Below are 55,015 nucleotides of genomic sequence, written 5' to 3' on the forward strand. Positions count from 1 at the left end.
GCGGGCACGCCCTGCCCCCAAGCATCTGCCGCCGTGCCGCGCCCAGCCGTGCCCAAGATCGCGCTCGATCCATGACGTAGTGGTTACGTCGTCGTGGGATGCCACCGCATCCAGGATCGAGCACGATCTTGCCGAGTGCCGAGTGCCGAGTGCCGAGTGCCGAGTGCCGCGACCGGGGGCGAGGAAGATCGCCGGTCAGCTGTCGCGTTCGGGGTAGCCCAACGGCACCGCCGAGACGTCGTCCAGCGCGGTGGTGATCTCCTCCGGCAGGGTGATCCGTTCCACGGGCAGCGCGCCGAGCAGTTGCCCGACCGTGCGTGCGCCGAGGATCGGCGCGGTCACCCCCGGCCGGTCCCGGATCCACGCCAATGCCACCTCCAGCGGCGACACCCCCAGGCCGCCGGCCGCGGTGGCCACCGCCTCCACGATGCTGGAGCAGCGCGGCTCCAGGTACGTCGAGACAAACCGCTCGAAGTGCGGCGACGCGGCTCGGGAGTCCGCCGGACGGCCGTGCCGGTACTTGCCGGTGAGCACGCCCCGGCCCAGCGGTGACCAGGGCAGCAGGCCGAGGCCGAGCGCGTCGCACGCGGGCAGCACCTCCCGCTCCACACCCCGTTCCAGCAGCGAGTACTCCACCTGCGTGGCGACCACGGGCGCCCGCCCCGGCCAGGCGGTCTGCCAGGCGGCGGCCCGTGCGGTCTGCCAGCCGGAGAAGTTCGACACACCGACGTAGCGGACCTTGCCGCTGGCCACCGCGTGGTCCAACGCGGCGAGGGTCTCCTCCAGGGGGGTGTCCGGGTCGTACCCGTGCACCTGGAACAGGTCGACGTGGTCGGTGCCGAGGCGGCGCAGCGACGCGTCCAACGTCCGCAGCAGGTGTCCCCGGGAGCCGTCGCGACGTCGACCACTGCCTGGGCGCAGCCCCGCCTTGGTGGCGATCAGCAGCTCGTCGCGGGGCACGAGGGTGCCCAGCAGCGACCCGATCACCGACTCGGCGTCGCCGTCGCCGTACACGTCGGCGGTGTCGATCAGGTTGCCGCCCGCGTCCAGGTAACTCTTCAGCTGGGCGGCCGCGTCGTCGGCGTCGGTGTCCCGGCCCCAGGTCATGGTGCCGAGCGCGAGCCGGGAAACCGCCAGCCCGCTTCGGCCGAGCGGTCGCTGTTGCATGGGTGAACCTTATTTCGAACCTGCCGCCACGGATATCCTCGCTCCCGTATCTCTGCCGGTTCTGCCGGTTCCGCCGCCGTGGGCTGCCCCGACGGAGGGGGGAGCGAAGGTGTCGAGCCGGTGATCGAGTCCGTTTTCGGCATTGCGTAACCTGGTGCGACCTGTGCCACGGATGGGGGAGGACCAGTGCGACTCGGGCTCAGTCTCGGATACCAGACAGCGTGGAGCACACCGGCCGACCACCTGGCCCTCGCCCAGGAGGCGGACCGGCTGGGCTACTCGGTGGTGTGGGCGGCGGAGGCGTACGGCTCCGACTCGCCCAGCATGCTCGCCTGGATGGCTGGCCAGACCGAACGGATCGACGTCGGCGCCGCGGTGATGCAGATCCCCGCCCGTACGCCGGCCGCCACCGCCATGACCGCCGCCACCATCGACGCGCTCTCCGGTGGCCGGTTCCGGCTCGGCCTGGGTGTCTCCGGTCCGCAGGTCTCCGAGGGCTGGCACGGTGTGCGCTTCGCCAAGCCCCTCGCGCGGACCCGCGAGTTCGTCGACATCGTGAAGCTGGCCATCGCCCGCAAGGAGGTGGCCTACGACGGGCAGCACTACACGCTGCCGCTGCCGGACGGCCCGGGTAAGGCCCTGCGGTTGGGTTTCCATCCACCCCGCGAGCACATACCGATCTACCTGGCGGCGGTCGGCCCGAAGAACCTGGAGCTGGCGGGTGAGATCGCCGACGGCTGGCTGGCCGTGTTCTACGCCCCGGAGTTCGCCGAGGAGCAGCTCGCATCGGTCCGCGCCGGTCGGGCGAAGGTCGGCAAGGAGTTGGCCGGGTTCGACGTGGTGCCCTCGGTGCCCGTGGTGATCGGCGACGACGTGGCCTCCTGCGCCGAGCTGGTCCGCTGGTACGCGGCGCTGTACGTGGGCGGCATGGGCAGCCGCGAGCAGAACTTCTACAACCAGCTCGCCACCCGGATGGGGTACGGCGACGCCGCCCGCGAGGTGCAGGACCTGTACCTGGCCAAGCGGCAGCGCGACGCCGCCGCGGCCGTACCCATGGAGTTCATCGACCGCACCTCACTGCTCGGCCCGAAGGAGCGCGTCGCCGAGCGGATGCGGGAGTACGCTGCCGCCGGCGTCACCACACTGTCGGTGACCCTGTTCGTCGCCGACCGGGACAGCGGTGTGCAGACCCTGCGTACCGTCGCCGAGGCACTGGAGCTTTCGGGAGTCGGCGAGTGACCTGGGTTGAGGCCATCGTCCTGGGCATCGTCCAGGGACTGACCGAGTTTTTGCCGGTCAGCTCGTCGGGGCATCTGCGGATCACCTCGGCGATCTTCTTCGACCGGGACGCCGGCGCGTCGTTCACCGCGGTCACCCAGCTCGGCACCGAGGCGGCCGTGCTGATCTACTTCGCCAAGGACATCTGGCGGATCACCCGGACCTGGCTGGTGGGCATCCGCGACACGTCGGTCCGCTCCAGCCTCGACTACCGGATGGGCTGGTATGTGATCGTCGGCTCGATTCCGATCGGGTTGTTCGGTTTCCTGTTCAAGGACCAGATCAAGACCGCCGGGCGCAACCTGTGGGTCGTGGCGACCACGCTCATCGTCTTCGCCTTCGTGCTGGCGTTCGCGGAGTACTGGGGGCGGCAGACCCGCACCCTGGAGAACTTCCGGATGAAGGACGGCATCGTGATGGGCTTCGCCCAGGCCATGGCGCTGGTCCCCGGGGTGTCCCGCTCCGGTGGCACGCTCACCGCCGGCCTGCTGCTCAACCTCACCCGGGAGGCGGCGGCCCGGTACTCGTTCCTGCTGGCCATCCCGGCGGTGGTGATGTCCGGCGTGTTCAGCCTCGGGGACGTCTTCGAGCCGTCCGCCCCGGGCACCTCCGTGCCGACGGTGGCCCAGACGATCGTGGCCACCCTCATCGCCTTCGGCATCGGGTACGCGGCTATCGCCTGGTTGCTGCGCTACGTCGCCCACCACACCCTGTACGTCTTCGTGCTGTACCGGGTCGCGCTGGGCACCCTGGTCCTGGCCCTGCTGCTGACCGGCGCGATCGACGCCACCTGAGCGACCCGCCGACGACGGCCCCCGACCCCGCCCGCGAGCGGAGTCGGGGGCCGCAATCGTCCTTCCGCCGCCCACGACGGCCCGGCACGGGGTCCAGGTCATAGGGTGGTCTCCGTGGCGACCCTTCTGCTCTTGCGACACGGCCGAACCACGGCGAACGCCGATGGCGGCCTCGCCGGCCGCCAACCGGTCGAGCTGGACGACACCGGACGCGCCCAGGCCACCGCGGTCGGCGAGCGCCTGCGGGCGGTGCCACTGGCCGCCGTGGTGACCAGCCCGCTCATCCGGTGCCGGCAGACCCTGGAGTTGGCCCTCCCGCAGGCCACCCCGGTGGTCGAGGACGGGCTGATCGAGTGCGACTACGGCAGTTGGGAGGGGCAGCCGCTGAAGAAGCTCGCCAAGGAGCCGCTCTGGCCGGTTGTCCAGCAACACCCCAGCGCGGCGGTCTTCCCGAGCGGGGAGGCGATGGCGGCGATGGCGGCGCGTGCCGTGGCGGCGGTGCGCTCCTGGGACGCCCGGGTGAACGCCGAACACGGGCCGGAGGCGGTCTGGCTGGCCTGTAGCCACGGCGACGTGATCAAGGCCATCGTGGCGGACGCGCTCGGCGTACACCTGGATGCCTTTCAGCGGATCGTGGCCGACCCGGCGTCGGTGACGGCGATCCGGTTCACGCCGCTGCGTCCGTTTCTGGTGCGGCTCAACGACACCGGTGGCGACCTGGCGGCGCTGGTGCCGCCGCCGGCCAAGCGGCGTCGGCGCGCGAACCGCGTCGCCGACTCGGACGCGGCCGTCGGCGGTGGGGCGGGCGGGTCGCGGTGAGTCACGTCACGACACCGTCCCCGACCGGAGCGGCGCACGCCAGAAAGGCCGCCACGCCCGGGTTTAGGCCCTCGTACGCCGGGCGCGCCGCCGCTGCGGCGATTCGCGTCGGTGGGGTGCGCGATGCCAAGGCGGGCCGGATAGGGTCGTGGGTATGACCCACCAGGTGCACGCCTTCGAACCGCCGGAGCGGTTCGTCGCCGGGACTGTCGGGCCGCCGGGGGAGCGCGCGTTCTTCCTGCAGGCCCGCGGCGGCGGCAGGCTGGTCAGCGTCGCGCTGGAAAAGGTTCAGGTGTCCCTGCTCGCCGAGAAGCTGGAGGAGCTGCTCACCGAGGCGCAGCGGCGCTTCGGGGTGGACCTGCCCGAGCTGGCCCCGGTGATCGGCGACAACGAGCCACTGGACACGCCCGTCGACGAGGAGTTCCGCGTCGGGACCCTCGGGCTGGCCTTCGACGTGGACACCGCGACCGTGGTGATCGAGGCGATCGCCGCGGGCGAGGTGGAGCCCGAGGTCGAGTTGGGCGACGAGGACGACGAGGACCCCGACGACGAGGTCGAGGACGACGAGCCGGACGAGGACCTCGACCGGCTCCGGGTCCGGCTCACCCCGCAGGCCACCCGTCAGTTCATCGAGCGGGCCCGGCGAGTGGTCAACGCGGGTCGGCCTCCGTGCCCGCTCTGCGGCCAACCGTTGGACCCCGCCGGGCACCTCTGCCCGCGGCACAACGGTTATCACCGGTGACCTCGTCCGGCCTCCAGCCTCGCCAGGACGGCGACGCGGCGCTGCGGCTGCTGCGCGACGGCACGCTCGACCTGGAGGGTCGGCTGGTCGACGCCTCGAACACCACGTTGCGCGGCATCCTGACCCTGGACGGGGCCACCGCCCGCTGCGTCTACAAACCGGTTCGCGGTGAGCGTCCGCTCTGGGACTTCCCCGACGGCACCCTGGCGGGCCGGGAGGTCTCGGCGTACCTGGTCTCCCGGGCCACCGGCTGGGGCCTGGTGCCGCCCACGGTGCTGCGCGACGGCCCGTTCGGCCCCGGCTCCTGCCAGTTGTGGATCGACGAGCCGGAGGACGCCGACCCGCTCGTGGGTTTCCTGCCGGCCGGGGAGCTGCCGCCGCGCTGGTTCCCGATCGCCGCGGCCCGCGACGACGACGGCACGGCGTACGCCCTCGCGCACGCCGACGACCCCCGGCTGGCGCGCCTCGCGGTGCTCGACGCGGTGATCAACAACGCGGACCGTAAGGGTGCTCACGTGCTGGTCGGTGCCGACGACCGGATCTACGGGGTGGACCACGGGGTGAGCTTCCACGTGGAGGACAAGCTGCGCACGGTGCTCTGGGGCTGGGCCGGCAAGCAGTTGCCCCCGGATGCCGTGGAGATGCTCGACGGGCTCGCCGGGCAGGTCGCCGGGGAGCTCGGCGCGGAGCTGGCCGACCACCTGACGATCAGCGAGGTGGCCGAGGTGGCCGCCCGGATCGACAGGTTGCGCCAGACCGGCCGCTTCCCGCAGCCACCGGAGGACTGGCCGGCGATCCCCTGGCCGCCCATGTGAGCCGCTGTCATCTTGATCACCTGTGGGGCGCTCCGTCGGCGTCGTCGGGCTGGCTAGGCTGATCCCATGGAGTCTTGGGCGGGACACGAGGTGCCACGGCTGCCGGGCAGGGGCGAGCCACTGGCGTTGTACGACTCGGCGCGGCAGGGTGTCCACCCGAGCGAGCCGGCGGACGCCGGCAGCATGTACGTCTGCGGCATCACCCCGTACGACGCCACGCACCTCGGTCACGCCGCCACCATGATCACGTTCGACCTCGTGCAGCGGATGTGGCGCGACGCCGGCCGTCCGGTGCGCTACGTGCAGAACGTCACCGACATCGACGACCCGCTGCTGGAGCGCGCCGCCCGCGACGGCGAGGACTGGGTGGTCCTGGCGATGCGCGAGACGGCGCTGTTCCGCGAGGACATGGAGGCGCTGCGGATCATCCCGCCGGCGCACTACGTGGGCGCGGTCGAGTCGATCCCGGACATCGCCGACAAGGTCGAGGTGCTGGTCAAGGACGGCGCCGCGTACCGCATCGACGACGGCACCGGCGACGTCTACTTCGACATCTCCGCCACCGGCCGGTTCGGCTACGAGTCCAACCTGACCCGCGAGCAGATGCTGGAGATCTTCCCGGAGCGCGGCGGCGACCCCGACCGGGCCGGCAAGCGCGACCCCCTGGACCCGCTGCTGTGGCGCGGCGCCCGCGAGGGCGAGCCGTCCTGGCCGGGCGGCGACCTGGGGCCGGGGCGCCCCGGTTGGCACATCGAGTGCGCGGTGATCGCGCTCAACCTGCTCGGTGACAACATCGACGTGCAGGGCGGCGGCAACGACCTGCTGTTCCCGCACCACGAGGCGTCGGCCGCGCACGCCGAGCGGCTCACCGGTCAGGCGCCGTTCGCCGAGCACTACGTGCACGCCGGGATGATCGGTCTGGACGGCGAGAAGATGTCCAAGTCCCGCGGCAATCTGGTCTTCGTGTCCCGGCTGCGCGCCGACAAGGTGGACCCGATGGCGATCCGGCTGGCGTTGGTCTCCGGGCACTACCGCAGCGACCGGACCTGGACCGACGAGCTGCTCACGGCCGCGCAGGAGCGCCTGGACCGCTGGCGGCGGGCCGCCGCCGCGCCCGCCGGGCCGTCCGGGGCCGCGCTGCTGGCCGGGGTACGCGAGCGCCTCGCCGATGACCTGGACACCCACGGCGCCCTGGCGGCAGCCGACCGGTGGGCCGACGCGACCCTGGCCGGTGCCGCCGACGACACGGACGCCCCGGCCCTCTTCGCGAAGACGGTGGACGCCCTCCTGGGCATCCGCCTCTGACCCACCTCTGCACGCCGCACGCCGCACGCCGCACGCGCCGTGCGCCCGCGTTGATCCACTCGGTTTTCGGGAAGTCGCGGTGTCCCGAGGCCTGCGACGCACCGATTTCCAGGAAGCCGAGTCGATCAAACGGCTCAGCCCAGGTGCGCGAGGGCAAGGTGGGACAGTCAGCCCAGGACCAGGCCGGGGTCCGGTTCCGGGTCCGGGGTCGGGCTGGGGATCTTGTACTCCTCGGTCAGGGTGGTCATCGGGCCGGGCCAGGTGGCCTGCGCCACCTCGATCGGCTTGCGGTGCGCGTCGTACGCGACGTGCAGCAGGTGCAGCACCGGGGTGTCCGGCCGGATCTGGAGCGTCTCGGCCTCCTCCCGGCTGGGCTGGCGGGCGCTGATCGTGTCGGTGGCCGAGACGTACTGCCGCCCGGTGGCTTCCTCGGCCTCCTGGTAGAGCGGGCGGCCGAACGCCTCGGCGCGCTCAAGCGAGGTTCCGGCGGTGTCGCGGGGCAGGAACCAGGAGGCGCCCACCTCGACGGGGGAGTCGTCGGTGCGGACGAGGTGCCGGCGGCAGAGCAGGTTGGTGCCGTCCGACACGCCGAAGGCGTCGGCCACCTCGGCGGGAGCGGGGGCGTGCCCGACGGAGACGAGCTGTTGACGGTATCGGGCGGCCAGGTCGGTGTGATAGCCGCGGAAGCCGCCGTACCGGCCCCGGGAGAGCCGGTTGAGCCGGCGGCGGGTGCCCCGGACGTACGTACCGGAGCCGGGTTTGGTGATCAGGATGCCCTCGACCCGCAACTGGTCGACGGCGCGTTGCACGGTCTGCTTGGCGACGCCGAACATCTCGGCGATGGCCGGGATGGACGGCAGCCGCTCGCCGGGCCCCCAGTCGCCGCGGCGGACCTGGGCCTTGAGCTGCGCGGCGATCTGTCGGTGCGGGAACTCGGCGGCCCCGGGGTTGATCTGCACACCCACCTCCTTGATCACATCTAGGTTCCTAGGATGCCCTAGAGGGTGTGACGGCGCCACCCTGGACACGCCAAAACGGGCCCCCGGACCACAAAGGTCCGAGGGCCCGCAGTGAGCAGTGTTACCAGGAGCCGGCGGTGGGGCCGGCCGAACCGCCCCGACGACGCAGGTACTTCTCGAACTCCTGAGCGATCTCGTCACCGGTCAGCGGGGTGATGCCCTCGTCGCCGACCCGTTCCTCCAGCTCGCGGACGTATTCGCCGAGCTCGGCATCCTGCTCGGCGGCGCCGCGCACCCGCTGCTCCCACTCGGCGGACTCCTCGGCCAGGTCGGCCATCGGCACGGGCAGGTCGACGACCTCCTCCACCCGGTGCAGCAGGGCGAGGGTGGCCTTGGGGCACGGCGGGTTGTTGGCGTAGTGCGGCACGTGCACCCAGAACGAGACGGCATCCACGTCGGCGCGGGTGCAGGCGTCGTGCAGCACGCCGACGATCCCGGTCGGCCCGTCGTAGCGGGTGGGGGTCAGCTGGTAGCGCTCGGCGGCCTGCGCGTCGGAGGCGCTGCCGCTGATCGGCAGCGGCCGGGTGTACGGAACATCGGCCAGCAGCGCGCCGAGCAGCACCACCCGTTCCACCTCGAGGCTGTGGCAGATCTCCAGCACCTGCTCGCAGAACGTCCGCCAGCGCATGCTCGGCTCGATGCCGCGGATCAGCACCACGTCACGGTCGGTGCCCTCCGGGCTGGCCACCATGAACCGGGTCGTCGGCCACTCCACCCGGCGGGTCTCCCCGTCGGCCATGGTGATGGTGGGCCGGCTGACCTGGAAGTCGTAGAAGTCCTCCGGATCCAACTCGGCGATCTGCCGGGCGTTCCAGACCTGCTCGAGGTGCTCGACGGCGGCGGTGGACGCGTCGGCGGCGTCATTCCAGCCCTCGAACGCGGCGATGGCCACCGGCGACCGCAGCACCGGCAGTCCGTCGAACTCGGTCACGCCGTCACCTCACCCTGCTCGTCGCGGCCGGCGCCGGGATGGTGCCCGGTCGTCAGACCGTGGGGCACGGCGGCGTCGCTGTTGTCCTTCACGTCTGTCAGCCTACGTCCCGGGCGGAGGTACGGCCTGTCGGCCGCGCCGGTCGGCCGCTTCCAGGCCCGGTCAGAACGGAACGGACCGGACAGGGTGATCCCGCTGACACAATGTGGGATCGCCCGTTGATGGTCAGTGGGCAGGGCGGGCGCCGCACTAACCTGGACGGGTGCGGACTTCGTTGATGGATGTGCTGGCCGACCGGATTCTCATCGCCGACGGGGCGATGGGCACGATGCTGCAGGCCGCGGACCTCACGCTCGACGACTTCGACGGCCTCGAAGGGTGCAACGAGATCCTCAACGTCACCCGACCGGACGTGGTGCGTGGGGTGCACGACGCCTACCTGGCGGCCGGCGCGGACTGCGTGGAGACCAACACCTTCGGCGCCAACCTCGCCAACCTCGCCGAGTACGACATCCCGCAACGCATTCGTGAGCTGTCCGAGGCGGGCGCCAGGATCGCGCGGGAGGCCGCCGACGCGGCCAGCACCCCGCAGCGGCCCCGGTTCGTGCTCGGCTCGATCGGGCCGGGCACCAAGCTCCCCACCCTCGGGCACGCCCCCTACGCGACCCTGCGCGACGCGTACCAGGAGAACGCCGCCGGTCTGATCGTCGGTGGCGCGGATGCGCTGATCATCGAGACCTGCCAGGACCTGCTCCAGGTCAAGGCCGCCGTGGTCGGATCCAAGCGGGCGATGGCCGAGCTGGGCCAGTCGGTGCCGATCATCTGTCACGTGGCCGTGGAGACCACCGGCACCATGCTTGTCGGCAGTGAGATCGGTGCGGCCCTGGCGGCGATCGAGCCGCTCGGCGTGGACCTGATCGGGCTCAACTGCTCGACCGGCCCGGCCGAGATGAGCGAGCACCTGCGCTACCTGTCGCAGCACTCCCGCATCCCGCTGTCGGTGATGCCGAACGCCGGCCTGCCGGTGCTGACCGCCGACGGGGCATACTTCCCGCTGACTCCCGTGGAGCTGGCCGAGGCTCTGGAACGGTTCATCAACGAGTACGGCGTGGGGCTGATCGGCGGCTGCTGCGGCACCACCCCGGAGCACATCCGCGTGCTGGCCGAGCGGCTGCACGGCGTCTCCGCCCCGCCCCGGGAGCCCCGGCACGAGGCGGGTGTCTCGTCGGTCTACCACCCGGTGCCGTTCGCCCAGGACGCGTCGGTGCTGATGGTGGGGGAGCGGACCAACGCCAACGGTTCGAAGGCGTTCCGGGAAGCGATGCTCGCCGGCGACTGGCGCGCCTGCGTGGAGATCGCCCGCAGCCAGGCCCGCGACGGCTCACACCTGCTCGACCTGTGCGTGGACTACGTCGGCCGCGACGGCACGCAGGACATGCGGGAGCTGGCCGGCCGGTTCGCCACCGCGTCCACCCTGCCGATCATGTTGGACTCCACCGAGCCGGCGGTGATCGAGGCCGGTCTGGAGATGCTCGGCGGCCGGTGCGTGGTCAACTCGGTGAACTTCGAGGACGGCGACGGCCCGGAGTCCCGCTACGGGCGGGTGATGCCGGTGATCCGGGAGCACGGCGCCGCCGTGGTGGTGATGTGCATCGACGAGGAGGGGCAGGCGCGCACCTCGGCGGACAAGGTCCGCATCGCCTCGCGCACCATCGACGACCTGACCGGCCGGTGGGGGATGGACCTGTCCGACATCCTCATCGACACGCTGACCTTCCCGATCGCCACCGGGCAGGAGGAGACCCGCCGCGACGGGCTGGAGACCATCGAGGCGATCCGGGAGATCGCCAGGCGCTACCCGGGGATCAACTTCACCCTCGGCATCTCGAACATCTCGTTCGGGCTCAACCCGGCGGCCCGGCAGGTGCTCAACTCGGTGTTCCTGCACGAGTGCGTGCAGGCCGGTCTGACGTCGGCGATCGTGCACGCCAGCAAGATCCTGCCGATGTCGAAGATCCCCGACGAGCAGCGCGAGGTCGCCCTGGACATGGTCTACGACCGGCGCCGCGACGGGTACGACCCCTTGCAGCGCTTCCTGGAGCTCTTCGAGGGCGTCGACGTGACGAGTGCCCGGGCCAGCCGGGCGCAGGAGTTGGCGGCGCTGCCGTTGGACGAGCGCCTCAAACGGCGGATCATCGACGGTGAGCGTAACGGCCTGGAGGCCGACCTGGACGAGGCGATGGCCGGCGGCCGGTCCCCACTGTCGATCATCAACGACATCCTGCTGGACGGCATGAAGGTCGTCGGTGAGCTGTTCGGCTCCGGTCAGATGCAGCTGCCGTTCGTGCTCCAGTCCGCCGAGGTGATGAAGACCGCGGTGGCCTACCTGGAGCCGCACATGGAGACCCTCGAGGACGGCGGCAAGGGCCGCATCGTGCTCGCCACCGTGCGCGGCGACGTGCACGACATCGGTAAGAACCTGGTCGACATCATCCTGTCCAACAACGGCTACGAGGTGGTGAACATCGGCATCAAGCAGCCGATCAGCGCCATCCTGGACGCTGCCGAGCAGCACCGCGCCGACGCGATCGGCATGTCCGGGCTGCTGGTGAAGAGCACGGTCATCATGAAGGAAAACCTGGCCGAGATGGCCACCCGTGGGGTCGCGGAGCGCTGGCCGGTCCTGCTGGGTGGGGCGGCGCTGACCCGCGCGTACGTCGAGGACGACCTGCGGGCGATGTTCCCCGGGCAGGTGCACTACGCGCGGGACGCGTTCGAGGGACTGTCCCTGATGGACAAGGTGATGACCGCCAAGCGGGGCGGCGCCCCGGTGATCGACCCGGAGCGGGAGGCGGCCCTCGCGGCGCGGCGGGCCCGCCGGGAACGGCAACGGTCCATGGTGACCGAGTCCCTGCCCGAGCTGCACGACTCCTCGACCCGCTCCGACGTGGCCGCCGACGTGGTCGTGCCCACCCCGCCGTTCTTCGGCACGCGGGTGGTCAAGGGCGTGCCGATGGCCGAGTACGCGGCGCTGCTCGACGAGCGGGCCACCTTCCGCGGGCAGTGGGGGTTGAACGGGGCCCGCGGCGGCAACGGTCCGTCCTACGACGAGCTGGTGGAGACCGAGGGTCGGCCGCGCCTGCGGTACTGGCTGGACCGGCTGATCGCCGACCAGGTCCTTGAGGCAGCCGTGGTGTACGGCTACTTCCCCGCGTACTCCGAGGGCAACGACCTGGTGGTGCTCGACGAAAACGGGCACGCGGAGCGCGCCCGGTTCTCGTTCCCCCGGCAGCGCCAGGAACGTCGACTCTGCCTGGCGGACTTCTTCAAGCCCAAGGGCGACCAACTCGACGTGGTCGCGCTGCAACTGGTCACCGTGGGTCAGCCGGTCAGCGAGTACGCGGCGAAGCTGTTCGCCCGCAACGAGTACCGCGACTACCTGGAGGTGCACGGGCTGTCCGTGCAGCTCACCGAGGCGCTCGCCGAGTACTGGCACCGGCGCATCCGGTCCGAGTTGACGCTGCCCGGCGGCCGTCCGCTGACCTCCGACGACCCGACGGACCTGGCGGGGATCCTGCGCAACGACTACCGGGGCTGCCGGTACGCGTTCGGCTACCCGGCCTGCCCCGATCTGGAGGACCGGGCGAAGATCGTGGACCTGCTCGGGTCGGAGCGGATCGGTGTGGAGTTGTCCGAGGAGTTCCAGTTGATGCCGGAGCAGGCCACCGACGCGATCGTGGTCCACCACCCGGAGGCCAGCTACTTCAACGCCAAGTAACGGGCGGGCGTTGCTGTCACCCGAAACCCATCGGACTCACTCGATGGACCGCCCTTCCAGATCGGACGGTGGCCATTCCGCCGACCCTGACAGAAATGCCGTCCGCGGTGGCGGTTGCGGTGGCGAAGACCGACGAGGGGCGGCCTGCGGTGTGTCCTTGCTCGACGTCGATGCCGCTGAGGCCGTGGGTCGCGAACAGGTGTGCGGCGAGGCATCCTGTGCTGTTGGCGTTGACGACGTCCTCGCCGACTCCGATCGCCGGTGCGAACATCCGGGCGGCCGCTGCCCTGCGGGTCGGGGAGAGCAGGTAGACGAAGCAGCCGAGATAGCCGAGACGACGGCATCCGGCGGCGAGTCGACCCAGATCCGGCCGCATCGCGAGCAGGGTCGGCAGCGTTCTGACCGGTACGAGCAGGCGTGGCGTTCCCGGTGAGGCGACGCACGGAGTGTCGTCGGCCGCCATGTCGTTCGACGTGATGCCCAGGGCGGCGAGGATGCTGTCGAGTCCTGCGGCTGGGCACTGAAGCTCCACCGTGCCTTGGTCGAACCAGACCTCGATGCCGTCGTCGCGCTGGATCGCGGTGGCGTCGAAGGTGCGGCCACCGGTCCGCTGACGGACGCGATGTTTTCGGATCCGGCGACGGTGCAACAGGAACGCCTGGGCGGCGATTGTGCCGTGCCCGCAGTTGGTGAGCTCACCATGTGCGGTGAAGAACCGTACCGTAGGCGTGTTTTTCGGGTCGGCGGCGACGAACGCCGCGTGCGAGGTGCCGGCGCGGCGGACGATCGCGCGCCGACTGCTGTCGCTGAGCGTGCTGTCATCGATCAGCACTGCGGTTGGGCTGCCACCTTTTCGGCGGCGAGTGCAGGCGTCGACGATCGTCACGTCGTTGCCGTTGCTTCCGGTCATGTCGGGGTTTCCTCCTCGGTGGCCGGGTCGCCGTCGGCGAGGGTGCCGGCCCAGTCGTCCGACCAGCGCACGAGGGGACGCAGAGCGCGGTAGGCGCCCTGTCCGAGCTGGGTGAGGGCATAGGTGGCGTCCGGTTCCTGCGTGACGAGGCGTGCCTCGATCAACTCGGTCAGCCTCTGCCGCAGGACGCTTGACGACATGTTGTCGCAGTGGTGCTGCAGTGCGCGGAAGCCGAGTGCGCCGCGCTGTAACTCCCAGACGATGCGCAGGCTCCATCGCCGTCCGAAGAGGTCGAGTGCCGCCATCAAGGGGCGCCCGGTGGTCGACCCGCGAACCGGGGTTCCCGGCCTCGGCACTGCCATGGTCTCGCCCCACTTCTCCTAGTGCTTCTTTTTCCGATACGCTACCCCCTCGCCAGTGATTCGGTTATCGAAGCGCAGGGGGTCGGGCACACATGACGTCCAGGTTGCGTACCGCTTTGTGTGGGCGGTTGGGTATCGACGTGCCGGTGGTGCAGGCGCCGATAGGTTCCGCGGCGGCGCCCGAACTGGCTGCGGCGGTGGCCGAAGCCGGTGGGCTCGGCATGCTTGCGTCGACCTGGCAGAGTCCCGAACGCGCGCGCCTCAGCATCCGCAATGTTCGGCAGCGGACGTCGCGGCCGTTCGGGGTGAATCTGGTGCTGGACTTTCCCGTCATCGACACGCTGGCGGTGTGCCTGGACGAGGCCGTGCCGGTCATCTCCACCTTCTGGGGTGATCCGGAACCGGTCAGCCACCGGATCCGTGCTGCCGGTGCACTGCACATGCACACGGTCGGCAGCGTGCGGGACGCTCTGCACGCCGCCGGCTGCGGCGTCGACGTCATCGTGGCGCAGGGCTGGGAGGCCGGCGGTCATGTTCGTGGCACGACCGCCACCATGGTTCTGGTGCCGGCAGTCGTCGACGCGGTGCACCCCATTCCGGTCATGGCCGCCGGCGGCATCAGCGACGGCCGCGGCCTCGCCGCCGTCCTGGCCCTGGGCGCACAGGGCGCATGGATGGGTACGCGCTTCCTGGCGACCGCTGAAGCCTTCACCCACCAGATGTATCGGCAACACCTCCTCGCTGCCACCGCCGAGGACGCCGTCCACACCCACTGCTTCGACGGCGGATGGCCCGACGCCGCCCACCGCGCACTGCGGAATCCGACCCTGCGACGGTGGGAACTGGCCGGTTCACCCCCAGCGCCGGGGCGTCCGGGCGAGGGCGACGTCGTAGCCGTCGACGCCGCGGGCCAGGCCCATTACCGGTACGAGGATCTGATGCCCCTACCCGGCATGACCGGCGAGCTGGCGGACATGGCCCTCTACGCCGGCCAATCGGTCGAGCTCGTCCGGGACGTCCGACCAGCAGGCCGGCTCATCAACGAACTCACGGCGCGGACGGTCGACGTCATCGAGCAGATGGGCCACGCGATTCAGGCGGCAGACGGGACTTCGTACCCATGACCTCCCTCGCTCGCGTCAGCGCAGACGCCGACCGCGGCGCTGCCGTTTTGTTCGACGTCGACGGTGTGCTGGTCGACTCCTACGCCGCGTATCACCGGATCTGGGACCGCTGGGCGCTGCACCACAGCCTGGACCCGGAGACCGTCTGGACTCACACCCACGGCCGCCGCCCGATCGACACCATCGCAGTCGTCGCTCCACACCTCGACGCCGAAGCCGAATACCATCTGGTACGCGACTTCATGGCTGACGAGCCCCTACCGTGCGGCAACGACTGCGAGCAGGCGGTCTACCTGTCCCCCCGGTCCTGGTGGACAGCACGCAGGTGACCCTGGGAAAACCAGACCCGCAGGGTTACCTCCGTGCAGCGGACCTGCTGCGGACCCCGCCGGAGCGTTGCCTGGTCGTCGAGGACGCCCCGGCCGGAATCGAAGCAGCTCGCGCGGCGCGGATGACGGTGATCGCACTGACCACCACCCACTCCGCCGCCCAGCTCACCGCCGCACACCACATCACCGAGACCCTCGGCGACGCGATGCCACTCATCGAGAGTTGGCTCGACACACCGGTGCCATGACCAAGGCTCCACGCACTCACCTCGACGGATCCGCGCACTGTCGGCGGCAGCAGCAGGAGTCGTGGTTCTTGCGCAGCGCCACTTGACGGTGGGCGAGACCGGTCGGTTGTGGTCGTCTCCACTGGAGTCGATTCCGCCTGTCGCGGCCACCCTGCGGGACCACCATGCGCCCTAGGGCCGGGGCGGCCGGATGAACTGCCGATCATGGTCAGTGGGGCGATGCCGAGCAGTGGGCCGACGGCGTCGGCGAAGGTCGGCCCGGCGTGCAGGTGGTCCGCGTGCGTGCCGGTGGGCACCTCGAAGGTGGGAAGCTGCACGGTGGGCAGCCCTCGTCGATGGGCGGCCCCGCGCAACCGCTGAGCCGACGCGCTCAGTCGCGGTGGCAGGACGAGTGTCCCGGACGAGGATCCTGCCGCATCGGGGTGCCACTGCCACAGTCGTTGGCGCGGCCTGTCGCCGTCGCGCTACCGGGGCTGGCCCTGCCCGCGTGCGAGGATCTGTGCCATGAGCCTGGCTGATGCTCTCGCTCAGTGGACGGACGTGGACGGCGCTCAGTACGAGGTGGGCAGGACCATGGGCCTGTTTACGGGTCGCACGTTCCCGCAGGTCAAGTGGGTGTTCTGGTCGGACAATCCGGTCGGTGCCGCGCTCTACGACATGCTGCACGCGTTGGTGCGGGCTGGCGTTCTGGACCACCGTGACGAGCCCGACCACCAGTTTCGATGGAAGACGGCGGCGCCGCTCGATGGCCTGAGGGATGGGCGGTCGCCCTGATCTGGCGTCTCTGAGGGCCGCGGAGCGCCCATACCCGTTCCCCCCGGGACGGAACAGGACGCCGCGAATCACGGCCGACCGCCACCGCGCCGCCGGGTGGACTGCCGCGAGTGGGCCACGGCGTTCGACCAGTTCGGCGTACACGGTCTGCTGATTCCTGGAATTTCTGGTACGGCCAGCCGATGGCCGTCGACAATCGGGCGACGATCATGATCCTGCGGTATTCCACCACCTGTTTCGTTGGGGTCCAACTGTCCCCGATCAGTGGTGTCTGCCCACAACCCCGTCCCGCAGACTCCGGAGGGTGACCACCTACTCTGCAAAGAAGAAGAAAAACGGGAATCTCGGTGCCGTCGGTATAGCCGCGGCCATTTCCGTCTTGTTGTGCTGCGGCCTTGGCACCATTGGGGCGCTCACCGACGATGACAGTGACAAGAAGCCCGTTGCGGTGGCCACCGCGAGCGCTTCGACGGTCCGCGACCGTGTCGTCGACAACGCGACTGCCACCGCCAGTCCGGTGCCGAACGCACAGACGTCCACCACCCCGTCACCCGCACTGAGCCCGACACCGGGTCCGCAGCGCACGAGTGGTACGCCGACATCCCGGCCGGTCGCCAAGCCGACGACAAGCAAGCCGAAGGCCAAGGCGACGACGTCAGCGCCGAAGCCGAAGGCGACGACAACAGCGCCGAAGCCGAAGCCGACCACCGCGAAACCGAAGCCGCCCGCCGTGTCGACAGTGCATCCCGGATCGTTCTGCTCGACCCAGGGGGCGCGTGGCGTGACGAAGACCGGTAAGCCGATGGTGTGCACGACCACCGCGACGGATGCCAAGAAGCGGTGGCGGGCAGCGTAACCGACGGAGGCGACGAGGCCCGGCCACCGACCCCCATCACCGGGGCCGGCCGGTGGCCGGCGACCTGATCGCGATCAGCACGGTGAGCAGAGCCAGGACCGCGATGCCGGTGCTGACCTGGAATGCGCTGCCCGGGCGAGCGTCAGGCGTGGATGTCGGCGACCATCGTGTCCGCGTTCTCGAACGACTCGACCGTGCGGAACCCCTCGGCTGCGCAGAGACGCGAGGCGATGTTCGCGCGCTCCACACTCAGCGACACCCGACGGACGCCGCGTGTGCCCGCGGCGTCCAGGACCGCACGCAGCAGCGTCCGGCCCACACCCCGACCCCGCCACGACTCCACCACGCCGATGGTCAACTCCGGCACGTCGTCGCTCACGTACCCGTAACCGGGGTCAGCGGCGCTCAGGTGCCGAAACCAGGCCGCGCCGACCGGCTGACCGGCCGGCTCCACCGCTACCACCCCGACGTCGTCCGGCCGCATCCACCCGGTGACATAGTGCGCCAGCGCGGGGTCGGCCAGGATCCGCTCGCGAGACCAGTCGCGCTCCGGCAGCCAGTTGATGGCCTCCACCAGCATGTCGACCAGGAACGGGAGATCGGTAGGAGTGGCGGCGCGGATACCGACGTTCTGCACCGACGCATCCTGCCACCGGACCCACACCCGCCGCCGCTGACGGCGCGGGTAGGCGGCCTCCTCCGGTTGGCCCACCCGGCCGAGCGGACGTGACTCGCTGAGCTCAATGGTCGTACGACCAACTGATGAGGTCCCTCTCGTTCCCGCTGTCGATGGCACGGCCGAATGTCGGGGCCAGAGTGGATGCGGGTGTCGCCCCGCTGTCCGCGGTGCCACGGCCGCCATCGACGGCCGAGGTCCCGACACCCATGTCGAAAGGGTCCCCACGTGAGCGGAAAAGAGGAACGCAACGGCAAGTGGGCGCCCTGGTGGGTCTACCTGTGCGTCATTCTCGGCGGCAACTACGTGAAGCAGTATCTGGTGCAGGACCTGCCCGTGGTGGTCAACGCCGCGATCACCGTCGTGCTCGTCGGCATGCTCTTCGTGGTCGTCACCGCGCTGTATCGCGGTGTGCGCAGCGCCAACCGTTAGCGGCGCCTGCGCGGGTCCGCGCTCGTGGCGTCCTCGTTACGCTCAGGGCATGTTCCGTGCGGCTCGGCCCGATGACTTCGCGCAGATCATCCGTCTCTACCGGCAACTCAACCCCGACGATCCGGTGCTCGACGATGGATCCGACGAGGTGGTCTTCGGACAGATCGTGGCCACACCGGGGCTGCGCCTGTTCGTTCTCGAACTGGACGGGGTCGTCGTCGCCACGACGTACCTCAACCTGATTCCCAACCTCAGCCGGTCGGCGTCGCCGTACGCCGTCATCGAGAACGTGGTCGTCGAGGAGTCGCGGCGCGGCACCGGGCTCGGCCGGCAGATCATGGCCGGCACGCTCCAGGCCGCCTGGGACGCGGGCTGCTACAAGGCGATGCTGATGACGGGCTCGCAGAACCCGGCGACGCACGCCTTCTATCGCGCCTGCGGGTTCTCACCCGACGTGAAGACCGCGTACCTCGCTCGACCACCGGCTTCCAGAAGCTGGACCGGGAACGTCTCGCGCAGCGCGGAGTCCAGTGACCGGCCGGTCGTCGGCTCGACGAACAGGTCGGCGAGCAGGTGTGGTTGATGCCCGACTCCTTGCCCCCGAGGCCCGACCGCAGTCGTCCAGGGACCACAACGTCAGGGATGTAGGGGCCTTACGAGCGGCGGACACCACTACATCCCTGAAGTTGCGCGGATCCCGACGCCGATGCCGACGTCAAGATCTGTCGCGGATCAGGCGAGGAGAGTTCCGCCGTCCACGGTCACGATCGTGCCGGTGGCGTAGGTCGACCGGAGGAGGTAGGTGAACGCCTCGGCGACCTCCTCGGGTTCGCCCACCCGACCGAGCGGCAGTGACGCGCTGAGCTGGGCGTACATCTGCTCTCGGGTTTCCGTGGGCAGCGAGTCCCACAGCGGTGAGCGGATGACGCCGGCGGAGACGGCGTTGACCCGGATCGGGGCGAGTTCGACGGCGAGCGAGCGGACCAGCGCGTCGATCGCCCCGGTGATGCTGGACGCCACCGACCAGCCCGCGTTCGGCCGGTGGTTTGCGGTGCCGGTGGTGAGGGTGATCGACCCGCCGGGTCGCAGGTACGGCAGTGCCGCGTTGACAGCCGCCAGCGAGCCGAAGTAGCGCAGGTCGAAGGCGGTACGGGCGGCGGCGAGGTCGAGGGCGTCGACGGACATCAGCGCGAGCGGTTCGCCGGCGGTGAAGACGAGGTGGTCGAACGGGCCGAGCCCCTGGAACAGGCGGGACACGTCGCCAGGGTTGGTGAGGTCCGCGACGTACCCCTGGGTGCCGGTCGGCAGGGCGGCGAGGGCGCGGTCCACGCTGCGCTGGTTGCGGGAGGCGACCACGACCTGGGCGCCCTCGTGAGCGGCCCGGGTGGCGGTGGCGAGCCCGATTCCCGAGGTTCCGCCGAGTACGACGACGCGCTGGTCGGTGAGGGTCATGATCGGGTCCTTCCGGATCGTGTTTCGCTGACGGTTACCACCGTGCGTCGGTCCCCGTGCTCGCGTCCAAGACCTCTTTCTTCTGCTGTGATACCCGACGGGTATCGTGGGGTGGGTCAGGCGCGTGCGAGGCGGGCGGACGGGGGGTCCGATGGACGTCGATCTGCGCAAGCTCCGCTACTTCGTGGCGGTCGCGGAGGAGTTGCACTTCGGCCGCGCCGCCGCGCGGTTGCACATCGCCCAGCCGGTCCTGTCGCGGCAGATCCGGGCGTTCGAGCACGAACTCCGCGCCGAGCTCTTCGTCCGGGATCGCCGCTCCACGGTGCTGACCGAGGCCGGCCGGCAACTGTTGGCCGATGCCGGTCCGCTGCTCGCCTCGGCCGACGCGCTGCGTCGGCGGGTGCAGCGCGCGGCACACGGCCGGCAGACGTTCACCATCGCGTTCATGCCGGGCATCATCGTCACCGCCGAGGCCCGCGCCATCGCCCAGCTGCACCCCGACCTGGCCGTCGGTGTCGTCCGCACCTCCTGGGCGGACCAGGCCGAGGTGGTCCGCGAGGGGCGCGCCGACGTCAGCTACGTACGGCTTCCGGTCGACAAACGTGGTCTGCGCCTACGCCCGCTGTTCACCGAACCCCGTGTCGTGGTCCTGCCCGACGAACACCGGCTGGCGGGTAAGGAGTCGGTCGACCTCGCCGAGCTGGTCGAGGAGCGACTGCTTCAGGACCCGGACGCGGTGCCCGAGTGGCGGGACCTGGGGAACCGTCCGGTCGACTCCGACCCCCGCCCCCGGCCCGAGCTGAACTCCGTCGAGGAGAAGCTGGAACACGTCGCCGCGTACGCCGGTGTGGTGATCCTGCCGCTGTCGACCGCGACGTTCTACACCAGGCCGGGTGTCGTCCACGTGCCGGTCGACGACCTCGTGCCCAACCAGGTGTGTCTGGCCTGGGCCGAGGACAACCGGTCACCGCTGGTGCGGGAGTTCGTCGAGATCGCCGCGCCTCGGGCGCAGGCGTGAGCGACGGCGTCCGGGCCGGGTCGTGGTGCCAACTCATGACCCCGGCGACGCACGCCCTCTATCGCGCCTGCGGGTTCGCGCCCGACGTCAATACGGCCTACCTTGCTCGGCCGCTGGCGTCGGACGGTTAGGGAAGGTCTCGCGCAGCGCGGAGTCCAGTGACCGGCCGGTCGTCGGCTCGACGAACAGATCGGCGAGCAGCAGGTCGGCGAGGTAGGTGGGGTTGATGCCCGACTCCTTGCCCCCGAGACCCTGCAACGCGCCGCCGAGTCGCAGGGCGGCCTTCGCCGCGCGGGCCGGCAACCGGGTGACCCGCCGGCGTCGGCCGACCGACTCCGCGATGCGCCCGATCATCTCCGGCCAGGTGAGGTTCTCGTCGGCGACCGGGAGGTCCGCGCCGCTGGCCTGCTCCAACGCGTCCGCCGCGACCTCGGCCACGCTGCGCGCCGAGGCCGCGGCGCTTCCGCCGGTCGGCGCGACCAGCGGGGTACGCGAGCGCGCCCACCGGTCCAGCGGCCCGGCCCAGTTCGGCAGCCGGTCACCGGCCCGCCCGAAGACGAAGGGCAGTTCGAGGACGGCGACCGGCAGACCCGGGCCGGCCGCCGCCCGCCCCTCCCGGGCCTGCTCGACCCGGCACCTGATGTACGTGTGTCGCTCGGCGAGCCGCCACTGCGGATGCAGCCGGTCGAAGTAGGTGTAGTACGAACCCATGATCACCCCGCGGGTGAGGCCCTCCGCGCGGGCGGCGGTGAACAGGCGTACCACCGGCTCGACGTTGTCGCGGCGGAACCGCGGGTAGATCGGCTTGCGTAGCGGCCGTTGCTCGTCGGTGCGGGTGGCGTACACGACGCCGTCGTGACCGGCGAGCAACGACCGCAGGTCGTCGACCGAGGCGGTCTCGACATCGAGCCGGTGTTCGACCCCCGGCTGGGCGGTCCGTGCCACCGAAGCCGTGCCGTGACCGCGCTCACGCAGCACGTCCACGACATGAGCGCCGATCAGGCCACTGCCACCCACCACGAGAATCCGCACGGCACATCGTCCACTCTGGAGCCCTGCCTTTGTCAACCCACGACCACCGCCGGGCCGGTCACTGCTTGTTCTTCGCGACGTTGTAGATGTCCAGGACGTCGTCGTCGAAGTAGGGGCCGTACATGTTGCCGGAGAACTTGTACGACATCACCGAGTTGACGTACCCGAATCGGAGGTCGTTGTCCCAGGCGCGCAGGAACGGGCCGCCGCTGGAGCCATGGTTGAGCGGGCAGTTCTTCAGCTTGATCCGCTGCGCTCCGGCGGCCTTGAGGGCACCCTGGGCGTAGTACTGCGACAGGCCGTCGTACGGGGCTTCGCCCGGATAGCCGAGCAGCATCGCCGTGAGCGTCTTGGACTTGTTGACGCTGAGTCCCTGCCCGCCGGTGACGTGCACGAGCCGGTCGCCGCCCAGCGGGTGCATGGTGACGAAGGCGAAGTCCCACCAGAGGTAACCCCAGTCGACCCAACCCTCGACGGAGGTGAACTCCTTGGCGAACCAGAGGCCGTGCAACGCCACGCCGTTGGTGAACTCCGGCGCGTACGCCCAGTTGTCGAACCAGACGGACCCGCCGTCGCCGGGATGCACACAGTGACCGGCGGTGGACACCAGGTTGGCCTGCGGGTTGTTGATGGTCCCCCCGGAGCAGAAGAAGTCCTCGTTGTTGTGCGTGAAGAAGACCCGCCCTACCCCGGGTGAGGCGTTCACCGCCTGGTTCCCCTGGCTGCTGCCCCGGGCGGACACGCCCAGACCGGCGGCCGGTGACCGTGGGGCGGCCGGTGCCGCGACGTCGCGCGGCGCGCCGACGCGGCCGGGGCGGTCGGTGGCCTCCCCGTCGGGGGCGTCGACCCCGTCCGGCATCGGAGCGGGTCGTGCCGCCCGCATACGTTGCGGAGTCCAGTAGGCACTGCCCGCCAGCGCCGCGGTGGCCGCGTCGCTCGACGGCCGTCCGTTGATGGTGGCGCGCCCTTCGGCCACCGTCGCGGATCCGTTCGCCGCGGCGGTGCCGGCCCGGGCCGGGGCCTGCACGACGGTGACGTTGGCCAGCAGCATGATGCCTATCGAGGCGATTGCGATGTTCCTGCGCACGAGACCTCCCGGGACGGCGGCCGGAGGCGATCCGCCCCGACGTCGCGCCGTCCACGCTAGGTGGCCGCCGTCGATCCGCAGTGGTCGTGTCGTGTGCGTTACGTGACGGGTGCCTGACTGCGCGACGCACCGGTGTGGACGCGGGGCGCGAGGTGCGACCGGAGTGCGGTGTGGCGACTGTGGCTACGCCTACCGGCCCGGCGACGAGCCCCCGGCGGCCGGCCACACAGCAGACCACCCCCGGCCGGGAACGCCGAGGGTGGGTGGTTCGGTGGGCCCGGCCCGATCGCCGAACGGGCCGGGCCCACCGCTGCTCAGCCGGTGGTCAGGATGAACCTCTCCCAGGCGCCAACCGACGTCCGGTTGGCGATCAGGGATCCGGCCCCGGCGTTCTCGGCGCACACGATCTGGTTGTTGACGGTGGCGCGCAGGCTCACCGTCCCATCCGTGTTGGTGATGAGCTGGAACGTCTCCCATGACCCGATGGCTGCGGCGTTGGCGACCAACGGGTTGGCGCCCGCGTTCGCGGCCGAGACGTAGAGCCCGTTGGCGCGCGACCGCAGCGCGATGTTGCCGTTGCCGGCGTCCACCCGGTCGAACTGCTCGGTGCTGCTGACGCTGGCCTTGTTGGCGATCAACGCGGTGGTGCCGACCGCCGACACGTACTGGTTGTTGACCTGCGCCCGTAGGGTGCTCACCGGCGTGCCGCTACCGGTGCCGGTGGTGAAGGTGAACGCGTCGACATCGAACAGGTAGCCGGACCCGCCCTTGAACACCAGGTACAGCGTGGTCGATGCGCTCGGCGGGTTGCTGATCGTGGCGGACGCCTCGACGAAGGTCTCCCAGTTGCCGGTGACCGGCACTGTGACGGTGCCCAGCAGGGTGCCGGTGGCCGACCCGGTCCGGACCTCGATCGTGCCGCCGGCGCCGGCCGACGACGCCCGCACCGTGATGCGGTTGGCGTTGGTCAGGTTGTACGGCTGGTACGAGATCCAGTCGTTGTTCTCGATGAACCCGGCGGTGCGACCACCCTCGGCGCTGGTGTGGTCGGTCGCCTGGACGCCGGACTGGGCGCTGAAGTGCTCACCCTGCCGGTGCTTCGGCTGCAGGGTCTTGATGCTGTGCGTGGTGAGCCCACCGTTGTCGGTGTAGGCGGCGTCGAAGACTCCGTAGATGTTGGCCGCGGAGTCGTGCTCCCCATCCGTCGGGACGGTGATGGAGCCACTGCACCCGGTCTTCGAGGTGATCTGGTGGGCGTGGCTGTCGTGGCCCAGCGCGTAGGTCAGGCTCACCTTGGTGCAGTCGATCGTGCCGTCCTGCGGGTCGCTCACCGAGATCTGGTACGACACGGTGTCACCGAAGTTGAACAGCTGTCCGTCGGCGGGCGTGCTGAGCGTCACCGTCGGCGCGGTGTTCCCCACGGTGACGACCAGGCTCGCCGTGCCGGTCAGGCCGGTCGGGTCGGTGACCTTCAGGGTGGGGGAGAAGGTGCCGTTCGTGGTGTACGTCTTCGTGGGGTTGGCCGCCGTCGACGTGGTGCCGTCACCGAACGTCCACAGGTAGCTCAGCGACCCACCCTCCGGGTCGGAGGAGCCGGCCGACGAGAAGTTGACGGTCAGCGGGTTCGATCCCGAGGTGGGGTTGGCCGCGGCCACCGCGATCGGGTTGCGGTTGCCACCACCGATGTACTCGATCCGGAAGAGCGCCTGGTTGTTCGAGCCGGTGCCGTAGTCCAGCACGTAGAGCGCGCCGTCCGGGCCGAAGGCCATGTCCATGACCTGCGTGCCGCTCCACGGGAAGGTGGAGATCTCCCCGCGCGAGCCGTCGGAGTTGATGGCGATGGGCTTGATCCAGCGGCGGCCGTACTCGCCGGCGAAGAACTGGCCGTTGAGCGACTGCGGGAACTTGATGCTGGAGTTGAGCGAGGCGTCGTACCGGTAGACCGGCCCACCCATCGGCGACTCCGAGCCGCTGCCGAACTCCGACGGCGAACCGGAGTCACCGGCGTACTTGATCCAGGCCGGCTTCGCCGCGGGCAGCGTGCCGAGGCCGGTGTTGCGGAACGAGTTGTTGGTCGGCCCGCCCGTGCAGTTGTACTTGGACTGCGACGGCCCGGACGGGAAGGTGTATTCGTTGTACGTTTCGGTGCTGCTGTTGCTGCCGGTGCAGTACGGCCAACCGAAGTTGCCCGGTGCCGTGATGCGGTTGAACTCGACCTGACCGGAGGGGCCGCGGCTGGAGTTCGTGGACCCGGAGTCGGGGCCGTAGTCGCCGAGGTAGACGACGCCGGTGGCCTTGTCGACGCTCATCCGGAACGGGTTACGCAGACCCATCGCGTAGATCTCCGGGCGGGTGTTCGCCGTGCCGGGGGCGAACAGGTTGCCCGACGGGATGGTGTACGTGCCGTCCGCCTGCGGCTTGATCCGCAGCACCTTGCCCCGCAGGTCGTTGGTGTTGCCCGCCGAGCGCTGGGCGTCGAACTGCGGGTTGCGGTTGGTCCGCTCGTCAAGCGGCGCGTAGCCGGACGACTCGAACGGGTTGGTGTCGTCGCCGGTGGTCAGGTACAGGTTGCCGGCGGCGTCGAAGTCCAGGTCACCACCGACGTGGCAGCACTGCCCACGGTCGTTGGCGACCTGGAGCACGATCTTCTCGGTGCTCAGGTTGAGCGTGTCGTCGCTGTTGAGGGTGAACCGGGACAGCCGCAGGTGGCCCTTCCACCGGTCCCAGTCCGACTGCGAGCCGGTGGTCGGGGCGTCCCCGGACGGGGTGCTCAACGTCGGCGAGTAGTACAGGTAGATCCACCGGTTGGTGGCGAAGTTGGGGTCGACGGCGACGCCCTGCAACCCCTCCTCGTCGTGCGTGTAGACCGACAGGGTGCCGGAGGTCTTGGTGTTGCCGGCCACGTCGGTGACCCGCAGGACACCGTTGCGGGCGGTGTGCAGCACCGAACGGTTGGGCAGCACGGCCAGGGACATGGCCTCACCCAGCTCGGCGGAGCCGGTGGCGAGTTTGACCTGCTGATAGTCGGAGGCGGGGATGACCACCGCCTGCGCGGTGGACGGTGCGGCCACGGCCAGGGTCACGCTCGCGACGGTGGTGACCGCCGCGATGAGTGCCCGGGACCAGCGCCGGGGGTTCGAAAGCATGATCGTCCTTTCTCGACGACCAGGGCCGGGGCGTGCGGGGGCGCACCACGGCCAGGTGGGGTGGTGAAGAGCGCGTCGAGACGCGATCAGTTGGTGGTGACGAGGTCGAACTTCTCCCACTGACCGATGGAGGTCCGGTTGGCGATCAGCGGAGAGCCACCACCGTTGTCGGCCGCGACGTAACGGTTGTTCACCGTGGCCCGCAGGCTCACCGTGCCGTCGGAGTTGCGGACGAGCTGGAAGGTCTCCCAGGCGCCGGCGCTGCCCCGGTTGGCGATCAGCGCGGAGGCTCCGGCGTTCTCCGCCGCGACGAACTGCCCGTTGCTCTTGGCGCGCAGCGCGACATTGCCGTTGGCGAGGTTGACCAGTTCGAACCGCTCGCTGGTCCCGACGGAGCTCTTGTTGGCGATCAGCGCGGTGGTGGCGTTGGGCGCGCTCACGTACTGGTTGTTGGCGCGGGCCCGCAGGGTGGAGCCGGCGGCGGCGGGCGGCGGGGTGGTCGGCGGGGCCGTGGTGGGCGGCGCGGTGGTCGGCGGCGCGGTGGTCGGCGGGGCCGTGGTGGGCGGCGGGGTCGTCGGGTTCGTCGACCGCGGCGAGCAGTCGGCACTCACGGCACCCGCGGCGACCTGCAGGCCACCGAGCAGCATGCGGGTGAAGTTCGGGTCGGTGTACGACGCCTCGGTGTGCCCGAGACCCGTGTACCAGGCCCGTCCGCCGGCGTACGCCTTGCACCAGGTGATCGGGTGGTCGCCGTTCATGTTGCCGCCGCTGTACGACGACTCGTTGAGGCTGGCGAGAACCCGCGCGCTGGACCGGGGGTTGGTGCGGTAGTTGTACCACTCGTCGGAGCGGGTCCAGGTGGCGGGCAGGTGCGCGGTCGACGGGTTGGTCTGGTCCTCGATCTTCACGGTCGCCGTCTGGATCGCCGGGTGCGAGTCGAAGTACGCCCCGACCAGCCCGCCGTACCACGGCCAGCTGTACTCGGTGTCCGCGGCGGCGTGCACGCCGACGTACCCACCGCCGGCGGCGATGTAGGACTCGAACGCCGTCTGCTGGCTGGCGTTGAGGACGTCACCGGTCGTCGACATGAAGACCACCGCCTGGTACTGGGCCAGGTTGGAGGTGGTGAACTGGCCGGCATCCTCGGTGGCGGTCACGGTGAAGCCGTTGGCCGAGCCGAGCTGCTGGATCGCGGCGATGCCGTTGGGGATGGCCGAGTGGCGGAAGCCGGCGGTCTTGCTGAACACCAGGACCTTGGTCAGCGGTGCGGCCGAGGCCTGCGTGGGCAGGACTATCAGGCCGGCCATCAACACGGCCAGGCCGGTGACGAGGGCCAACAGGCGGGGACGGGAACGCATGGTCTTGCTCCTCTGCTGAGCGTCGACCTCAGGCTGTGCACGGGGCAGGCCGGGGCCGCAGTGGCGGTGGTGCGGAAGCCGGGCCGCCGATGCTCGGCTGAGGTGGTGCGGGGGGTGGTGGGGTGATGGGGGGATGGGGCGCTGCGCCAGCCGGTCGACGCGACCGGCACTGTGGACGGTCAATTGTATCGACTGGCATCGCTGACGCAGTAAACCTCCGATGTCTGGCCCTCGTCAAGCCCACCTGCTCCGGCCTGGGCGTCCCGTGGCGCCGGCGGCGCTGGCGGCGCGGCGCGACGCGCCGTCGGCGGCGGGTCCACCCGCCACGACGAAAACGTCGCGACCGACAAGGCGCGGTGCTGCCGGTTTACCCACCAACCCCGCTCGCGCCCGGCGGCTAGCCTCGGCTGTTGGACGGGCCACCGCGAGTGCCCCGGGTCGCCATGAGGATGAGGTCGGCGATCGTCTCCGGGTGGGTGACCATGGCAAGGTGCGACGATTCGACCTCGATCGTCGTCGCGTTCATCCGTTCGGCCAGGAACCGCTCCAGCTCCGGCGCGGTCGTGCGGTCCCGCGTGGAGATCGAGTAGTAGCAGGGTCGGTCCCGCCAGGCGGCCGTCGTCGTGCGGCCCTGGAAGAGGTCTCCGGCGATCGGCCCCTGCACGGCGTAGAGGGCGCGGGCGCGGGCCTGGCCGACTCCACCGGCGAAGTCGGCCAGGAAAGCGCTCTCGCTGAGCTGCGCGTACCCGTCGTGGTGCACGAGACCGGCGTTCGCCGGCGGCGTGGGGTACTTCGCCGCGAGCGCGGTGAAGTCCTCGCCGGCGTCCGGGGCGCGGGCCGCGACGTACACCAGGGCGGTGACCCGGGGATGGTTGCCGGCCTCGCTGATGACCGTGCCGGCCCAGGAGTGGCCCACCAGCACCGTCGGCCCGTCCTGGCGGTCGAGGGCACGGTTGGTGGCGGCGACGTCGCCGGCCAGGGAGGTCAGCGAATTCTGCACCGCGGTGACGGTCAGCCCGGCCCGCTGGAGCAGGGGAATGACGTCGGACCAGGAGGAGCCGTCGGCGTACGCGCCGTGGACCAGCACGACGTTGCGCGCCGCGTGGCCGGGGACATGTCGCTCATCTGAAACCTCCGCGGGCGGGGCGACGCCGTGCCACCGCTGGGTCGTCGACGACAGCTCTCGCCTGCCACTCTTCCCCAGGCCGGTCCGGCCGGGGGCAGAACGTCGGTGTTCGCGCCCTCAGCGCACCGGGTCCGCTGCGAGCACCCGCCAGTCCAGGCGGTCGCGGTAGTGACGACGGACGACCAGCCAGCCGACCGAGAACGGGATCGCGCCCATGGCCACGACTCCCAGGACGGCCGAACCGGTGACGTCGAAGACCGCTCCGACGTCCCCGAACAGCTGGGCGACCGTCTGGAAGGCCACGTGGAAGCCGATGCTCGCCCACACGTCGCCGGTGGCGGCACGGAAGGCACCCAGCAGGAGGGCGAAGACGAGGAACAGCGCGATCCGGTCGACGGACCGGGCGGCCCCGATGAGAAACCCGAACACGGTGAACAACACCGCCTGCCCGAGCACCGCCCGCCCGGCCGGCCACCGGGTGGCGAGATTGTGCTGCAGGTAGCCACGGAAGACGAGTTCCTCCGGCAGCGCCTCTTTCAGCCCGACGAGCACGACCAGCAACGCCGCCACCCGAAGCGCGTCCCCGACGGACGTCCGAACGCTGATCTCGACCCAGCCGAGACCGAGGCAGAGCGCGAACCCGAGGGCGGCGGGCAACAGCCAGCAGGCCATGCCGAGCAGCAGACGCCGCCAACCGGACCGCAACGAGGGTAGGCCGAGACCGGCCCAGGGGCGTCGGTCGAGCCGACGACGGGCAACCACGACCAGGGGTACGACGAGCGCCGTCGTGAGGACCGCTCCGACGGCGTGAGTCGGGCGGTCGTAGTCGCGGTCGAGCAGAGCCCCGAGCGCCAGCCACACCAGCACGGCACCCGCGTAGACGATGAGGATCCGCCCGGGCAGGGCGATGCGACGGCTGTCATTCACCACCGGCAGCGTAGCCAGCGGCGGCAACACGGGCCGTCAGCGACCGAGGACGAGGTAGGCGAACCCGAGGATGCCCCGGTAGCCGTCGACGTACTCGTGCAACCTCTCGTCGAGCTGCGTGCGGACGTCGGCGGCGCGGGGATCCTCCGGGTATGTCAGCAGCCACTCCTGTTGGCCCGCGAGCCAGGTGGACTCGAAGTCGTCCCACTCCCGTTGGTCGGCGGTGCTCAGGTGCAGCACCCGCCAGCCGCGTTCCCGGGCGGCCTCGACCAGCCCCGGGAGGGTCACCACGTCCGGGCCGAAGATCTCCTCGACCTCCGGTGTCGGAGGGCGCTCCCAGTACGCGTCACCGAGCAGGAGCCGGCCACCGGTTCGGACCACGGCGGTGAGCGCGTCGAGCGCGGGCAGGGTGCCGCCGAAGGCGTGCGCCGATCCGATGCAGAGCACCCGGTCGGCCGGCTCCTGCCAGGCCGCCGCCTCACCCTCGACGAAGGTGACGTGCCGGTTCAGCGACCGGTCCGCGGCCAGTCGCCGTCCCCGCTCCAGGGCGTCGCCGTCGGTGTCGACGCCGACGCCGCGCGTCGCGACCGGACCGGACACGCCCCCGGCGGCGACCGCGCGCAGCAGCAGCTCACCCCAACCGCAGCCGAGATCGAGGACGCGCGCGCCGGGGCGGACGTCGAGTCGTTGCAGCAGTAACGCCGCGTGCTCCGGTGCCAGCGGCGTGTTCCAGCGCATCCGGGCGTGGCGGCTGGCGGCGAGGTGGTCGGCTGACTGCATCCGTTGAGGGTGCCACGTCGTGATCATTGGCGCGCGCCGCGTCCGGTGTTCGCGCGTACGGCAGGATCGGTGGGGTGGACGCGCAGCGGTCGGGGCCGTTTCGGCGGCCGACCCCGCAGGAGGTGGCGGCGGCGGCAGGCCGGGGCCTGGCCGACGTGATCGGCCCCGGCCTGCGGGTGCTGTTCTGTGGCTTCAACCCGGGTCTCTACTCCGCCGCCGTGGGGTTGCCCTTCGCCCGCCAGGGCAGTCGGTTCTGGCCGGCCCTGCACGGCGGCGGTTTCACCGACCGAAAGTTGCACCCGTGGGAGCATGACGAGTTGCTGCGCCAGGGTCTGGGCATCACCAGCCTGAGCAACCGGGCCACCGCCCGCGCCGACGAGCTGACCTCGGCGGAGCTGGTGGCCGGGGTGACGGGGTTGGCGGTGAAGGCCGAGCGGTACCGGCCGCGGTGGGTGGCGATCCTCGGGGTGACCGCGTACCGGATCGCCTTCGTCCGGCCGAAGGCCGGGCTGGGTCCGCAGCCGGATCGGCTGGGGCCGGCCCGGGTGTGGGTGCTGCCCAACCCCAGCGGCCTGAACGCGCACTTCCCCCTGCCGGCGTTGACCGCCGAGTTCGCGAAGCTGCGCCAGGAGACCGGCCCTGCGGCTTAGCCGCCACGGGCGCCTTCGGACTCGGCGGGATGAGCGCTGACGCACCTGCGCTGTCGGCCGGCTCGTTGGCAGCGAGACCTCCCACGAGATAGAACGGTCGGTCTTGACCGTAGGTGCTCGGGCAGGTATCGTCGTTGGTGACAGAACGTTCGTTCTACCTGGTGTCTTTCGGGTGTGCGGCTGTGACTGAAGGAGACCGCCATGCCCACTCCCGCGTACCGGACGCTCGACCTGTACTTCGCCAGCTACGAGGACGCCGCAGTCGCGACGCCCGCTGCCGGCACCGTCTTCGGCGGCCTCCATTGCGCTCAGGTAGAGATCAGCGGGCTGTTCTCGACCAGCGAGTAGCACCGCCGTCTCGTCCCGGTGGTGGTCCGCACCCCCGCTGGGCGCCCCCCTTCGCTCCGCAATCCCCGAGAGGATGACCATGACCACCGTTGCCGTTGCCGGCATCTCGACGACGGCCGCCGCCCTGCGGCGGTTGTACTTCGGTCGCTTCGCCTTCGCGATCGTCTGGGCTGCCGTGACGTTCCCCCTCGCCAGGCACCTCAACCCCCTCACCGCAGCGCTGCTCGTGATCTACCCGCTGTTCGACGTGGCTGCCGCCATCGTTGATGTCCGCGCGTCGCGGGCCACCGGATCGCCCACGCTGCTGTACGCGAACATTGCGATCAGCCTGCTCGCCGCGGTGGGCCTGGGCATCGCCGGCGCGTCCGGCATCCCGCCGGTCCTGCGCGTCTGGGGCGCCTGGGCGGTCGTGGCCGGGCTGATCCAGTTGGTCGTGGGCGTCACCCGCCGCAAGATGGGTGGCCAATGGCCGATGATCATCAGCGGTGGCATCTCCGTCATCGCCGGTGGATCGTTCGTCGCGGCTGCCTCCGCGGACAACCCGGCGCTGACCAACGCGATCGGCTACGCCATCCCCGGCGCGATCTTCTTCCTCATCGCGGCCATCCGACTCGGCCGTGTCGCGAAGGGACACCGAGGTGCAGAACGCCACATTTGACGTCGTTGTCGTCGGCGCGGGGCCGGTGGGGGAGAACGTCGCCGACCGCACCGTGCGGGGCGGCCTGACGGCGGTCAGGCGTCCTGGTCGAACTCGGCGGGCATCGCGCTGTATCGGGGGCAGGGACGGATCAGTTCCGACCGGATCGTCGAGGTGACCGGCGCGGGCGGGGCCACCACCTCGCTCAGCGCCCGGCACGCGGTCGTCATCGCGACCGGAACCAGCGCACTGGTGCCGGACATCGCCGGTCTGCGCGAGGCGGCACCGTGGACCAGCCGTGCGGCGGCCGCCGCGAGCGAGGTCCCCGGCCGGCTCGCGATCATCGGTGGCGGTGTGGTGGCCGCGGAGATGGCGACCGCGTGCGCGGGCCTCGGCGCACCGGTCGACGCCGACGAAATCCTCGTCGCGATCGGCCGTACGCCGAACACGCACGACGTCGGCCTCTACCGGGTCGGCCTGGAGCCGGGCGCCCGGCTCGCGGTCGACGACACACTGCGGGTGCTCGACGGTGCCGGAGCGTTGGCCGGCGACGGATGGCTGTACGCGGCCGGGGACGTCAACCGACGTGTGCTGCTGACCCACCAGGGCAAGTACCAGGCTCGCGCGGTGGGCGACGTCATCGTGGCCCGGGCCGGGGGTGAGGCGGCGGACGACCGCCCGTGGGGCCGGCACGTCGCCACCGCCGACGAGCGCGCCGTGCCGCAGGTCGTCTTCACCGATCCGGAGGTCGCGTCGGTGGGGCTGACCGCGGCCGCCGCCGAGGCCGCCGGGCTGCGGATCCGGGTCGTCGACTACGACCTGGCCGCCGTCGCCGGGTCCGCGCTGACGGCTACCAGGGGCATGCCCGGATGGTCGTGGACGAGGACCGGCGGGTGATCGTCGGCTGCACCCTCGTCGGTCCGGACGTCGCGGAACTGATCCATGCCGCGACGATCGCCATCGTCGGCGAGGTCCCACCGGAGCGGCTGTGGCACGCGGTGCCCGCCTATCCGACCGTCAGCGAGGTGTGGCTACGCCTGCTGGAGGCGTACGGCCGCTGACGGGAGCCGGGCGGCGAGGGCTAACGGGCCGACTCTGCCGATTGACGCTCCGAGTTGATCCGGAGGAGCCCCTCGACGCCGCGCAGGAAGGTCTCGGACACCAGCGTGGGGTCGGACAGGCATCCGGCCGCCATGGCACCGTCCCGGAGCATGACGAAGTGGCGCGCCGCGGGATCCGCCGTTCCTTCGTGGACCTGCCTCATGAGCGTGGTGATGGTGTCCAGGAACCATTGCCGGTGGGCCATGAGTTCTTGGTGCACGGGATGGCTCGTATTCGGATATTCCGCTGCGGCGTTCAGGAACGCGCAGCCACGGAACCCGGGGGACCGGATGTTCTGGGCGATGGAATTGGCGATGGCCAGGAGGGGGTCGACAGGCGATCGGTTGGCGGCGAGGGTCCCTTCGACCATGCTGCGTTCCAGCTGATGCACCTCACGCAGGTAGGCCAGGATGAGGTCGTCCTTGCTGGGAAAGTGCCGGTAGAAGGTAGCCCTGGTCACCTTCGCCTCGGCGATGATCCGGTCGACGCCAACGGAGTGAATGCCCTCGGCGTAGAAGATCCTGGTCGCCGTTCGGAGAAGCCTGAGGCGTGCCTCAGAGGGCCGGGCATTGGGTTCGTCGCTCGCCATCCGACCATCTTAACGATAGAACGTTCGGTCTGATCTGTGCCGGCGGCAGTGGCGTGCCGTTGACGAGGCACGCCGTTCTCCGATCCCGCTGACGGCGGCCTCATCGATGCTGAATTCTGGATGGTGCAAGACGCCGGAGCCGGGATCGCGTGGGCTGAGGCGTGGTGCCAGGGAAACGCTCCGCCGACCGTCCTCGTCGGTCCGGTCTGCGTACCGCAGGCAGCGGGAGGCGGGGTCCCTGGAAAGGAACTCCAGTTGAATACTGCTCCTGACATGTCCGCCCAGGAGATGCCGACGGTTGTGCTGGTCCACGGGGCATTCGCCGACGCGTCGAGTTGGAATGCGGTGATTGCCAATCTCAAACGTCGCGGTTACCCGGTCATTGCCGTCGCCAACCCGCTGGGTTGACGAGGGCTCGCCGGCGGCAACCGACTCTACGAGGCGTGGTGCGCCGAACGCCCGGGCCGCGGAGCGGCGCGGTGGACACCGGCGGTACAGGTAGGACACCGACGGCCGGACGATCTCGTCCAATGGAGGACTCATGCCGATAGCTCACCTCGCTGCGATCAACCTGGAATGCCCTGACCCAGCCGCCCTGGCCCGCTTCTGGGCCGCGATGCTGGCTGGTGAAATCACCGTCCAGACCCCGGACTTCTGTGCGGTCAAGGCGGGTCCACTGCATCTCGGCGCCGTCCGCGTCGAGGGCTACCGGCCGCCGACCTGGCCCTCCGGCGAGCGGTCACAGCAGATCCACTTCGACCTGGCCGTCGACGGCCCGGATGATCTCGATGATGCCGAGGCGCGTGCGATCGAACTCGGAGCCGCCAGAGAACAACAACAACCAGCGCCGGAACGCTTTCGCGTCCTGCGTGACCCAGCCGGCCATCCCTTTTGCCTACGCGGCTGACCCGACAATCGTTGCGGTCGTTGTCGACGTGCTGAGCGGCCCGGCCACGACCTGAGGGCGGTTGAGCCGAGGTGAAGTCCGGACGGTGACCCCGCACGCCGCCGGTCGTCGTCCGGGCTCGTCGCACGCCGGCCAGGTCTCATCCCACAGGCCCTATGCGTGCGGCACGGCCTCGTCGGTCGCCAGCCCCTGATAGTAGGGCTGCATGGCCGGGTGGTACTCGTCGAACTCGGGTCGAGGTGAGCCGTCCCGGGAGGCGACGAGCAGGTCCAGGTAGTACTCCCAGCCGGCGCCGACCTCGGCGATGCCCTCCACGCTGGTGAGGTGCTGGACGAACCGCAGCTCGGTGGTGCCGTCGGTCTCGGTCAACGCCAGCTCCAGCCGCCAGGTGCCGTAGCTGTCGATCAGCGACACGGCGAGGCGTCGCAGTGGCTCGCACGCGTCGATGTGGACCTCGGACCAGGGCTGCTCCTCCTCGAAGGCCATCTGGAGCCGGACGGTCCGGCCGGGCGCGGCGTCGCCCTCCCACGGGCCGTACCAGCGGGCCGTGCGCTCCGGCTCGGTCAGACTGGCCCAGACGTCCTCCGCCGGGGCGCGGAAGGTCCGGGTGAGGACGAGGTCGTGGCCGGTGTCGGTGCGAAACAGGCGTCCGGTGGGCGTACGGGTCATGCCGTGTGCTCCCTTCGATGCTCCGCCGGGCCGCTGCTGCGGCGCTCTCGGCGGGTGCGATAGATCTCGGTCTCCAGTGCGTCGAGGTGCCGCTCCCACCGGTCCGCGCCGACGAGCCCGGCGAGCCAGTCGGCCAGCGGGGCGAGTGGGCCGGGGTCGAGGCGGTAGATCCTGCGTCGGCCGACGACCTCGTCGCGGACCAGCCCGCTCTCGCGCAGCACCCGCAGGTGGCGGCTGATGGCGGGCCGGCTGATCGCGAACCGTTGGGCGATGTCGCCGGCGGAGAGGGGTTCGTCGCGCAGCATGGTCAGGATGTGCCGTCGCACCGGGTCCGCGATTGCGGTGGCCATCTCGTCCATACCGGAAAGCGTAACCCTTGAGTTACGGGTTTGGTGACCCGCCTGCGTCGATGGTGGGCACATGATCAGGTCGCCTGGCACTCTGTACTGCATGGCCACCCTGCTTCGCTCCCGGATGACCGACTGGACCGTCGCCGTACCCGTGCTCGCCGTGCTGGTGCTGCTCGTCACCTGGGGGCGGGACCTGCCGGCTCCCATCATCGTGGTGGTCGCGGTGCTGCTCGGCGGTGCGGTGCTCGCGGCCGTGCACCACGCGGAGGTGGTCGCGCACCGGGTGGGGGAGCCGTACGGGTCACTTGTGCTCGCCGTCGCGGTCACCGTGATCGAGGTCGCTCTCATCGTCACGCTGATGATCAGCGGGCCGGAGAAGACCCAGTCGCTCGCCCGCGACACCGTCTTCGCCGCCGTCATGATCACCTGTAACGGCATCCTCGGCCTGTCCCTGCTGCTCGGGGCGCTGCGCCGGCGCGTCGCCGTGTTCAACCCGGAGGGCACCGGCGGTGCGTTGGCCACCGTGATCACCCTGGCCACGCTGAGTCTGGTCATCCCGACCTTCACCACGGCCCGGCCCGGCCCGGAGTTCAGCCCGGCCCAACTCACCTTCGCCGCCGTCGCGTCGCTGGCCCTGTACGGGCTGTTCGTGCTCGTGCAGACCGGCCGGCACCGCGACTACTTCCTGCCGGTCGACAGCCAGGGCCGGGTGATCGACGCCGAGGAGCACGCCAGGCCGCCGACGACCCGCGCGGCGCTGGTCAGCCTGGGCCTGCTGCTGGTGGCGCTGGTCGCGGTGGTCGGCGACGCCAAGACGGTCTCCCCGACCATCGAGGCCGGTGTCGCGGCGGCGAACCTGCCGCACGCGTTCGTCGGCGTGATCATCGCCCTGTTGGTGCTGCTGCCGGAGACCCTGGCCGCCGCCCGCGCCGCCCGCCGCGACCGCGTCCAGATCAGCCTGAACCTCGCCCTCGGCTCCGCGATGGCCAGCATCGGCCTGACCATCCCGGCCATCGCCATCGCCTCGATCTGGCTGGACGGCCCGCTGCTGCTCGGCCTCGGCGGCACCCAGCTCACGCTGCTCGCGCTGACCGCCGTGACCGCGGTGCTGACCGTCGTGCCAGGCCGGGCCAACGTGCTTCAGGGTGGCGTCCACCTGGTGTTGATGGCCGCCTTCGTCTTCCTGGCCGCGAGCCCCTGACCATCAGCCGGCGGGCGGCGGGTCGCCCGTGAGGCGGTCCGCGCGGGCGTTCAGGTAGCGCTGCTGCGCCAGGTTCGTCGAGCGCGCCGCCGCCATCCGGTACGCCTCCCGCGCCGCGACCCGCTCACCCACCAGCTCCCACAGGCGCGCGCGGGCGGCCGACAGCCGGGGGTCCTCGGCCACCCCCCGCCCGTTCCGTTCCGTTGATCATGAGGTTATAGCGCCGACACGCCGACACCGGGGCAATAACTCCGTGATCAACGGGGGTGGTGGGGGCGGGGGAGGAGGGGTGGGGGTGGGGGACGGGGTGGGATAGGTTGCCGGGCATGGCGGTGGTGTGGGTCGTGGTTGGAGGTTTCGCGGCGGTGGCTGTTGCCGCGTTCGGGGTTGTGGTTCGGCGGGGGCGACGGACGGGCGAGGTCGGGAGCGACGCTCGCGCGGCCGGTCAGGATGCCCACGGCCGGCAGCAGCGCTACGAGGCCGAGCGACACGGCGACCAGGGCGACACCTGGCAGCGTGGCCGCGAGGCCGGCGCCTGACGGTTCACTGACCGTAGGAACGGCGGAGCCGTTCATTGATCAGGTAGTTGAGCCGGTACCGCAGGTACCCGAGAGTGCTCTCGCTCGGCACCTCCCCGTCGGTGGTGAGCGTCCACCGCAGCGCGCACTCCGGGCCGGGTGGGTGGGCGGCCAGGTCGAAACGGATCCGGTCCAGCGGCCGGTGCGGCCACAGCGACGACCAGACCAGCAGTACGGGCGCGTAGCCGGCTAGCACCCCCGGCGGCGCCTCGTCGTCACGTAGCTCCAGCCAGGGCCGGCTACCCACCTCGTACGGGTCGCGCAACGAACGCCACACGACGGGTGGCGGGGCCGGCTGACGGCGAAGACGGCTGCCCAGCTCGTGCATCACAGCCCTCCTCGCCGGACGGCCACACCCGCCCACTCTCATCCTGTCGTACGGCACCGTGAACCATCCGCAGCCGGCGCACGTGAATCCGGAGCGTGGGCGTGGCGGTCGTATCGTCGGGGTACTGCGCAGCGCGAGCACGGATGTCTGGGGAGGCACAGTGGGCACACGGTCCGGACGCGACGCCCGGGGCCCGGTGGCGGCACTGCTGATCGCCGCCCTGCTGTCGCTCGCCTGCGCCGGGGGCGGGCTGGCCGAGCCGGAGGGCGAGCGCCCCGCGCCGGCCCGTTCGCAGGAATCCCCGGCGCCGAACACCACCCGGGCCGACGGCACCACAAGCGTCGCCGAATTCGAGCAGGACGTCGCCGACGCGCAGACGATCGCCGAACGGTACTGGGCGGCCCAGTTCAAGGAGTCCGGGCAGCGGTTCCAACCGATCCGACGGATCACCCCGTACCAGCGGGCGGGCGAGGTGACCTGCGGGGGCGAGCCGCTGCCGCGCAACAACGCCGTCTACTGCTCGCGGGGCGACTTCATCGCGTACGACATCGCCTGGTCGGTGGCGGCATTCCGTCAGGTCGGTGACGCGTTCGTGTTCTACCTGCTCGGCCACGAGTACGCCCACGGCATCCAGGTGCGCCTCGGCATCAACTACAGCTTCACCATCCAGCAGGAGTTGCAGGCCGACTGCATGGCCGGCGCGTACCTCGGCGACTCGGTGCGCGCCAAGGTCCTGACCCTGGCCGACGGTGACCTCGACGAGTTCCGTGAGGGGCTGGCGGCCGTGGGCGACGACCCGGACCAGCCGTGGTTCGCGGAGGGCTCGCACGGCACCGCCGAGCAGCGCACCGACTCGTTCTTCCGCGGCTACGAGCGTTCGCTGGAGGCCTGCGACCTGGGTTGAGCGGGTTGCCCGGATCACGCCGGCGCCCATCGCGGTCACCAGCGGGGTGCCGGCCTGGCAGGATCGCCGGTGTCGGCCACGACCCTGGAGGATCCGCTGAGCAGCCACCACCTTGCCGCCGTGCTCTTCGACATGGACGGCACGCTCGTCGACAGCGAGAAGCTGTGGGACGTCGCACTGCAGGAACTCGCCCGGGAGTACGGCGGGGAGCTGTCCGAGGACGCCCGCCGGTCGATCATCGGCACTGCCATGGCCGAGTCGATGCGCATCCTGCACGACGACCTGGGGCAACCCGAACGGGATCCGGAGATCAGCGCGGCGTGGATCAACGCCCGGATCCTGGAGTTGTTCCGCACCGGACTGCCCTGGCGGCCGGGCGCCTTCGAGTTGCTGCGCGCGGTCCGGGCGGCGGGGATCCCCACCGCGTTGGTCACCTCCAGCCCCCGAGCGCTCGTCGAGATCGCCCTGGACACCCTGGGCCGGGACAACTTCGACACCGTGGTCGCCGGCGACGAGGTGGTGGCGGCCAAACCGCACCCCGAGCCCTACCTGACCGCCGCCCGGCAGCTCGGTGTGCCGATCGAGCGTTGCGTGGCGATCGAGGACTCGCCGACCGGGGTGGCCAGCGCGCTCGCGTCCGGTGCGGCGGTGCTGGCCGTACCGGCGGAGGTGCCACTTGGGCGCACTGCCGGCGTACACCAGGTGGAGAGCCTGACCGGCGTGGACCTGGGGCTGCTCGCGGCGTTGCTGGCCGACCGGGCCGCCGCGACCGGCTGACGGTTCGGCCCGGGTCACCGGCGTTCGGCGAAGACCGCCCCGACCACCTGGTAGCTGTCGAACGCCCTCGCGGCCCCCGCGTACGCGGCCAGGTGGATGAACAACTCGACGATCTCCTCCTTGGTCACGCCCGAGTTCAACGCGATGCGCAGCTGCCCGCGCAGCGGCTCGTGGGTGCCGAGGGTGGCGGCGATCGCCACCGAAATGAGGCAGCGGCTGCGCAGGTCCAGGCCCTCCCGGGGCCATGCCTCGCCGAAGGTCTGCACGGTGGCGAGACGACGGAAGTCGTCCCCGGCCGGCGGTTCGCCCTCGCCGAGCGGCAGCACCAGTGGCTGACCGAGGAGGCGCTCGGCGTTGTCGAGTGCCCGCTGGTACGCGTCCTGATCTGTCATGTCACCGGTCCTGGCCCACCGCCGCAGCCGTCGGCGGGCCGGCGCCCTGCCGGCACCACCAACCTAGGGGTTGTTCGCTGGGGCAGAGGGCGGATCGGTCAGCCGGAACGGCGGTTGCCCCCGATCGCACTGGGCGACCGGGGGCAACTGTGGTGCCGATCAGTCGTGGGCGATCGCGCCCAGGACGTTGATTCGCGCCGCCCGGATGGCGGGTAGCACCGCGGCCACCACACCGATGATCGCGGCGAGACCGAGGAAGACACCCATCTGCCCCCAGGGCAGGATCAGGTCGGTGATGCCCTCGTCCTTGAGCGCCTCGACCACGGCTGCGCCGAGACCGGTGCCGACCGCCACGCCCAGCAGCGCGCCGAACACGGAGATCACCACCGCCTCAACGGTGATCATGCCCATCGTCTGGCCCCGGCGTAGACCGATCGCCCGCAGCAGACCCAACTCCCGGGTCCGCTCCAGCACCGACAGCGCCAGGGTGTTGATGATGCCGAGCACGGCGATCACGATGGCCAGGGCCAGCAGGATCTGGATCATCGTGAGCAGCCCGTCGAGCTGACCGGTCTGCTGCTTGATGAACGCGTCCCGGTCGGCCACCGACACCTCGGGGCTGTCCGCCAGCAGCGTCTCCACCTGGGGCTGCACGTCGGCGACCCGGGCGCCGGGGGCGAGCTGGATGAAGCCCTGGCTGGGCTGCGGGATGGTGAAGTCCTTCGCGGCCTGCACCGGCAACGTCACCGGGTTGGTCAGCTGGGACGACTCGTAGATGCCGCTGACGGTGTACGTCCGCGCCTCACCCCGGGTCAACTGCACCTTGACCGTGGAACCGACCGACCAGCCACGCGAGGTGGCCGTGTCCGAGCTGGCCAGCATCTGGGTCGGCCCGAGCCGGTCGATGTCACCGGCCGTGGCCTTCGCCCCGAAGATCTGCCGCAGCGACGCGATGTCACTGCTCGCCGCGACCCAGGTGCTCTCGCCGTCGAGCTTCGCCATGTCGCCGTACTCGCCGTCGACCAGCTGCACGCCGGGCAGGGCCTTGGCCTTGTCCAGCACCGCCGGGTCGAAGCTCGGCGGACGCGGACCGCCCTGCTGACCGGAGATCACCAGCTCGGCCTTGATGGTGTCCTGGGCGAGCGCGCTGATGCTGCCCTTGGCCGAGTCGAGGATCACCGTGACGCCGGTGACCAGCGCGATGCCGACCATCAGCGCCGCGGCGGTGATCGCGGTGCGGCGCGGGTTGCGCCCGGAGTTGAGTCGGCCCAGCTTGCCCGGCACCGACCAGGAGAAGATCGCGCCGAGCAGGTTCACCACCGGCCGGCTGATCAGCGGGGTCAGCAGCGCCACCCCGATGAAGGCGAACAGCACCCCACCCAGGATGGTGGGCAACGTGCTGCCCCGGGCGTTGCCGCTGAGCCCGAGGAACAGCAGCACCGCGCCGATCCCGGTGACCACCGAGCCGGTCACGGTGATCTTGGTCAGCGGCCGGTCCGGGGTGGCCACGTCCTGCATGGCCGCGATCGGCGGGATCCGCGCCGCCCGCAGCGCCGGCAGCAGCGCAGCCACCACGGTGATGACCAGACCCACCGCGAACGAGCCGATCACCGCGGCCGCCGGCACGCCGATCCCGGCCAGGGTGAGCCCACCGGCCAGCTTGCCGAACAGGAACGCCAGCAGCGCCCCCACCCCGATGCCGGCGGCGAGACCGAGCACCGAGGCGATCAGCCCCACCGCGATGGCCTCCAACACCACCGAGCCGATGATCTGCCGACCGCTGGCCCCGATGGCGCGCATCAACGCCAACTCCCGGGTGCGCTGCGCGACGATGATCGAGAAGGTGTTGAGGATCAGGAACGTGCCGACCAGCAACGCCACCGCGGCGAAGCCGAGCAGGATCTTGTTGAAGAAGGACAAGCCCTCCTTCAGACCGGCCGACGCGTCCGCGGCCACCTGCTCACCGGTCTTCACCTCGAAGTCCGGCCCCAGCGCGCGGGCCACATCGTCGCGCAGCGTCTCGTCGGAGACCCCACCGGCGGTGCGGACGGTGACGCTGCTGAACGTGTCCGGCTCGCCGAGCATGAGCCGCTGCGCCACCGGCGTGGTGAAGAAGACCTCGTTGACCCCGCCGATCGAGTCCCGGTCACCGCTGTAGCCCATGATGCCGACCAGCGTGAAGTCCCGTTTCTTCGACTCGAACGCGGTGAGCACGCCGACCTTCTGGCCGACGCGCACCTTCGCCGCCGTGGCCAGCGCCTTGTTGAGCACGACCTCGTCCTCGGCCTGCGGCGCGCGCCCCTCCCGCAACTGCATCAGGTCGCTCTCGCCGATCCAGTTCTCGCCCAACTGGGGCGGACCGAACGAGGTGATCACCTTGCCGTTGCTGCCGACCACGCGGGCGCCGTCGGCGTTGACGATGCCGGTCGCCGAGGCCACCCCTGGCACCTGCTTGACCCGTTCCACCACGGCGGCGGGCAGCGGGGCCGAGGTCTGCTCGCCCTCCATCTCGCTGAGCTCCACCTTCGGTTTCGCCGCGACGTTCACGTCGATCTCGGAGAAGCCGTCGGCGAAGACGGAGTCGAACGAACGCCCCAGCGTGTCGGTCAACACGAAGGCACCGGAGACGAACATCACCCCGAGCACCACCGCCAGACCGGACAGGATCAGCCGGACCTTGCGGGCCAGCAGACTCTTCAGTGTCGCCCGGAACATCAGTTGCCCACCTCGGCCGGAGTGTCCAGCTTCTTCATGGTGTCCAGCACCGTCTCGGCGGTCGGCTCGATCAACTCCGAGACGATCTGCCCGTCGGCGAGGAAGACCACCCGGTCGGCGTACGCGGCGGCGGTCGGGTCGTGGGTGACCATCACGATCGTCTGGCCGTGCTCGCGGACCGAGCTACGCAGGAAGTTGAGCACCTCCGCGCCGGAGCGCGAGTCCAGGTTGCCGGTCGGCTCGTCCGCGAAGATCACCTCGGGGCGGGAGACCAGGGCACGCGCGCACGCCACCCGCTGCTGCTGCCCGCCGGAGAGCTGCGCCGGCCGGTGGTCCAGCCGGTCCTTCAGACCAACCGTGGTGATCACCGTGTCGTACCAGGCCGGGTCCGGCTTGCGCCCGGCGATCGACAACGGCAGCAGGATGTTCTCCTTGGCGGTCAGCGTGGGCAGCAGGTTGAACTGCTGGAAGATGAAGCCCACCTTGTCGCGGCGCAGCTTCGTCAGCCCCGCGTCGCCCAGCCCGGTGACGGTCGTCTCACCGATCGCCACCGTCCCCCGGGTCACCGAGTCCAGCCCGGCCAGGCAGTGCATCAGCGTCGACTTGCCCGAACCCGACGGCCCCATGATCGCGGTGAACCGGCCACGTTCGAACTCGGCGCTGACCCCCCGCAGCGCGATGACCTGAGCCTCGCCGCTGCCGTACACCTTCCACACGTCGTTCGCCCGGGCCGCGGCCTGCGCTTGGCCTACCGTCGCGGTCACGTCATCTACCTCTTCCGTCTGTCCGTCTGCTCACGCCGCCCCCCGATGGTCCGGCGTGACTGTTCCATCATCGGCGCTGCTCACGCCCGTTCCGTCCGCCCCTGGGGGGACCCGGCGCGGATTTCCCGCTGCGGGTGGCCCCCGATGTCGGATCAGGGTTGCCCCTGACCCGACGACCGGTCGACCCGTTTCCCGCGACCGGTGCACAGCGCCGAACCCGAGACTGCCCCCTTACGCCACAGGAGGGTCAACCGCGCCGAGCCGTCTCCGGTCACGGTAGGTGAGCACGGCAACGGGGCCGTCCCCCCACGGAGGGATTTCCGAGTACGCCGAGTGGGGTAGCCGCCGGACGTCGGCTACGCCCCGGGGCGGATCAGACCCGACTCGTACGCCAGCACCACGGCCTGCACCCGATCGCGTAGTCGCAGCTTCGTCAGCAGGCGCCCGACGTGGGTCTTCACCGTGGTCTCGCTGACCGACAGCACCGCCGCGATCTCGGCGTTGGACAACCCCCGAGCCACCTGCACCAGCACCTCGCGTTCCCGGTCGGTGAGCGCGTTGAGCACCGGCGCGGGCGTCGCCGCCGGATCGGGCAGCAGGTCGGCGAAGCGCTCCAGCAGCCGCCGCAGGATCCGCGGCGAGACCACCGCGTCCCCGCCGGCCACCGTACGGATCGCCGCGATCAGCTCTTCGGCGGGCACGTCCTTGGCCAGGAAGCCGCTGGCGCCCGCGCGCAGCGCCCCCACCACGTACTCGTCCAGGTCGAACGTGGTGAGCACCAGCACCCGCACCGGCAGCCGGGAGTCGACGATGGCCCGGGTCGCCGCCACCCCGTCCATCCGGGGCATCCGGATGTCCATCAGCACGACGTCGGGCAGCAGCCGGCGGGACAGCTCCACCGCCTCCACACCGTCGCCGGCCTCGGCCACCACATTCAGGTCACTCTCGGCCCCCAGCACCATCCGGAAGCCGGTACGTAGCAGCGGTTGGTCGTCGGCGAGCAGGATCCGCACCGGCCGCGCCGAGGCCACCCGATCCGTCATCTCGTCTCCCGTTCCGCCGACGTCGTGCCCGCACCGCTCATCCTCGCGTACGGCGGACGTGCGTCGCGGACCACGGTAGAGGCCCCCCGCCGCGGTGTCGTGACCGACGCGGCACCGCTTCGGTCAGGCTCCGCGGTGCCCGTGGCGGGGGCGGTCAGCGACCGGCCGGACGCACCGCGGCGCGCCCGAGCGGCCCGCCAAAGGTCGTCACTCGTCGGCGCCGGGCACCACCGGCGCGGACCGGGCGTCGCGCAGCGGATCAGCGGTCGCCGCCGCCACCGGGAACGGCGGCGGGGTGCCGCCGAAGCTCGGGCACAGCGCCTGGTGACTGCACCAGTCGCACAGCTTGCTGGGCCGGGGCCGGAAATCCTGCCGGGCGGTGGCCTGCTCGATCGCGCGCCACAGCGCCACCACCGTGCGCTCGAAGCGGACCAGCTCGTCGGCGTCCGGCGTGTAGTCCAACACCTCGGCGTCGCGCAGGTAGAGCAACCGCAGCACCCGGGGCACCACCCCCCGGGTGCGCCACAACACCAGGGCGTAGAACTTCAGCTGGAACAGCGCCCGCGCCTCGAACGCCTCCCGGGGCGCGCCCCCGGTCTTGTAGTCGACGACCCGCAGCGCGCCGTCCGGAGCGACGTCGAGCCGGTCGAGGTAGCCCCGGATCAGCAACTCGTCGTCGACCACCGCCGAGATCAGGCTCTCCCGCTCGGCGGGCTCCAGCCGCGTCGGGTCCTCCACCGCGAAGTAGCCCTCCAGCAGCCCGGCGGCCGAGCGCAGGAACTCCACCGGACCGGCCGGCTCCGCGCCGTCGAAGATTGCGGCCAGCTCCGGCTGCTCGGTGACCAGCCGGTCCCACTGGGGGGCCACCAGGTCGCCGGCCGCCGCCGGCGTGCGGCCGGTCGCCGGCAGGTCGAACAGGCGCTCCAGCACCGCGTGCACCAACGTGCCCCGGGCCTGCTCGATCGTGGTGCGCTCGGGCAGCCGGTCGATGCTGCGGAACCGGTAGAGCAGCGGGCAGGTCTTGAAATCCGCCGCCCGCGACGGCGACAGCGAGGCCCGCACCGTCGGCGGCGCCTGCGCCGCGGGGGAGGGCTGGGGGGTGGTGACCGATTCCGCCGTCATGTCGGCAAAGGTTAGGGCACCGGTGTGACACCGACCGCCGCCCGCCCCGCCCGGCGACGGTCCGTAGCATCGTTGCGATGGAGCAGACATCCCCGCCGCCGCGCCGACCCGACCGGCGTCTCGGCCTGAACGTCGGCCGGGTGTTCGGGGTGCCGCTGCACCTCAACGGCTCCATGGTCCTGTTCGCGGTGCTCATCGCCGTGCTGTACGCCGAGTTCGCCCGCCGACAGCTCGACCTGCCGCAGATCAGCGGCTACCTGATCGGCTTCGGGTTCGTGGTGTCGCTGCTCGGCTCGGTGCTGCTGCACGAGTTGGGCCACGCCCTCACCGCCCGTCGGTACGGCATCGGTGTGCGCGGAATCACCCTGGAACTGCTCGGCGGCTACACCGAGATGGACCGGGACGCCCCGTCCCCCCGTGTCGACCTGCTGGTCTCACTGGCCGGACCGGCGGTCTCCGCGGTGCTCGGAGTCCTCGCGGTCGCGGCCACCCTCGCCCTGCCCGAGCGCACGGTGGCGCACCAACTCGCCTTCCAACTCGCGGTCAGCAACGTCATCGTCGCGGTGTTCAACAGTCTGCCCGGGCTGCCGCTCGACGGCGGCCGGGCGCTGCGCGCCGCCGTCTGGGGGCTGACCCGCGACCGGCACCTCGGCACCGAGGTCGCCGGCTGGGCCGGCCGGATCGTCGCGGTCGGCACCGCCGTCCTGGTCGGGCTGCTGACCGTGGCCGACGTCCTGTCGCCGCTGGCGCTGCCGCTGATGCTGCTGGTCGCCGTCACCCTCTGGCGGGGCGCCGGGCAGGCCGTTCGGGCCGCCCGGGTCAGCCGCCGGTTCCCGCTGATCGACCTTTCCCGGCTGGCCCGCCCGGTCTGGCCGGTGACCACCGGTACGCCCCTGGCCGAAGCCCAGCGCCGACGCGCCGAAGGCGGGCAGCCGGCCGCGGCCCTGCTGGTCACCGACTCCACCGGACGGCCGGTGGCGCTCGTCGACCCGGCCGCCGCCGACGCGGTGCCCGTCGATCGCCGACCATGGCTGGCGGTGGACGCCGTCGCCCGCGCGCTGGGCACGCTTCCCGCGCTGTCGGTCGGCTGGGACGGCGAGCGGGTGATGGAGGCCGTACAGACCCACCCGGGCGCGCAGTACGTGGTGACGTCAGGCGAAGATGTCGTCGGCATTCTGCACATCGCGGACCTTGCACAGCTCCTCGAACCCAACCGGAAGATGACACCGTGACCGCAACTCCCTCCACCGTCGGAGCCGACCCCACCACCCCGGCGCTGACACCCGTGCACCGTGGGCCGTTCCGGCCCGGCGACCGGGTTCAGCTGACCGACCCCAAGGGGCGGATGCACACCGTGACGCTGGAGCCCGGCAAGGAGTTCCACACCCACCGCGGCATCCTGGCGCACGACACGCTGATCGGGCTCCCCGACGGCAGCGTGGTCAGCACCGCCGGTGGCGGCACCGCGTTCCTCGCGCTGCGGCCCCTCCTGTCGGACTATGTGCTGTCCATGCCGCGCGGCGCCCAGGTGATCTACCCGAAGGACTCGGCGCAGATCGTCGCGATGGGTGACATCTTCCCCGGCGCCAAGGTTCTCGAGGCCGGCGCCGGCTCCGGTGCGCTGAGCTGCTCCCTGCTGCGGGCCGTCGGCACCGAGGGCGAGCTGCACTCGTTCGAGCTGCGCGACGACTTCGCCCAGATCGCCAAGCGCAACGTCGAGGCGTTCTTCAACGGGCCGCACCCGTCGTGGCACCTGCACGTAGGTGACGTCGCGCAGTGCCAGGAGACCGGCTTCGACCGGATCATCCTGGACATGCTGACCCCCTGGGAAACTCTCGACATGGTCGAGCGGGCGCTGGTCCCCGGCGGGGTGTTCATCGGCTACGTCGCCACCACGCCGCAGCTGTCCGAGCTGGTGGAGGCGCTGCGCGAGCGCGGCGGCTGGACCGAGCCGCGCGCCTGGGAGTCCCTGGTACGCGACTGGCACGCCGAGGGCCTCGCCGTCCGGCCGGACCACCGGATGATCGCGCACACCGCGTTCCTGGTGTCCGCGCGCAAGCTGGCCCCCGGGGTCACCGCGCCGCCGCGCCGCCGCAAGCCCAGCAAGGGCACCGAGGCGTACGCGCAGCGCCGCCAGGACCTGCGCGCGGCCGAGGCGGCCCGACAGGCCGCTGCCCAGGTGGCGGATGCGCAGCCCAACGGTACGGGGGAGATGGACAGGCCGTGACCATCGAGCTGGCCGGAGGCGCCGCCGAGCAGGGGGAGGCGCCGGCATGAGCCGACCGGGCTACGGCGGCGGTGACCTCCCCGCGGTCTTCCCCGACTGGTCGCCCTACCAGGATCTGGAGTCGGCGGCGCGGGCCTACCTGCGCGACCCGGACGTCGCCCTGGAGGCGCTCGGCGGCGTGCTGCGCGGCGCGTCCGTGCTCGGCTTCACCCTGGAACGCTTCGTCAACGAGGTCAACGGCGTGTGGCAGGAGGTCGTTGTCTGCGACGGCAGCCGGCTGATCCTCTGGCACGGCGAGGACGTGCCGCCGGAGGAGGGCCCGGCGGGCTCGATGACCTCGTCGTTGCGGGTCGTACCGGTCTCCACCGTCACCGAGGTCGGCTGCCGGCGGCGACTCAACCGTACCGACAGCGGCGAGATCCGGGTCGACAGCATCGACGTCTACCTGCTGCTCACCTCACTGGACGAGGCCCCACCGAGCGAGGAGATGGTGGGCACGCCACGGCACGACGCGCTGCGCTTCGGCAAGACCCTCGACGACGGTGGGGCCGGGCAGATCGCCCGGCTGGAGGAGTTCGCGCGGTTGGTCGCCTCGGTGGTCGGCCGTCCGATGCTCTGAGGCGTATCCCTCCCGGGTCCGGGCCGCGCGGCCCGGCCGGTGGGTGACTCAGACTTCCTCGGCGTCCGGACCGGCGACCTCGACACCGTCGCCGCGCACCACGTGGATGCAGTCGCCCGGGCATTCCTTGGCGGAGTCAATCACCTCGAGCCGCAGGTGCTCGGGCACGTCGACGCGGCTGCCCGGCGCCGCCAGCAGCTCACCGTCGGCGCCCTTGACGTACGCCAGACCGTCGATGTCGAACTCGAAGACCTCCGGCGCGTACTGCACACAGAGCCCATCGCCCGTGCACAGATCCTGGTCGACCCAGACCTGCAGTTGATCGGTCGCGACCTCGGTCACCGGTGCACCCCCCATGTTCTCCCGTCTGACACTCCGACGGTACCCGAACGCCGGTAACCGCCCGTCAGGCCACCCTTGGCGATCAAGGTTCGGTGACGAGGGTGTTGCGTGGGACCGAATCGGCCTCATAGCGGCTAGTGTTAGGGCAGAACGTTCAAGCCCCCCGGGGAGGTGGGACGTGGCAGCACGCAGCGACGACGCGGACTCGCGCGCCGCACGGTGGGAGAAGGAAGCCCACGATCTCTCCACGCAGGTCGCGTTCCTCCAGGAGGAACTCGCTCTGGTGCGGCGCAAGTTGACCGAAAGCCCCCGACACGTCCGGCAGCTCGAAGAGCGGCTGGCGGCCACCCAGGCACAGTTGGCGCGGCTGACCGAGAACAACGACCGGCTGGTGAGCACCCTCAAGGAGGCTCGCACGCAGATCGTGACGCTCAAGGAGGAGATCGACCGGCTCGCGCAACCGCCGAGTGGCTATGGCGTCTTCCTGGCCAAGCACGACGACGGCTCGGTGGACGTCTTCACCGGCGGTCGCAAACTTCGGGTCGCGGTCTCACCCTCGCTGGACGTGGGTGACCTGCGCCGTGGCCAGGAGGTCCTGCTCAACGACGCGCTCAACATCGTCGACGCGTTCGGCTATGAGCGGGTCGGCGAGGTCGTGATGCTCAAGGAGATCCTGGAGGGACCAAACGGTGGGCCGGGTGACCGGGCGCTGGTGGTCTCGCACTCCGACGAGGAGCGCATCGTGCACCTCGCCGAGACCCTCATCGGCTCCGCGATCCGAGCCGGCGACTCGCTCATGATCGAGCCCCGCTCGGCGTACGCGTACGAGCGGATCCCGAAGAGCGAGGTCGAGGAGCTGGTCCTGGAGGAGGTGCCCGACGTCGACTACGGCGACATCGGTGGCCTCCAGTCGCAGATCGAGCAGATCCGCGACGCCGTGGAGCTGCCCTTCCTGCACGCGGACCTGTTCCGTGAGCACCAGCTCCGCCCGCCCAAGGGCATCCTGCTCTACGGCCCGCCCGGCTGTGGCAAGACGCTCATCGCCAAGGCGGTGGCCAACTCGCTGGCCAAGAAGATCGCCGAACGGCAGGGCAAGGAAAAGCACACCAGCTTCTTCCTCAACATCAAGGGCCCCGAGCTGCTCAACAAGTACGTCGGCGAGACCGAGCGGCACATCCGGCTGATCTTCCAGCGGGCACGGGAGAAGGCCGGCGAGGGCACCCCGGTGATCGTGTTCTTCGACGAGATGGACTCGATCTTCCGGACCCGTGGCTCCGGTGTCTCCTCCGATGTGGAGAACACCATCGTCCCGCAGTTGCTCAGCGAGATCGACGGCGTGGAGGGGCTGGAGAACGTCATCGTCATCGGCGCCTCCAACCGGGAAGACATGATCGACCCGGCGATCCTGCGCCCCGGTCGGCTCGACGTGAAAATCAAGATCGAGCGACCGGACGCCGAAGCGGCCAAGGACATCTTCTCCAAGTACATCCTCGCCGGGCTGCCCCTGCACCCGGACGACCTGGCCGAACACGGCACCGACCCCCAGGCCACCGTCGCGGCGATGATCGACGCCGTGGTGCTGCGGATGTACTCCGAAACCGAGGAGAACCGCTTCCTCGAAGTCACCTACGCCAACGGTGACAAGGAAGTCCTCTACTTCAAGGACTTCAACTCCGGCGCGATGATCCAGAACATCGTCGACCGGAGCAAGAAGATGGCCATCAAGGAGTTCCTCACCTCCGGTCGCAAGGGGCTGCGCCTGCAGCACCTGCTCGACGCCTGCGTCGACGAGTTCCGCGAGAACGAAGACCTCCCCAACACCACAAACCCCGACGACTGGGCGCGCATCTCCGGCAAGAAGGGCGAGCGGATCGTCTACATCCGCACGCTCGTCTCCGGTGGCAAGGGCGCCGAGGCCGGCCGGTCCATCGAGACCGCCAGCAACACCGGCCAGTACCTCTGACCGCCAGCGGCGGCACCGGACCTCGTCCGGTGCCGCCGCTGCGTGCGTCCCACCAGCCCGCGCATCCGCACCCCGCCCACGGCGGCCCGTCGCGGCCGACCCGCGCGCTTCGCGGGCCATCGACGACATTCACGCGCTCAACGGGCGCGCCGCGCCGGCGGAGCAGGGTGCCACCACGACCCGCCACGGCACGGCAGCCGCGCCGCGCCGACCGGCAGGGCCGCGCGGTACGCCACCGCGCAGACTAGTCTCGATGGTGTGAGCGGCGGGTACGCCGGCTCCAGGGGCGAGCGAAGCGAGTGGTCGCATGACGGTACGTCGGATCATGGGCACCGAAGTCGAGTACGGCATCTCCGTGCCCGGACAGGCCGGAGCCAACCCGATGGTCACCTCATCACAGGTGGTCAACGCCTACGGGGCACGCCCCGAGCTCAACCGGGGTGGTCGAGCCCGCTGGGACTACGAGGAAGAGTCGCCGCTGCGCGACGCCCGCGGATTCACCTACTCCGGGGCCGCCTACGATCCCGCCGAGGCCCTCGCGGACGAGGACCTCGGCCTCGCCAACGTGATACTCACCAACGGTGCCCGTCTCTACGTCGACCACGCCCACCCCGAATACTCCACCCCGGAGGTCACCACCCCCCGCGACATCGTGCGCTGGGACAAGGCCGGCGAGCGGGTGATGGCCGAGGCGTCCCGCCGAGCCGCCACCATCCCGGGCAGCCAGCCGATCCACCTCTACAAGAACAACACCGACAACAAGGGCGCCAGCTACGGCGCCCACGAGAACTACCTGATGCGCCGGCAGACCCCGTTCGCCGACATCGTGGCGTACCTGACGCCGTTCTTCGTCACCCGCCAGATCGTCTGCGGCGCGGGTCGGGTCGGCATCGGTCAGGACGGCGGGCAGAGCGGCTTCCAGATCTCCCAGCGCGCCGACTTCTTCGAGGTCGAGGTGGGCCTGGAGACCACCCTCAAGCGGCCCATCATCAACACCCGCGACGAGCCGCACGCCGACGCCGACAAGTACCGCCGGCTGCACGTGATCATCGGCGACGCCAACCTCTCCGAGATCTCCACCTACCTCAAGGTCGGCACCACCGCCCTGATCCTCAACATGATCGAGGAGAAGGCGCTCGGCGCCGACCTCGGCATCGCCGACCCGGTCAGCGAGCTGCGCGCGGTCAGCCACGATCCCGGCCTGGCGCACCTCATGCGACTGCGCGACGGTCGCCGGCTCACCGCACTCGACCTGCAATGGGCGTACCTGGAACGCGCCCGGTCCTTTGTCGACGACCGCTACGGCACCGACGCCGACGAGCAGACCGTCGATGTGCTCGACCGCTGGGAGAGCGTGCTGGACCGGCTCGGCCGGGACCCGATGCTCTGCGCCGACGAGTTGGACTGGGTGGCCAAACTGCGGCTGCTCGAGGGTTACCGGGAGCGGGAGAAGCTCGGCTGGGGCTCGCACAAGCTGCAACTGGTCGATCTGCAGTATTCCGACGTCCGGCCGGAGAAGGGCCTCTACCACCGCCTGGTCACCCGAAAGGCGATGAAGACGCTGCTCACCGACGACGAGACGCGCACCGCGATGACCGAGCCGCCGGAGGACACCCGGGCCTACTTCCGGGGCCGCTGCCTGGCCCAGTACGCGTCCGAGGTGGTCGCCGCGAGCTGGGACTCGGTGATCTTCGACGTGGGCCGGGAATCGCTCGTCCGGGTGCCGATGATGGAGCCGGAGCGCGGCACGCGCGCGCACGTCGGGGCGCTGTTCGACCGCTGCGCCAGCGCGAAGGATCTGCTGGAGACGTTGACCGGCGGCTGAACGCACGTCCTTATGCCCGCCGCGTGCCGCAAGCCGGCGCGCGGCGGGCTTTTCGTCGCCCGCGCGAGGTAAGTTCATCGCAGACGATCGTGGAGGAGACAGCAATGGCCACTCATGACAGCGGCGGCCAGTCGCAGTCCGGCAAGTCCCGTCAGGGCGAGGAAATCGAGGACGTCACCACCGAGGCCAACCCCGAGGTGGCCGAGCGGCACGCCGAGATCACCGAGGACGTCGACGACCTCCTCGACGAGATCGACTCCGTCCTCGAAGAAAACGCAGAAGAATTCGTGCGGGGATACGTACAGAAAGGAGGTCAGTGAGCATATAGGGTTAATTCGGACATGCCTAGAACGAGTGATGATCGGGACGGACTTCGTCGCTGCCGAGATTGCAGCGAATGGAAGGCGCTCGATCAGTTCTGTGCGAACTCCAAGAGGCTGGATGGGCGGGGAAGTTACTGCAAGCCCTGCTTCAACGAGCGGTCCAAGGCAAGTTACGCGCGTCGAGTGAAGGCGAAGTTCGACCGCGAGGTGCGCGCAGGTCGCGTCGTGCCCGAGGGTCACAAGTACTGTCCGACCTGCGATGCGGTCAAACCGTTCGATGCCTTTCCCCGTAACCGGGCGGACACCTCCGGATATGCCACCTACTGCAAGCCCTGCCACAACACCAGGACGAGAGCGACCAAAGAGCGGCTCTACGGGGGTAACCGCGAGTACCACCTGCGGCGGCGGTACGGCGTCGGTGAGAAGGAGTTCCAGGAGCTCCTGGTCGAGCAGGGTGGGGTCTGTGCGATCTGTGGCGGCGCGGACCCGCAACATCTGGACCACGATCATCGCACCGGGTGGGTGCGCGGGATACTCTGCTTCAACTGCAACGGTGGTCTTGGCCAGTTCCGTGACAGTCCCATGAGGCTGGCCAGGGCGATCACGTACCTGAGAGGAACCACGTGGCAGCGGGCTTTGATCCATCCGGGCGTCTACCAGATGTGTTCACCAACGCGGGGACGTCCTCCTTCACGACGTTCCTGAGTCGGGTGGCCCCCGAGATGCTGCCCGGCCGGCGGCCGTTGCCGCCGGGCATGGCAGCGGACCTGGCGCCGCACGCGACCACCATCGTGGCGATCTCGGCCGCCGGTGGCGTCGTGATGGCCGGCGACCGGCGGGCCACCATGGGCAACCTGATCGCCCAGCGTGACATCGAGAAGGTGCACCCCGCCGACGCGTACTCCCTGGTGGGGATCGCGGGCACGGCGGGCATCGGGATCGAGCTGATGCGACTGTTCCAGGTGGAACTGGAGCACTACGAGAAGATCGAGGGCGCGATGCTCTCGCTCGACGGCAAGGCCAACCGGTTGGCGTCGATGATCCGCGGCAACCTGGGTGCGGCCATGCAGGGCCTGGCCGTGGTCCCGCTGTTCGCCGGGTTCGACCTGGCCGCCGCCGACCCGGCGCGGGCCGGTCGGATCTTCAGCTTCGACGTGACCGGCGGTCCGTACGAGGAGACCGGGTACGACGCGATCGGCTCCGGCTCGCTCTTTGCGAAGTCGGCGCTGAAGAAGCGCTTCCGGGCCGGTGTGTCGGTCGACGACGCCACCCGCCTCGCGGTCGAGGCGCTCTACGACGCGGCGGACGACGACACCGCGACCGGCGGACCGGATCTGACCCGTCGGATCTATCCGGTGGTGATGACCGCTACCGCCGAGGGCACCCGCCGGTTGACCGACGCCGAGACGGCGGCGATCGCCGAGGGCGTGGTCGCCGCTCGGATGGAGAACCCGGGCGGGTGAGCCCCGTCCACCCCCACCAGTCAGCAGTCGTCAGCACCGCGCCGTAAGGAGAACCGCCGCCGTGGCCATGCAGTTCTACGCCTCGCCCGAACAGATCATGCGCGACCGCTCCGAGTTGGCCCGCAAGGGCATCGCTCGGGGTCGCAGCGCGGTGGTCCTCAGCTATTCCGGCGGGGTGCTCTTCGTCGCGGAGAACCTCTCCAGCGCCCTGCACAAGGTCAGCGAGATCTACGACCGGATCGGGTTCGCCGCGGTCGGTCGGTACAACGAGTTCGAGAATCTGCGCCGGGCCGGTGTACGGATGGCCGACCTGAACGGGCTCAGCTACGACCGGCGGGATGTCACCGGGCGGGCTCTGGCCAACGCGTTCGCGCAGACGCTCGGTGCGATCTTCACCGAGCAGTCGAAGCCGTTCGAGGTGGAGATCTGCGTGGCGGAGGTCGGGGCGACCGCGGACGACGACGAGTTGTACCGGCTGACGTACGACGGTTCGGTCAACGACGAGCCGGGCCGGATGGCCATGGGCGGCCAGGCTGAGGCGATCACCGGTGTGCTGAAGTCCCAGCACCGTGCGGACATGTCCCTCGGCGAGGCGGCCCGGGTGGCGGTGCAGGCGTTGAGCACGGTTGGTGGTGAGGGCGGCGCGGCCCGGACGATCGCCGCCAACCAGTTGGAGGTGGCGGTGTTGGACCGTCACCGGGTGGGGCGTTCGTTCCGCCGGATCACCGGTGCGGCGCTGACCGCGTTGCTGGACGGCGATGTGTCCGCCGCGGAGCAGCCGGCGGAGGCGGGCGGCCCGGACACTCCGGCGCAGCCCACCACCGAGTCGCACAAGCCGACGACGTCGGCGGCATCCGCTGACCTGGAGGACAAGCCGGCGGACGGCAAGTAAC

At 70.6% G+C, this 55,015-nt stretch carries 59 protein-coding genes and 1 pseudogene; 34 read left to right on the top strand and 26 right to left on the bottom strand.

The genetic code is table 11. The annotated features are described in order from the left end of the window. Positions 1-195: 195 nt before the first annotated feature. Entirely contained in the window at positions 196-1,167 is a 972-nt protein-coding gene (locus ACFYPM_RS19835; protein ID WP_387198722.1) for an aldo/keto reductase, read from the bottom strand. Positions 1,168-1,353: 186 nt separating this feature from the next. Here ACFYPM_RS19835 and ACFYPM_RS19840 point away from each other — a divergent pair, with 186 nt between their 5' ends. From ACFYPM_RS19840 to mshC, 6 genes are all read left to right on the top strand, one after another. Further along, the gene (locus ACFYPM_RS19840) at positions 1,354-2,406 is read left to right on the top strand and encodes an LLM class F420-dependent oxidoreductase (protein ID WP_387198725.1); all 1,053 of its coding nucleotides are present in this window, start codon (positions 1,354-1,356) and stop codon (positions 2,404-2,406) included. Next, complete coding sequence (locus ACFYPM_RS19845; protein WP_357254159.1) at positions 2,403-3,239, top strand: undecaprenyl-diphosphate phosphatase; 837 nt, start codon at positions 2,403-2,405, stop codon at positions 3,237-3,239. The genes ACFYPM_RS19840 and ACFYPM_RS19845 overlap by 4 nt, the downstream gene beginning before the upstream one ends. A gap of 105 nt (positions 3,240-3,344) precedes the next feature. Continuing rightward, positions 3,345-4,058 (top strand): MSMEG_4193 family putative phosphomutase, encoded by a 714-nt coding sequence (locus tag ACFYPM_RS19850; protein WP_387198728.1) that lies wholly within the window; start codon positions 3,345-3,347, stop codon positions 4,056-4,058. Between the two features lie 154 nt (positions 4,059-4,212). Further along, entirely contained in the window at positions 4,213-4,800 is a 588-nt protein-coding gene (locus tag ACFYPM_RS19855) for a DUF3090 domain-containing protein (protein ID WP_387198731.1), read from the top strand. Beyond that, a complete protein-coding gene (locus ACFYPM_RS19860) occupies positions 4,797-5,615 on the top strand; it encodes an SCO1664 family protein (RefSeq protein ID WP_387198734.1) in 819 nt (272 codons plus the stop codon). The genes ACFYPM_RS19855 and ACFYPM_RS19860 overlap by 4 nt, the downstream gene beginning before the upstream one ends. A 66-nt stretch (positions 5,616-5,681) precedes the next feature. After that, the gene (gene mshC / locus ACFYPM_RS19865) at positions 5,682-6,920 is read left to right on the top strand and encodes a cysteine--1-D-myo-inosityl 2-amino-2-deoxy-alpha-D-glucopyranoside ligase (protein WP_387198737.1); all 1,239 of its coding nucleotides are present in this window, start codon (positions 5,682-5,684) and stop codon (positions 6,918-6,920) included. Positions 6,921-7,087: 167 nt separating this feature from the next. Here mshC and ACFYPM_RS19870 read toward each other — a convergent pair whose 3' ends face one another. Next, positions 7,088-7,879 (bottom strand): GntR family transcriptional regulator, encoded by a 792-nt coding sequence (locus ACFYPM_RS19870; protein ID WP_387198901.1) that lies wholly within the window; start codon positions 7,877-7,879, stop codon positions 7,088-7,090. 121 nt (positions 7,880-8,000) lie between these two features. Further along, the gene (locus tag ACFYPM_RS19875) at positions 8,001-8,870 is read right to left on the bottom strand and encodes a PAC2 family protein (RefSeq protein ID WP_387198740.1); all 870 of its coding nucleotides are present in this window, start codon (positions 8,868-8,870) and stop codon (positions 8,001-8,003) included. 277 nt (positions 8,871-9,147) lie between these two features. Here ACFYPM_RS19875 and metH point away from each other — a divergent pair, with 277 nt between their 5' ends. Further along, positions 9,148-12,648, top strand: coding sequence for a methionine synthase (gene metH, locus ACFYPM_RS19880; protein ID WP_387198904.1), 3,501 nt, complete (start codon positions 9,148-9,150; stop codon positions 12,646-12,648). A 16-nt stretch (positions 12,649-12,664) separates the two neighbouring features. On the opposite strand, the gene ACFYPM_RS19885 is transcribed toward metH, so the two are convergent. Beyond that, positions 12,665-13,558: a PhzF family phenazine biosynthesis protein gene (locus ACFYPM_RS19885; protein WP_387198743.1), complete on the bottom strand. Its 894-nt coding sequence runs from the start codon at positions 13,556-13,558 to the stop codon at positions 12,665-12,667. Beyond that, positions 13,555-13,863: a winged helix-turn-helix transcriptional regulator gene (locus tag ACFYPM_RS19890; RefSeq protein ID WP_387198746.1), complete on the bottom strand. Its 309-nt coding sequence runs from the start codon at positions 13,861-13,863 to the stop codon at positions 13,555-13,557. Before ACFYPM_RS19890 ends, ACFYPM_RS19885 begins: the two co-directional genes overlap by 4 nt. 149 nt (positions 13,864-14,012) lie before the next feature. Here ACFYPM_RS19890 and ACFYPM_RS19895 point away from each other — a divergent pair, with 149 nt between their 5' ends. From ACFYPM_RS19895 to ACFYPM_RS19910, 4 genes are all read left to right on the top strand, one after another. Next, complete coding sequence (locus ACFYPM_RS19895) at positions 14,013-15,044, top strand: NAD(P)H-dependent flavin oxidoreductase (RefSeq protein ID WP_387198748.1); 1,032 nt, start codon at positions 14,013-14,015, stop codon at positions 15,042-15,044. Further along, complete coding sequence (locus ACFYPM_RS19900; protein ID WP_387198751.1) at positions 15,041-15,373, top strand: hypothetical protein; 333 nt, start codon at positions 15,041-15,043, stop codon at positions 15,371-15,373. The genes ACFYPM_RS19895 and ACFYPM_RS19900 overlap by 4 nt, the downstream gene beginning before the upstream one ends. Next, entirely contained in the window at positions 15,370-15,621 is a 252-nt protein-coding gene (locus ACFYPM_RS19905; RefSeq protein WP_387198754.1) for an HAD family hydrolase, read from the top strand. Before ACFYPM_RS19900 ends, ACFYPM_RS19905 begins: the two co-directional genes overlap by 4 nt. Positions 15,622-16,125: 504 nt before the next feature. Further along, a complete protein-coding gene (locus ACFYPM_RS19910) occupies positions 16,126-16,395 on the top strand; it encodes a hypothetical protein (RefSeq protein WP_387198757.1) in 270 nt (89 codons plus the stop codon). A gap of 312 nt (positions 16,396-16,707) precedes the next feature. Here ACFYPM_RS19910 and ACFYPM_RS19915 read toward each other — a convergent pair whose 3' ends face one another. Together ACFYPM_RS19915 and ACFYPM_RS19920 are read right to left on the bottom strand one after the other, a co-directional pair. Continuing rightward, positions 16,708-17,214: a hypothetical protein gene (locus ACFYPM_RS19915; RefSeq protein WP_387198760.1), complete on the bottom strand. Its 507-nt coding sequence runs from the start codon at positions 17,212-17,214 to the stop codon at positions 16,708-16,710. A 179-nt stretch (positions 17,215-17,393) separates the two neighbouring features. Further along, complete coding sequence (locus tag ACFYPM_RS19920; RefSeq protein ID WP_387198763.1) at positions 17,394-17,963, bottom strand: GNAT family N-acetyltransferase; 570 nt, start codon at positions 17,961-17,963, stop codon at positions 17,394-17,396. Positions 17,964-18,155: 192 nt separating this feature from the next. On the opposite strand from ACFYPM_RS19920, the gene ACFYPM_RS19925 reads away from it, so the two are divergent. Beyond that, the gene (locus ACFYPM_RS19925; protein ID WP_387198766.1) at positions 18,156-18,359 is read left to right on the top strand and encodes a hypothetical protein; all 204 of its coding nucleotides are present in this window, start codon (positions 18,156-18,158) and stop codon (positions 18,357-18,359) included. A gap of 49 nt (positions 18,360-18,408) precedes the next feature. Next, positions 18,409-18,942 (top strand): GNAT family N-acetyltransferase, encoded by a 534-nt coding sequence (locus ACFYPM_RS19930; RefSeq protein WP_387198769.1) that lies wholly within the window; start codon positions 18,409-18,411, stop codon positions 18,940-18,942. Between the two features lie 149 nt (positions 18,943-19,091). On the opposite strand, the gene ACFYPM_RS19935 is transcribed toward ACFYPM_RS19930, so the two are convergent. Continuing rightward, on the bottom strand, positions 19,092-19,811 hold the full coding sequence (locus ACFYPM_RS19935) for an SDR family oxidoreductase (protein WP_387198772.1): 720 nt from the start codon (positions 19,809-19,811) through the stop codon (positions 19,092-19,094). Between the two features lie 151 nt (positions 19,812-19,962). Between ACFYPM_RS19935 and ACFYPM_RS19940 the strand changes: the two genes are divergently transcribed. Further along, complete coding sequence (locus tag ACFYPM_RS19940; RefSeq protein ID WP_387198775.1) at positions 19,963-20,829, top strand: LysR family transcriptional regulator; 867 nt, start codon at positions 19,963-19,965, stop codon at positions 20,827-20,829. A gap of 87 nt (positions 20,830-20,916) precedes the next feature. Here the strand turns inward: ACFYPM_RS19940 and ACFYPM_RS19945 are convergent, their stop codons facing one another. From ACFYPM_RS19945 to ACFYPM_RS19975, 7 genes are all read right to left on the bottom strand, one after another. Beyond that, positions 20,917-21,861: an NAD-dependent epimerase/dehydratase family protein gene (locus ACFYPM_RS19945; RefSeq protein WP_387198778.1), complete on the bottom strand. Its 945-nt coding sequence runs from the start codon at positions 21,859-21,861 to the stop codon at positions 20,917-20,919. A gap of 58 nt (positions 21,862-21,919) precedes the next feature. After that, positions 21,920-22,948 (bottom strand): trypsin-like serine peptidase, encoded by a 1,029-nt coding sequence (locus ACFYPM_RS19950; RefSeq protein ID WP_387198781.1) that lies wholly within the window; start codon positions 22,946-22,948, stop codon positions 21,920-21,922. A 314-nt stretch (positions 22,949-23,262) separates the two neighbouring features. Beyond that, on the bottom strand, positions 23,263-26,094 hold the full coding sequence (locus ACFYPM_RS19955) for a PQQ-dependent sugar dehydrogenase (protein ID WP_387198783.1): 2,832 nt from the start codon (positions 26,092-26,094) through the stop codon (positions 23,263-23,265). A gap of 86 nt (positions 26,095-26,180) precedes the next feature. After that, the gene (locus tag ACFYPM_RS19960) at positions 26,181-27,452 is read right to left on the bottom strand and encodes a ThuA domain-containing protein (protein ID WP_387198786.1); all 1,272 of its coding nucleotides are present in this window, start codon (positions 27,450-27,452) and stop codon (positions 26,181-26,183) included. Between the two features lie 397 nt (positions 27,453-27,849). Next, positions 27,850-28,539 carry an alpha/beta fold hydrolase gene (locus ACFYPM_RS19965; RefSeq protein ID WP_387198789.1) on the bottom strand — a complete coding sequence of 230 codons (690 nt, stop codon included), beginning with the start codon at positions 28,537-28,539 and terminating at the stop codon, positions 27,850-27,852. Between the two features lie 156 nt (positions 28,540-28,695). After that, positions 28,696-29,505: a CPBP family intramembrane glutamic endopeptidase gene (locus ACFYPM_RS19970; RefSeq protein ID WP_387198792.1), complete on the bottom strand. Its 810-nt coding sequence runs from the start codon at positions 29,503-29,505 to the stop codon at positions 28,696-28,698. A 36-nt stretch (positions 29,506-29,541) separates the two neighbouring features. Further along, positions 29,542-30,285: an SAM-dependent methyltransferase gene (locus ACFYPM_RS19975; RefSeq protein ID WP_387198795.1), complete on the bottom strand. Its 744-nt coding sequence runs from the start codon at positions 30,283-30,285 to the stop codon at positions 29,542-29,544. Between the two features lie 74 nt (positions 30,286-30,359). Between ACFYPM_RS19975 and mug the strand changes: the two genes are divergently transcribed. From mug to ACFYPM_RS20000, 5 genes are all read left to right on the top strand, one after another. Then, positions 30,360-30,935, top strand: coding sequence for a G/U mismatch-specific DNA glycosylase (mug, locus tag ACFYPM_RS19980; protein ID WP_387198798.1), 576 nt, complete (start codon positions 30,360-30,362; stop codon positions 30,933-30,935). A 201-nt stretch (positions 30,936-31,136) separates the two neighbouring features. Beyond that, positions 31,137-31,283: a hypothetical protein gene (locus tag ACFYPM_RS19985; RefSeq protein WP_387198801.1), complete on the top strand. Its 147-nt coding sequence runs from the start codon at positions 31,137-31,139 to the stop codon at positions 31,281-31,283. A 79-nt stretch (positions 31,284-31,362) separates the two neighbouring features. Further along, positions 31,363-31,941 (top strand): hypothetical protein, encoded by a 579-nt coding sequence (locus ACFYPM_RS19990; protein ID WP_387198804.1) that lies wholly within the window; start codon positions 31,363-31,365, stop codon positions 31,939-31,941. A gap of 153 nt (positions 31,942-32,094) precedes the next feature. After that, positions 32,095-32,817, top strand: coding sequence for an FAD-dependent oxidoreductase (locus ACFYPM_RS19995; protein ID WP_387198807.1), 723 nt, complete (start codon positions 32,095-32,097; stop codon positions 32,815-32,817). Further along, positions 32,790-32,981 carry a hypothetical protein gene (locus ACFYPM_RS20000; RefSeq protein WP_387198810.1) on the top strand — a complete coding sequence of 64 codons (192 nt, stop codon included), beginning with the start codon at positions 32,790-32,792 and terminating at the stop codon, positions 32,979-32,981. Before ACFYPM_RS19995 ends, ACFYPM_RS20000 begins: the two co-directional genes overlap by 28 nt. Before the next feature lie 20 nt (positions 32,982-33,001). Here the strand turns inward: ACFYPM_RS20000 and ACFYPM_RS20005 are convergent, their stop codons facing one another. Continuing rightward, positions 33,002-33,610, bottom strand: coding sequence for a TetR/AcrR family transcriptional regulator (locus ACFYPM_RS20005; protein WP_387198812.1), 609 nt, complete (start codon positions 33,608-33,610; stop codon positions 33,002-33,004). A 273-nt stretch (positions 33,611-33,883) separates the two neighbouring features. On the opposite strand from ACFYPM_RS20005, the pseudogene ACFYPM_RS20010 reads away from it, so the two are divergent. Then, positions 33,884-34,012 (top strand): annotated as a pseudogene (locus ACFYPM_RS20010) (alpha/beta hydrolase); the annotation flags it as partial. Between the two features lie 139 nt (positions 34,013-34,151). Then, positions 34,152-34,517, top strand: a complete 366-nt coding sequence (locus ACFYPM_RS20015; RefSeq protein WP_387198815.1) for a VOC family protein — start codon at positions 34,152-34,154, stop codon at positions 34,515-34,517. A 153-nt stretch (positions 34,518-34,670) separates the two neighbouring features. Here ACFYPM_RS20015 and ACFYPM_RS20020 read toward each other — a convergent pair whose 3' ends face one another. Beyond that, a complete protein-coding gene (locus tag ACFYPM_RS20020; RefSeq protein WP_387198818.1) occupies positions 34,671-35,186 on the bottom strand; it encodes an SRPBCC family protein in 516 nt (171 codons plus the stop codon). Continuing rightward, positions 35,183-35,545 (bottom strand): metalloregulator ArsR/SmtB family transcription factor, encoded by a 363-nt coding sequence (locus ACFYPM_RS20025; protein ID WP_387198821.1) that lies wholly within the window; start codon positions 35,543-35,545, stop codon positions 35,183-35,185. Before ACFYPM_RS20025 ends, ACFYPM_RS20020 begins: the two co-directional genes overlap by 4 nt. 91 nt (positions 35,546-35,636) lie before the next feature. On the opposite strand from ACFYPM_RS20025, the gene ACFYPM_RS20030 reads away from it, so the two are divergent. Further along, positions 35,637-36,737, top strand: coding sequence for a calcium:proton antiporter (locus ACFYPM_RS20030; RefSeq protein WP_387198824.1), 1,101 nt, complete (start codon positions 35,637-35,639; stop codon positions 36,735-36,737). Positions 36,738-36,740: 3 nt separating this feature from the next. Here the strand turns inward: ACFYPM_RS20030 and ACFYPM_RS20035 are convergent, their stop codons facing one another. After that, positions 36,741-36,920 carry a hypothetical protein gene (locus ACFYPM_RS20035; RefSeq protein WP_387198827.1) on the bottom strand — a complete coding sequence of 60 codons (180 nt, stop codon included), beginning with the start codon at positions 36,918-36,920 and terminating at the stop codon, positions 36,741-36,743. A 143-nt stretch (positions 36,921-37,063) separates the two neighbouring features. On the opposite strand from ACFYPM_RS20035, the gene ACFYPM_RS20040 reads away from it, so the two are divergent. Then, a complete protein-coding gene (locus tag ACFYPM_RS20040; RefSeq protein ID WP_387198830.1) occupies positions 37,064-37,276 on the top strand; it encodes a hypothetical protein in 213 nt (70 codons plus the stop codon). A gap of 4 nt (positions 37,277-37,280) precedes the next feature. Here the strand turns inward: ACFYPM_RS20040 and ACFYPM_RS20045 are convergent, their stop codons facing one another. Next, on the bottom strand, positions 37,281-37,643 hold the full coding sequence (locus ACFYPM_RS20045) for a hypothetical protein (protein ID WP_387198833.1): 363 nt from the start codon (positions 37,641-37,643) through the stop codon (positions 37,281-37,283). A 160-nt stretch (positions 37,644-37,803) separates the two neighbouring features. On the opposite strand from ACFYPM_RS20045, the gene ACFYPM_RS20050 reads away from it, so the two are divergent. Both ACFYPM_RS20050 and ACFYPM_RS20055 read left to right on the top strand, forming a co-directional pair. Further along, a complete protein-coding gene (locus ACFYPM_RS20050) occupies positions 37,804-38,547 on the top strand; it encodes a neutral zinc metallopeptidase (protein WP_387198836.1) in 744 nt (247 codons plus the stop codon). Between the two features lie 120 nt (positions 38,548-38,667). Beyond that, a complete protein-coding gene (locus tag ACFYPM_RS20055) occupies positions 38,668-39,324 on the top strand; it encodes an HAD family hydrolase (protein ID WP_387198907.1) in 657 nt (218 codons plus the stop codon). A 14-nt stretch (positions 39,325-39,338) separates the two neighbouring features. On the opposite strand, the gene ACFYPM_RS20060 is transcribed toward ACFYPM_RS20055, so the two are convergent. The 5 genes from ACFYPM_RS20060 to ACFYPM_RS20080 all read right to left on the bottom strand — a co-directional run bounded on the left by ACFYPM_RS20060 (position 39,339) and on the right by ACFYPM_RS20080 (position 45,360). Then, positions 39,339-39,716: a carboxymuconolactone decarboxylase family protein gene (locus tag ACFYPM_RS20060; protein ID WP_387198839.1), complete on the bottom strand. Its 378-nt coding sequence runs from the start codon at positions 39,714-39,716 to the stop codon at positions 39,339-39,341. Positions 39,717-39,875: 159 nt separating this feature from the next. Then, complete coding sequence (locus ACFYPM_RS20065) at positions 39,876-42,431, bottom strand: ABC transporter permease (protein WP_387198842.1); 2,556 nt, start codon at positions 42,429-42,431, stop codon at positions 39,876-39,878. After that, positions 42,431-43,195 (bottom strand): ABC transporter ATP-binding protein, encoded by a 765-nt coding sequence (locus tag ACFYPM_RS20070; RefSeq protein WP_357375003.1) that lies wholly within the window; start codon positions 43,193-43,195, stop codon positions 42,431-42,433. The genes ACFYPM_RS20065 and ACFYPM_RS20070 overlap by 1 nt, the downstream gene beginning before the upstream one ends. Before the next feature lie 356 nt (positions 43,196-43,551). After that, complete coding sequence (locus tag ACFYPM_RS20075) at positions 43,552-44,238, bottom strand: response regulator transcription factor (protein WP_357254245.1); 687 nt, start codon at positions 44,236-44,238, stop codon at positions 43,552-43,554. Positions 44,239-44,445: 207 nt separating this feature from the next. Continuing rightward, positions 44,446-45,360 (bottom strand): RecB family exonuclease, encoded by a 915-nt coding sequence (locus ACFYPM_RS20080; RefSeq protein ID WP_387198847.1) that lies wholly within the window; start codon positions 45,358-45,360, stop codon positions 44,446-44,448. A gap of 77 nt (positions 45,361-45,437) precedes the next feature. On the opposite strand from ACFYPM_RS20080, the gene ACFYPM_RS20085 reads away from it, so the two are divergent. From ACFYPM_RS20085 to ACFYPM_RS20095, 3 genes are read left to right on the top strand one after another with little or no spacing between them, the layout of a single operon-like run. Then, positions 45,438-46,592, top strand: a complete 1,155-nt coding sequence (locus tag ACFYPM_RS20085; protein WP_387198850.1) for a M50 family metallopeptidase — start codon at positions 45,438-45,440, stop codon at positions 46,590-46,592. Next, the gene (locus tag ACFYPM_RS20090) at positions 46,589-47,587 is read left to right on the top strand and encodes a tRNA (adenine-N1)-methyltransferase (RefSeq protein WP_387198853.1); all 999 of its coding nucleotides are present in this window, start codon (positions 46,589-46,591) and stop codon (positions 47,585-47,587) included. Before ACFYPM_RS20085 ends, ACFYPM_RS20090 begins: the two co-directional genes overlap by 4 nt. A gap of 46 nt (positions 47,588-47,633) precedes the next feature. Then, entirely contained in the window at positions 47,634-48,206 is a 573-nt protein-coding gene (locus ACFYPM_RS20095; protein WP_387198856.1) for a hypothetical protein, read from the top strand. 48 nt (positions 48,207-48,254) lie between these two features. Here the strand turns inward: ACFYPM_RS20095 and ACFYPM_RS20100 are convergent, their stop codons facing one another. Then, positions 48,255-48,548 carry a ferredoxin gene (locus tag ACFYPM_RS20100; RefSeq protein WP_387198859.1) on the bottom strand — a complete coding sequence of 98 codons (294 nt, stop codon included), beginning with the start codon at positions 48,546-48,548 and terminating at the stop codon, positions 48,255-48,257. A gap of 178 nt (positions 48,549-48,726) precedes the next feature. Here ACFYPM_RS20100 and arc point away from each other — a divergent pair, with 178 nt between their 5' ends. The 6 genes from arc (at position 48,727) to prcA (ending at position 55,014) form a co-directional block, all read left to right on the top strand. After that, complete coding sequence (gene arc / locus ACFYPM_RS20105) at positions 48,727-50,511, top strand: proteasome ATPase (protein WP_357254251.1); 1,785 nt, start codon at positions 48,727-48,729, stop codon at positions 50,509-50,511. Between the two features lie 307 nt (positions 50,512-50,818). Beyond that, on the top strand, positions 50,819-52,336 hold the full coding sequence (dop, locus tag ACFYPM_RS20110; protein WP_357375010.1) for a depupylase/deamidase Dop: 1,518 nt from the start codon (positions 50,819-50,821) through the stop codon (positions 52,334-52,336). A gap of 104 nt (positions 52,337-52,440) precedes the next feature. Continuing rightward, entirely contained in the window at positions 52,441-52,656 is a 216-nt protein-coding gene (locus ACFYPM_RS20115; RefSeq protein ID WP_030332902.1) for a ubiquitin-like protein Pup, read from the top strand. A 186-nt stretch (positions 52,657-52,842) separates the two neighbouring features. Then, the gene (locus ACFYPM_RS20120) at positions 52,843-53,364 is read left to right on the top strand and encodes an endonuclease VII domain-containing protein (RefSeq protein WP_387198863.1); all 522 of its coding nucleotides are present in this window, start codon (positions 52,843-52,845) and stop codon (positions 53,362-53,364) included. Further along, a complete protein-coding gene (gene prcB, locus ACFYPM_RS20125; protein WP_387198866.1) occupies positions 53,283-54,122 on the top strand; it encodes a proteasome subunit beta in 840 nt (279 codons plus the stop codon). The genes ACFYPM_RS20120 and prcB overlap by 82 nt, the downstream gene beginning before the upstream one ends. Positions 54,123-54,183: 61 nt before the next feature. Continuing rightward, positions 54,184-55,014, top strand: coding sequence for a proteasome subunit alpha (gene prcA / locus ACFYPM_RS20130; RefSeq protein ID WP_387198869.1), 831 nt, complete (start codon positions 54,184-54,186; stop codon positions 55,012-55,014). The last annotated feature ends 1 nt before the right edge of the window (position 55,015 follow it).

It is taken from the genome of Micromonospora sp. NPDC005203 (genome assembly GCF_042872705.1).
In the GTDB taxonomy this organism is placed as follows: Bacteria; Actinomycetota; Actinomycetes; order Mycobacteriales; family Micromonosporaceae; genus Micromonospora.

Bases quoted from the DNA above. Each gene is read 5' to 3' on its own strand.
- ACFYPM_RS20015 (WP_387198815.1), top strand. From the start codon at position 34,152: ATGCCGATAGCTCACCTCGCTGCGATCAACCTGGAATGCCCTGACCCA.
- ACFYPM_RS19890 (WP_387198746.1), bottom strand. From the start codon at position 13,863: ATGGCGGCACTCGACCTCTTCGGACGGCGATGGAGCCTGCGCATCGTC.
- ACFYPM_RS20005 (WP_387198812.1), bottom strand. From the start codon at position 33,610: ATGGCGAGCGACGAACCCAATGCCCGGCCCTCTGAGGCACGCCTCAGG.
- dop (WP_357375010.1), top strand. From the start codon at position 50,819: ATGACGGTACGTCGGATCATGGGCACCGAAGTCGAGTACGGCATCTCC.
- ACFYPM_RS20000 (WP_387198810.1), top strand. From the start codon at position 32,790: ATGGTCGTGGACGAGGACCGGCGGGTGATCGTCGGCTGCACCCTCGTC.
- ACFYPM_RS20075 (WP_357254245.1), bottom strand. From the start codon at position 44,238: ATGACGGATCGGGTGGCCTCGGCGCGGCCGGTGCGGATCCTGCTCGCC.
- ACFYPM_RS19910 (WP_387198757.1), top strand. From the start codon at position 16,126: ATGAGCCTGGCTGATGCTCTCGCTCAGTGGACGGACGTGGACGGCGCT.
- ACFYPM_RS20115 (WP_030332902.1), top strand. From the start codon at position 52,441: ATGGCCACTCATGACAGCGGCGGCCAGTCGCAGTCCGGCAAGTCCCGT.
- ACFYPM_RS19855 (WP_387198731.1), top strand. From the start codon at position 4,213: ATGACCCACCAGGTGCACGCCTTCGAACCGCCGGAGCGGTTCGTCGCC.
- ACFYPM_RS20065 (WP_387198842.1), bottom strand. From the start codon at position 42,431: ATGTTCCGGGCGACACTGAAGAGTCTGCTGGCCCGCAAGGTCCGGCTG.
- ACFYPM_RS20060 (WP_387198839.1), bottom strand. From the start codon at position 39,716: ATGACAGATCAGGACGCGTACCAGCGGGCACTCGACAACGCCGAGCGC.
- ACFYPM_RS20095 (WP_387198856.1), top strand. From the start codon at position 47,634: ATGAGCCGACCGGGCTACGGCGGCGGTGACCTCCCCGCGGTCTTCCCC.
- ACFYPM_RS20080 (WP_387198847.1), bottom strand. From the start codon at position 45,360: ATGACGGCGGAATCGGTCACCACCCCCCAGCCCTCCCCCGCGGCGCAG.
- ACFYPM_RS20045 (WP_387198833.1), bottom strand. From the start codon at position 37,643: ATGCACGAGCTGGGCAGCCGTCTTCGCCGTCAGCCGGCCCCGCCACCC.
- ACFYPM_RS19940 (WP_387198775.1), top strand. From the start codon at position 19,963: ATGGACGTCGATCTGCGCAAGCTCCGCTACTTCGTGGCGGTCGCGGAG.
- ACFYPM_RS19955 (WP_387198783.1), bottom strand. From the start codon at position 26,094: ATGCTTTCGAACCCCCGGCGCTGGTCCCGGGCACTCATCGCGGCGGTC.
- ACFYPM_RS19990 (WP_387198804.1), top strand. From the start codon at position 31,363: ATGACCACCGTTGCCGTTGCCGGCATCTCGACGACGGCCGCCGCCCTG.
- ACFYPM_RS19835 (WP_387198722.1), bottom strand. From the start codon at position 1,167: ATGCAACAGCGACCGCTCGGCCGAAGCGGGCTGGCGGTTTCCCGGCTC.
- ACFYPM_RS20030 (WP_387198824.1), top strand. From the start codon at position 35,637: ATGGCCACCCTGCTTCGCTCCCGGATGACCGACTGGACCGTCGCCGTA.
- mshC (WP_387198737.1), top strand. From the start codon at position 5,682: ATGGAGTCTTGGGCGGGACACGAGGTGCCACGGCTGCCGGGCAGGGGC.
- ACFYPM_RS19900 (WP_387198751.1), top strand. From the start codon at position 15,041: ATGACCTCCCTCGCTCGCGTCAGCGCAGACGCCGACCGCGGCGCTGCC.
- ACFYPM_RS19960 (WP_387198786.1), bottom strand. From the start codon at position 27,452: ATGCGTTCCCGTCCCCGCCTGTTGGCCCTCGTCACCGGCCTGGCCGTG.
- ACFYPM_RS19885 (WP_387198743.1), bottom strand. From the start codon at position 13,558: ATGACCGGAAGCAACGGCAACGACGTGACGATCGTCGACGCCTGCACT.
- ACFYPM_RS20040 (WP_387198830.1), top strand. From the start codon at position 37,064: ATGGCGGTGGTGTGGGTCGTGGTTGGAGGTTTCGCGGCGGTGGCTGTT.
- ACFYPM_RS19930 (WP_387198769.1), top strand. From the start codon at position 18,409: ATGTTCCGTGCGGCTCGGCCCGATGACTTCGCGCAGATCATCCGTCTC.
- ACFYPM_RS19895 (WP_387198748.1), top strand. From the start codon at position 14,013: ATGACGTCCAGGTTGCGTACCGCTTTGTGTGGGCGGTTGGGTATCGAC.
- ACFYPM_RS20085 (WP_387198850.1), top strand. From the start codon at position 45,438: ATGGAGCAGACATCCCCGCCGCCGCGCCGACCCGACCGGCGTCTCGGC.
- ACFYPM_RS19975 (WP_387198795.1), bottom strand. From the start codon at position 30,285: ATGCAGTCAGCCGACCACCTCGCCGCCAGCCGCCACGCCCGGATGCGC.
- ACFYPM_RS19985 (WP_387198801.1), top strand. From the start codon at position 31,137: ATGCCCACTCCCGCGTACCGGACGCTCGACCTGTACTTCGCCAGCTAC.
- ACFYPM_RS20025 (WP_387198821.1), bottom strand. From the start codon at position 35,545: ATGGACGAGATGGCCACCGCAATCGCGGACCCGGTGCGACGGCACATC.
- metH (WP_387198904.1), top strand. From the start codon at position 9,148: ATGGATGTGCTGGCCGACCGGATTCTCATCGCCGACGGGGCGATGGGC.
- ACFYPM_RS20020 (WP_387198818.1), bottom strand. From the start codon at position 35,186: ATGACCCGTACGCCCACCGGACGCCTGTTTCGCACCGACACCGGCCAC.
- ACFYPM_RS19935 (WP_387198772.1), bottom strand. From the start codon at position 19,811: ATGACCCTCACCGACCAGCGCGTCGTCGTACTCGGCGGAACCTCGGGA.